The 57,671-nt window shown below is 63.4% G+C and carries 40 protein-coding genes; 18 read left to right on the top strand and 22 right to left on the bottom strand.

Annotation, left to right across the window (positions count from 1 at the left end; translation table 11 throughout):
- Positions 1 to 44: 44 nt before the first annotated feature.
- A complete protein-coding gene (locus tag AK81_RS18035) occupies positions 45 to 968 on the bottom strand; it encodes a LysR family transcriptional regulator (RefSeq protein ID WP_043200953.1) in 924 nt (307 codons plus the stop codon).
- A gap of 104 nt (positions 969 to 1,072) precedes the next feature.
- Here AK81_RS18035 and AK81_RS18030 point away from each other — a divergent pair, with 104 nt between their 5' ends.
- On the top strand, positions 1,073 to 1,726 hold the full coding sequence (locus tag AK81_RS18030; RefSeq protein ID WP_043200951.1) for an oxygen-insensitive NAD(P)H-dependent nitroreductase NfsB: 654 nt from the start codon (positions 1,073 to 1,075) through the stop codon (positions 1,724 to 1,726).
- 48 nt (positions 1,727 to 1,774) lie between these two features.
- Here the strand turns inward: AK81_RS18030 and AK81_RS18025 are convergent, their stop codons facing one another.
- The 6 genes from AK81_RS18025 to AK81_RS18000 form a co-directional block, all read right to left on the bottom strand.
- A complete protein-coding gene (locus tag AK81_RS18025; protein ID WP_043200949.1) occupies positions 1,775 to 2,710 on the bottom strand; it encodes a cyclase family protein in 936 nt (311 codons plus the stop codon).
- 98 nt (positions 2,711 to 2,808) lie between these two features.
- Positions 2,809 to 3,351, bottom strand: a complete 543-nt coding sequence (locus tag AK81_RS18020; RefSeq protein WP_043200947.1) for a WYL domain-containing protein — start codon at positions 3,349 to 3,351, stop codon at positions 2,809 to 2,811.
- A 180-nt stretch (positions 3,352 to 3,531) separates the two neighbouring features.
- Positions 3,532 to 3,939 carry an SRPBCC family protein gene (locus AK81_RS18015; RefSeq protein WP_043200945.1) on the bottom strand — a complete coding sequence of 136 codons (408 nt, stop codon included), beginning with the start codon at positions 3,937 to 3,939 and terminating at the stop codon, positions 3,532 to 3,534.
- A gap of 21 nt (positions 3,940 to 3,960) precedes the next feature.
- Positions 3,961 to 4,758, bottom strand: a complete 798-nt coding sequence (locus AK81_RS18010; protein ID WP_043200943.1) for an SDR family NAD(P)-dependent oxidoreductase — start codon at positions 4,756 to 4,758, stop codon at positions 3,961 to 3,963.
- 116 nt (positions 4,759 to 4,874) lie between these two features.
- On the bottom strand, positions 4,875 to 5,789 hold the full coding sequence (locus AK81_RS28485; RefSeq protein WP_081042097.1) for an RHS repeat-associated core domain-containing protein: 915 nt from the start codon (positions 5,787 to 5,789) through the stop codon (positions 4,875 to 4,877).
- A 69-nt stretch (positions 5,790 to 5,858) separates the two neighbouring features.
- The gene (locus tag AK81_RS18000; protein WP_043200941.1) at positions 5,859 to 6,767 is read right to left on the bottom strand and encodes a LysR family transcriptional regulator; all 909 of its coding nucleotides are present in this window, start codon (positions 6,765 to 6,767) and stop codon (positions 5,859 to 5,861) included.
- Between the two features lie 290 nt (positions 6,768 to 7,057).
- Here AK81_RS18000 and AK81_RS17995 point away from each other — a divergent pair, with 290 nt between their 5' ends.
- The 3 genes from AK81_RS17995 (at position 7,058) to AK81_RS17985 (ending at position 11,686) form a co-directional block, all read left to right on the top strand.
- A complete protein-coding gene (locus AK81_RS17995; protein WP_043200938.1) occupies positions 7,058 to 8,362 on the top strand; it encodes an MFS transporter in 1,305 nt (434 codons plus the stop codon).
- 30 nt (positions 8,363 to 8,392) lie between these two features.
- The gene (locus tag AK81_RS17990) at positions 8,393 to 9,634 is read left to right on the top strand and encodes a Zn-dependent hydrolase (RefSeq protein ID WP_043200936.1); all 1,242 of its coding nucleotides are present in this window, start codon (positions 8,393 to 8,395) and stop codon (positions 9,632 to 9,634) included.
- 96 nt (positions 9,635 to 9,730) lie between these two features.
- Positions 9,731 to 11,686, top strand: a complete 1,956-nt coding sequence (locus AK81_RS17985) for a TonB-dependent receptor domain-containing protein (protein ID WP_050491912.1) — start codon at positions 9,731 to 9,733, stop codon at positions 11,684 to 11,686.
- A 214-nt stretch (positions 11,687 to 11,900) separates the two neighbouring features.
- Here the strand turns inward: AK81_RS17985 and AK81_RS17980 are convergent, their stop codons facing one another.
- The 3 genes from AK81_RS17980 to AK81_RS17970 form a co-directional block, all read right to left on the bottom strand.
- Entirely contained in the window at positions 11,901 to 13,238 is a 1,338-nt protein-coding gene (locus AK81_RS17980) for an ATP-binding protein (protein WP_043201015.1), read from the bottom strand.
- Positions 13,239 to 13,263: 25 nt separating this feature from the next.
- Positions 13,264 to 14,004 carry a response regulator gene (locus AK81_RS17975; RefSeq protein ID WP_043200933.1) on the bottom strand — a complete coding sequence of 247 codons (741 nt, stop codon included), beginning with the start codon at positions 14,002 to 14,004 and terminating at the stop codon, positions 13,264 to 13,266.
- A 405-nt stretch (positions 14,005 to 14,409) separates the two neighbouring features.
- Entirely contained in the window at positions 14,410 to 15,834 is a 1,425-nt protein-coding gene (locus AK81_RS17970) for a PLP-dependent aminotransferase family protein (protein WP_043200930.1), read from the bottom strand.
- Positions 15,835 to 16,159: 325 nt separating this feature from the next.
- On the opposite strand from AK81_RS17970, the gene AK81_RS17965 reads away from it, so the two are divergent.
- On the top strand, positions 16,160 to 17,569 hold the full coding sequence (locus AK81_RS17965) for an amino acid permease (RefSeq protein WP_043200928.1): 1,410 nt from the start codon (positions 16,160 to 16,162) through the stop codon (positions 17,567 to 17,569).
- 3 nt (positions 17,570 to 17,572) lie between these two features.
- Here AK81_RS17965 and AK81_RS17960 read toward each other — a convergent pair whose 3' ends face one another.
- Complete coding sequence (locus AK81_RS17960) at positions 17,573 to 17,752, bottom strand: hypothetical protein (RefSeq protein ID WP_043201014.1); 180 nt, start codon at positions 17,750 to 17,752, stop codon at positions 17,573 to 17,575.
- 117 nt (positions 17,753 to 17,869) lie between these two features.
- On the opposite strand from AK81_RS17960, the gene AK81_RS17955 reads away from it, so the two are divergent.
- The 3 genes from AK81_RS17955 to tam all read left to right on the top strand — a co-directional run bounded on the left by AK81_RS17955 (position 17,870) and on the right by tam (position 20,231).
- Positions 17,870 to 18,406 carry an RNA polymerase sigma factor gene (locus AK81_RS17955; RefSeq protein ID WP_043200925.1) on the top strand — a complete coding sequence of 179 codons (537 nt, stop codon included), beginning with the start codon at positions 17,870 to 17,872 and terminating at the stop codon, positions 18,404 to 18,406.
- Positions 18,403 to 19,272, top strand: coding sequence for a FecR family protein (locus AK81_RS17950; protein WP_050491910.1), 870 nt, complete (start codon positions 18,403 to 18,405; stop codon positions 19,270 to 19,272). The genes AK81_RS17955 and AK81_RS17950 overlap by 4 nt, the downstream gene beginning before the upstream one ends.
- 182 nt (positions 19,273 to 19,454) lie before the next feature.
- Positions 19,455 to 20,231, top strand: coding sequence for a trans-aconitate 2-methyltransferase (gene tam, locus AK81_RS17945; RefSeq protein WP_043200923.1), 777 nt, complete (start codon positions 19,455 to 19,457; stop codon positions 20,229 to 20,231).
- On the opposite strand, the gene AK81_RS17940 is transcribed toward tam, so the two are convergent.
- Together AK81_RS17940 and AK81_RS17935 are read right to left on the bottom strand one after the other, a co-directional pair.
- Positions 20,221 to 20,592: a DUF2784 domain-containing protein gene (locus AK81_RS17940; RefSeq protein WP_043200920.1), complete on the bottom strand. Its 372-nt coding sequence runs from the start codon at positions 20,590 to 20,592 to the stop codon at positions 20,221 to 20,223. The genes tam and AK81_RS17940 overlap by 11 nt on opposite strands.
- Before the next feature lie 140 nt (positions 20,593 to 20,732).
- Positions 20,733 to 21,602, bottom strand: coding sequence for a LysR substrate-binding domain-containing protein (locus tag AK81_RS17935; protein WP_043200917.1), 870 nt, complete (start codon positions 21,600 to 21,602; stop codon positions 20,733 to 20,735).
- A 244-nt stretch (positions 21,603 to 21,846) separates the two neighbouring features.
- Here AK81_RS17935 and AK81_RS17930 point away from each other — a divergent pair, with 244 nt between their 5' ends.
- The 5 genes from AK81_RS17930 to AK81_RS17910 all read left to right on the top strand — a co-directional run bounded on the left by AK81_RS17930 (position 21,847) and on the right by AK81_RS17910 (position 28,075).
- The gene (locus tag AK81_RS17930) at positions 21,847 to 23,163 is read left to right on the top strand and encodes an MFS transporter (RefSeq protein WP_043200913.1); all 1,317 of its coding nucleotides are present in this window, start codon (positions 21,847 to 21,849) and stop codon (positions 23,161 to 23,163) included.
- A gap of 15 nt (positions 23,164 to 23,178) precedes the next feature.
- Positions 23,179 to 24,570, top strand: a complete 1,392-nt coding sequence (locus AK81_RS17925; RefSeq protein ID WP_043200910.1) for an FAD-dependent oxidoreductase — start codon at positions 23,179 to 23,181, stop codon at positions 24,568 to 24,570.
- A gap of 97 nt (positions 24,571 to 24,667) precedes the next feature.
- On the top strand, positions 24,668 to 25,381 hold the full coding sequence (locus AK81_RS17920) for a YebC/PmpR family DNA-binding transcriptional regulator (protein WP_043200907.1): 714 nt from the start codon (positions 24,668 to 24,670) through the stop codon (positions 25,379 to 25,381).
- 135 nt (positions 25,382 to 25,516) lie between these two features.
- Positions 25,517 to 26,461, top strand: coding sequence for a LysR family transcriptional regulator (locus AK81_RS17915; protein WP_043200904.1), 945 nt, complete (start codon positions 25,517 to 25,519; stop codon positions 26,459 to 26,461).
- 201 nt (positions 26,462 to 26,662) lie between these two features.
- Positions 26,663 to 28,075 (top strand): DOPA decarboxylase, encoded by a 1,413-nt coding sequence (locus AK81_RS17910; protein ID WP_043200901.1) that lies wholly within the window; start codon positions 26,663 to 26,665, stop codon positions 28,073 to 28,075.
- Positions 28,076 to 28,210: 135 nt separating this feature from the next.
- Here AK81_RS17910 and AK81_RS17905 read toward each other — a convergent pair whose 3' ends face one another.
- Entirely contained in the window at positions 28,211 to 29,584 is a 1,374-nt protein-coding gene (locus AK81_RS17905) for an MFS transporter (RefSeq protein WP_043200898.1), read from the bottom strand.
- A 288-nt stretch (positions 29,585 to 29,872) separates the two neighbouring features.
- On the opposite strand from AK81_RS17905, the gene quiC reads away from it, so the two are divergent.
- A complete protein-coding gene (quiC, locus tag AK81_RS17900) occupies positions 29,873 to 31,780 on the top strand; it encodes a 3-dehydroshikimate dehydratase QuiC (protein WP_043200896.1) in 1,908 nt (635 codons plus the stop codon).
- A 156-nt stretch (positions 31,781 to 31,936) separates the two neighbouring features.
- On the opposite strand, the gene AK81_RS17895 is transcribed toward quiC, so the two are convergent.
- Complete coding sequence (locus AK81_RS17895) at positions 31,937 to 32,605, bottom strand: class I SAM-dependent methyltransferase (RefSeq protein WP_043200894.1); 669 nt, start codon at positions 32,603 to 32,605, stop codon at positions 31,937 to 31,939.
- Between the two features lie 90 nt (positions 32,606 to 32,695).
- Between AK81_RS17895 and AK81_RS17890 the strand changes: the two genes are divergently transcribed.
- From AK81_RS17890 to AK81_RS17880, 3 genes are all read left to right on the top strand, one after another.
- Positions 32,696 to 33,208: a sigma-70 family RNA polymerase sigma factor gene (locus tag AK81_RS17890; RefSeq protein WP_043200892.1), complete on the top strand. Its 513-nt coding sequence runs from the start codon at positions 32,696 to 32,698 to the stop codon at positions 33,206 to 33,208.
- Positions 33,209 to 34,192: a FecR domain-containing protein gene (locus AK81_RS17885; protein WP_043200888.1), complete on the top strand. Its 984-nt coding sequence runs from the start codon at positions 33,209 to 33,211 to the stop codon at positions 34,190 to 34,192.
- A 106-nt stretch (positions 34,193 to 34,298) separates the two neighbouring features.
- A complete protein-coding gene (locus AK81_RS17880) occupies positions 34,299 to 36,728 on the top strand; it encodes a TonB-dependent receptor (RefSeq protein ID WP_043200886.1) in 2,430 nt (809 codons plus the stop codon).
- Positions 36,729 to 36,759: 31 nt separating this feature from the next.
- On the opposite strand, the gene AK81_RS17875 is transcribed toward AK81_RS17880, so the two are convergent.
- The 7 genes from AK81_RS17875 to AK81_RS17845 form a co-directional block, all read right to left on the bottom strand.
- Entirely contained in the window at positions 36,760 to 37,623 is an 864-nt protein-coding gene (locus AK81_RS17875) for a sensor domain-containing diguanylate cyclase (RefSeq protein WP_043200884.1), read from the bottom strand.
- Positions 37,624 to 37,730: 107 nt separating this feature from the next.
- Positions 37,731 to 40,070, bottom strand: a complete 2,340-nt coding sequence (locus AK81_RS17870; RefSeq protein WP_081042098.1) for a TonB-dependent siderophore receptor — start codon at positions 40,068 to 40,070, stop codon at positions 37,731 to 37,733.
- Positions 40,071 to 40,240: 170 nt separating this feature from the next.
- On the bottom strand, positions 40,241 to 41,215 hold the full coding sequence (locus AK81_RS17865; protein ID WP_043200882.1) for a FecR domain-containing protein: 975 nt from the start codon (positions 41,213 to 41,215) through the stop codon (positions 40,241 to 40,243).
- A complete protein-coding gene (locus AK81_RS17860; RefSeq protein WP_050491909.1) occupies positions 41,212 to 41,733 on the bottom strand; it encodes a sigma-70 family RNA polymerase sigma factor in 522 nt (173 codons plus the stop codon). Before AK81_RS17860 ends, AK81_RS17865 begins: the two co-directional genes overlap by 4 nt.
- Positions 41,734 to 41,845: 112 nt before the next feature.
- The gene (locus AK81_RS17855) at positions 41,846 to 43,174 is read right to left on the bottom strand and encodes a TolC family outer membrane protein (RefSeq protein ID WP_043200880.1); all 1,329 of its coding nucleotides are present in this window, start codon (positions 43,172 to 43,174) and stop codon (positions 41,846 to 41,848) included.
- Between the two features lies 1 nt (position 43,175).
- Positions 43,176 to 44,516 carry an HlyD family type I secretion periplasmic adaptor subunit gene (locus AK81_RS17850; RefSeq protein ID WP_043200879.1) on the bottom strand — a complete coding sequence of 447 codons (1,341 nt, stop codon included), beginning with the start codon at positions 44,514 to 44,516 and terminating at the stop codon, positions 43,176 to 43,178.
- A gap of 6 nt (positions 44,517 to 44,522) precedes the next feature.
- Positions 44,523 to 46,259, bottom strand: a complete 1,737-nt coding sequence (locus AK81_RS17845; RefSeq protein WP_043200877.1) for a type I secretion system permease/ATPase — start codon at positions 46,257 to 46,259, stop codon at positions 44,523 to 44,525.
- A gap of 547 nt (positions 46,260 to 46,806) precedes the next feature.
- Between AK81_RS17845 and AK81_RS17840 the strand changes: the two genes are divergently transcribed.
- Positions 46,807 to 57,671 (top strand): peroxidase family protein (locus AK81_RS17840; RefSeq protein ID WP_050491908.1); only part of this gene is annotated, 10,865 nt, incomplete at its 3' end.

Genomic DNA, 57,671 nt, shown 5'->3' with positions numbered 1-57,671 from the left:
CGTGTGCCGTGGGGTAAATGGCTACATTATCGCAACGCCACGGCTCAGTCTGGAACGATTGTGCAGCCGTTGGTCAGTGCCCGATTGCGCAGGGCCTCGAAGCGCTCGCGCAGCCACAGGTGCAATTGTGAAACCGCCGGTGTGAGCTGCTTGCGATGCGGGCAGACCAAGGTGACCGGGGTAGGTTCGCCGAGCAATTCGGGCAAGACGATTTCCAGTTCGCCGGCCGCAATGTTGGCGCTCACATCCAGCCACGACTTGTAGACGATGCCTTCGCCTTGAATGGCCAGGCGGCGGATGACGTCGGCATCGTCACTGACCAGCGGCCCGCGCACCTGCACGGTACGGTTGCCCAGCTGCCACTTGTCGTATACCCGGTTGTGCTGCATGTACAGCAGGCAGGCGTGTTGCTGCAGCGCGTCAGGGCTGAGCGGGCGGCCGTGGCGGGCCAGGTAGTCGGGCGAGGCCACCAGCACTCTGCGGTTCCAGTCGGCCAATGGCAGGGCGATGTAGTTGGCATCCTGGTTCAGGCCATAGCGGATGGCCACATCCACCGGGTCGCGGTTGAGGTCGGCAATCTGGTCGGACAGGAAGAAGCGCAGCTGCAATGCCGGGTGCTCGCGGCGGAAAGCGCTGAGCCAGGGCAGCAGCATGTTGCGGCCCATGTCGGAGGGTGCCGACACCTGCAGGGTGCCGCGCAGGGTATTGGGGTTGCCATGCAAGTCTTCATGGCCCTGGCGCAGGCTCTCCAGCACATTCAGTGCGGTGGGCAGGTAGCGCTCGCCCTCGGCGGTCAGGCGCAGGCTGCGGGTGGTGCGGGCGAACAGGCGTACATCCAGGTCGCGTTCCAGGCGCTTGATTGCCGCAGCCACCTGGCCCGGCAGCAGGCCGGCTTCATGGGCAGCGGCAGTAAAGCTGCCCAGCACGCTGCTGCGGGCAAACAGTTCGAGGTCGGCGATGCGCAGCATTTTCACTCCAGAGATGAAAGTGTTGCTGCATTGTGCCGGTTTTTCTTTTCTGCGGGAAAGATAAGATACGCGACAAATCCACTGTTCATTCCCGGAGTTGTTGCATGGATACCGTCTCGCTGGCCAAGCGCCGCTACACCACCAAAGCCTACGATGCATCGCGCCGTATTCCCCAGGCCACTGTCGATGCCCTGCTTGAACAACTGCGCCACAGCCCGTCCTCAGTCAACTCCCAGCCTTGGCATTTCATCGTCGCCGATACGGCCGAAGGCAAGGCCCGTCTGGCCAAGAGCACCACTGAGGGGTATGCCTACAACACGCCGAAGCTGCTCGATGCCTCGCACGTGATCGTGTTCTGCACCCGCACCGAAATGACCGAAGCGCACCTGAACAGCGTGCTTGATCAAGAGGCTGCCGATGGCCGTTTCCGTGACGAACAGGCACGTGCCGGGCAAAACCAGAGCCGCCGTCACTACGTCAATATTCACCGCCACGACCAGAAGGACGTGCAGCACTGGATGGAAAAGCAGACCTATCTGGCCTTGGGCACGGCGTTGCTGGGGGCTGCGGCACATGGCCTGGATGCAACGCCGATCGAGGGCTTTGACAGCAAGATCCTCGATGCCGAGCTGGGCTTGCGTGAGCGTGGCTTTACCAGCGTGGTGATCCTCAGCCTGGGTTATCGCAGCGAGGCGGATTTCAACGCCGGGCTGAACAAGTCACGGTTGCCGGCTTCGCAGGTGTTCACCTTCCTGTAAGGTTGCCGGGGCCGCAGGCGGCCCCACCTTCGAAAGCCAGCCCGGTGATCAGTGAATGGCCACCGGGTTGATGTTCACCTGGGTCGAGCCCTTGTACAGCGGCTGGCCCAGCACGAACAGGAACTCGAACGCCTTGTCTTGCACCAGTGCACGCGTGTCGATCAGTTCCAGGTTGTAGATACCCCGTTTGGCCAGCATGAACTGGTTGACCGGGAACTCTTCGCCGGTCGGGTTCGGGTACACCTCGGAGGCCCAGGTATCGCCACCAAAGGCGACGATGCCCTGGTCCGCCAGCCATTCGGCCGCCGGCAAATCGATGCCCGGCTCGGTGGCAAGGAATTGCTGGTTGTCCTTGCCGATCAGCTCCAGCCAACCGGTGTTGAACAGCACCACATCACCCTTGCGCAGGGTAATGCCTTGTTTCTTCAGTACCGCCTTGATGTCAGCGACGGTAAACGCAGTGCCGCCCGGTACGATGGCCTTGCCGTAGTAGGCCGTCATGTCCAGCACCACACCACGGGTGACCATCGGCGGTACCTTCTCCACGCCCAGCTTGTTCACGCCTTCGACGGTGACGAAGTCGGCAGCCTTGTTGCCGTTGTAGTAGACGTTGTCGATGCCGATATGGCCGATGCCGTTGAGCTGGGTACCGACGCCGGTCCAGCCGTTGACCAGTTCATCGTTGAAGCTGAACTTGTTGGGGCCCAGGGTCTGGCCGGCCTGTTCGCCGGGCTGGATGTTGTACAAGTGGAAGCTGCGGTGGCGGAATGCTGGCAAGTCCTTGCTCACGGGTACCGCCAGTGGATAGGTCTTGCCGGTCTTGACCAGGCCGACAGCCTGCTTGACCACGTCCGGGGTGAGCAGGTTGGCGGCGCCGATTTCATCCTGCTTGCCGTAGGGCGAGGTCTGCCAGTCGGCGGCCAGGGTGGCCTGGGCAGTGGTCGCAAGGGCGACGGCCAGCAGCAGGGGCTTGAATCGTGTCATCGGTTACTCCTGAAAGTGATGCGTTGTCAGGAGTGAATTCTGCGCAGGGGCGGCAAGGGGAAAAAGCGGCCCGCGGGACAATGACTTTTGCCTGCCGGTCAACAACTACCCTCGTGCAGCGCCAGGCTCTGGCGAAGTTGTTCGAGCATGGCCACGCGCAGTGCCTGCGGGGCGTGGATGCGGATCGAACCCGCTTGGGACAGCAGCCAGCCCATCAGCGCACGGTTGTCGTCAACGGTAGCCACCAGCACGGCGCCGCCGCTCGCTTGCGGCGTCAGTTGCATGTCTGCTGACAGGGGTGATTGCTCCAGGCGCAGGGCCAACGCGTCATCAACCCAGGCATGCAGTTCAACTTGGGCCGGGGGCGTAAGCACGTCGGGTTGCAGCTGCTGCGCTTCGCCCAGGCTCAGGCCCGGTTGCCAGTACCAACCGTACGGCATGCCTTTGCTGTTGCACTGCAGCGGGAACAGCGCGGCGAGCTCGACCAGGTCGCGCTCGACGGTGCGTTTGCTGGTGGTATGGCCCACGGTCGTCAGGGCGGCCTGCAACTGGGTGGAGCTCATGCCGGGGTGGCGGCCGGGCAGCAACTTGAGCAGCTGCCACTGGCGGGCGATGGTGTGGCGGGTAGGGTGGCTGGGCAAAGGGCTCGTCCTTGAAGGCAGGCGTCAAACCTGCCTGAGTAATGGCTTTTGGCTATTGCCCAGCATACCTTGTCATGGAATGGGATCCAAGTTGTCGCTGATGCGCTTCAGCCGAGTGTGCTGGAGGTGTGTATCACCAGGCTGGCGGGGAAAAATGGGCTGCTGTGCAGCCCCATTCACTCAGCCCAGGGTTTGCGCCAAAGCCTCCAGCCCACCCGCATAGATGCCCTTGAACAGGGCCTCAGCCTCGGCATCGCTGACGCCCAACGGGGTGAATTCGCCAAACCATTCCACCAGGCTGCCCTGGCCGTCGGCTTTGACCCGCAGGGTTGCCAGGTAGCTGTTTACCGGGAACGGGCTGCTCAGGATCGCGTAGCTGTAGCTGCGCTGTTTGTCGTCAAAGGCTACCAGGCGCTCGACGATGCTATTGCCGTCCGGGTCTTTCAGCGAGCGCACGCGGCCACCTTCGCTGGAAATGCTCTCGGCAATGAACGGCAGCCAGTCGGGCAGGCTGTCGAAACCGCCGATCAATGCCCAGACATGTTCAGGGCTGTGTCGGGTTTGCAGGGACGCATAGGCAGATGCCATGAAGTAATTCTCCAGTTGAATTCAGATAGCGAGGCTGTCGACCACACCGCCGTCGACCCGCAGGGCCGCGCCGGTAGTGGCGGAGGAGTAAGGGGAGGCGAGGTACACCGCCAGGTGGGCAACCTCATCGACATCGGCGACGCGCTGGATGATCGAGCTTGGCCGCGCGGTACGTACGAAATTGTCAGCCTCTTCACGAATGCTGCGCCCGGAGGCCTGGGCTGCATCGGCCACCATCGCGGTCACGCCATCGGTCAGGGTCGGGCCCGGCAGCACCGCGTTCACGGTAACCCCGGTACCGGCCAGGCGCTTGGCCAGGCCATGGGAAACGGCCAGGTTGGCGGCCTTTGTCACGCCGTAGTTGATCATGTCTGCAGGGATGGCGATACCCGACTCCGAGGAAATGAACAGTATCCGCCCCCAGCCTTTCTCGACCATGCCCGGGGCATAGTGGCGCGCCAGGCGCACACCGCTGAGCACATTGGTGTCATAGAAGCGCGCCCACTCGCTGTCGTCTACATCGAAGAAGTCGACGTCGTCGTAGATGCCCAGGTTGTTGACCAGGATGTCGGCCCGTGGGTGGGCGGCGAACAGGGTTTCGGCACCGGCGGCGATACCCAGGTCGGCGACCACGCCGTGTACCTGGCCCTGGCCGCCTTGCTTGCGCACGTCGGCCAGGGCGGCGTCCAGCGACTTCTGGCTGCGGCCGGCAATGACCACGTCGGCATTGGCGCGGGCCAGGCCACGGGCGATGGCCAGACCAATACCGCCGGTCGAGCCGCTGATGATGGCGGTGCGCCCGCCGAGGTCGATGTTCATGGGATGGCTCCTGTGGGTGAGTTGCAGTGGTGCAGCCATCCTAGTGAAGCACGCTCAGTCAGTGAAAGACTGAGTTCGACGGAGTCTAGACCTGTTATGAATTATCGGTGAGTTGCCTATGCGTCACTGCGAATGCTTGAGTTTGTTTCAATCATAGGTCGAACAGTAACGGGCGCGTAGTTGAAGTCGGGGTTCTTGTATATGTTGTCCTTCAGGATTTTTATTTCGGTGTATTGCTTGTCTTGTTTTGGCTTTGGGATAGTGCTGACGGTGCCAATGTATGCGTTTACCGTCTTCTGCGTTTTGTTTGAGAGCCGTTGAGCCAGGGATGGCTTCCCGTCTGGGGTCGGGTTGCCAAAGTTGCAAGAGATGACATGTATGTTGTCGTAGCTTTCAAATTTTATTGTTTGAGCACGAAGATGATCGTGAAGCCCATCCACGCCCAGTTTGGCTAGCTCGGTTCCGTGCGCATAGATGTTGAGCGTCTTGGTTTTCGCTAAGCCCTTTGTTGACGAAAAAACGCCAAGGTTCGGTTCTCTCAGTAATACCTTGCCCTTTACGTGACCTGTCGGGTCGTTGGCATTCACAGGGTCTCCCGAGAGGTAGCTATAAGCATTGATACCCCCTGCACCTAAGGGGCTCAATGAGTCAGGGCTTGCAAATCGCATCAGTGTTGGGGTGTAACTTCGATATCCGTTGCCCAGTAAATAGCATGTGGTAACGGGGTCAAGATATTCGCCTTTGAAACCGGCCAGCAGGCCGGTAGCCGCTTTAGCATGACCCCACGGGCTGAACGCTGTAGGCGCCAAACCTTGAGTAGACAACAGGCCAATAGCTGAACCTTTTACATCACGCGCAAGCAGGCAGCTTAGGGAATTGCCTGATTGTTTGCGGGTAAAGAACAGTGCGCGTTCATGTGCGCGTGAAATCGATGCTGAGTGATTGTCGTGCAGCAGGGTGGTCAGTGCATTGTTGTTATATGAAAATAGCATTTTAATCACTCCATGCCGTTGTGATCGTGGGTTGAGCATGGATTTGTTTACTTGAATTTCCTCTTGAGCGCTACTGATAGAAATGCCAGGCGGCAGCAAGCCCCGCCGTTATTCCAGGCTCTGGTGCAGCGATTCGATGAACACCTCTTCCGCCCGGCTGAACCGCTGTTCCCTGTTCCACAACAGGTGAATATCCACATCGGCAATCCCTTCCTGCGGCGGCAGCTTCCACAGCAACCCCGCTTCGACATCTGGCGCCACCACATGCTCGGGCAGGCAGCCGATGCCGAACCCGGCGATCACCAGCCGGCGTACTTCCTCAAGGCTTGGCGATGACGCCACGATCCGCCCGGCGAACCCTTGTTGGTCTCGGAAAATGGTCAGCGGCGACAACATGCCGCCAATCTGGTCGCTGGTGAAACTGACGAAATTCTCCCGTTGCAAGTCGCCTTCGGCCTGGCCGAACAGGGCATGGTGCTTGCCACAGAAAAACGCATAGCGCTGGCGCAGGAACAGCCGCTGCTCCAGCCGTGGCTGTGGACGCCGGTTCAGGCTAAGGCCCGCCGTGGCGGTTTTTTCCTGCAGGGCGGCGACGATGTCGGAGCTGCGCATCACGTCGATTTCCAGCTCCACCCGTGGGTGCTGGCGGTGGAAGACGGCAAGGAAGTCGTCGAAGCGTTCGCTGACGATGCGGCTGATCATCAGCAGTCGCACCTTGCCCACCACTTCGTCTGCCGGTTGCTCCAGCAAGCCGCCGATCTGCGACATTTGCCCATACACCTCGCCGGCCAGCAGGAACAGCTGCTCGCCCATATCTGTCAGCACGAAGCGCGGCCCGCGGCGGGCGATGAGCTGGCGGCCGAGCTGCTCTTCAAGGCGCTTGAGCGCCTGGCTTACCGCCGGTTGGGTGAGGTGCAGGCGGGCGGCGGCGCGGCTGATGGACAACTCCTGGCCGATGACCCGGAAGGTGCGCAGCAGGTTCCAGTCGAGGCGGTCGTTGAGCAGTCGGTCAGACATGGCGGGGCTCGATGATAAGCGTGGTTAATAGTTCGAATAATAAATAGAAAATTGACTAATCATAGCCCTGGGCCGATAAATCGCAGGCATTGAAGCCGGTTGAATCGGTGTTGGCTGCTTCGCGGGCTTGCCCGCTCCCACAGGGATCGCACAGGTTTTGCAGGCAGTGCAGTACCTGTGGGAGCGGGCAAGCCCGCGAAGCAGCCAACACCGATTCAACGGGCCAAGCGCCACAAGAGCGCCACCGTGACCCAGCAACTCCTGCCAGAACAACAAGCAAAGGAGCCCTCATGAAGCCTACCGCTTCCCCCCAGCCGCGCCGTGCCGCCGCCGCCGCGTTCATCGGCACCATGATCGAGTGGTACGACTTTTACATCTACGCCACCGCCGCCGCCCTGGTGTTTGGTGCCTTGTTCTTCCCCTCCGACGACAGCCTGTTCAGCACCATGGCCGCGTTCGGCACCTTCGCCGTGGGCTTCTTCGCCCGGCCGCTGGGTGGCATCGTCTTCGGCCACGTGGGCGACCGTATCGGCCGCAAGAAGTCGCTGGTCATCACCCTGCTGATGATGGGCATCGTCACCGTGTGCATCGGCCTGCTGCCGACATACGCACAAATCGGCGCTACTGCGCCGGTGCTGCTGATACTGCTGCGCATCGTCCAGGGTATTGCCGTGGGCGGCGAGTGGGGCGGGGCGGTATTGATGGCCGGCGAGCATGCGCCCAAGGGCCGGCGTAACTTCTTCGCCTCGTTCGCCCAGCTGGGCAGCCCGGCTGGCCTCATTCTGTCGCTGCTGGCCTTCGGCGCGATCACCCGCCTGCCTGAAGAGGAACTGATGAGCTGGGGCTGGCGCGTGCCGTTCCTGGCCAGCGCACTGTTGTTGCTGGTGGGCCTGGCGATTCGCCTGGGGGTGAATGAGTCGCCCGAGTTCATCGCCAGCCGCGAGCAGGCGGCAAAGGCCCATCGCAAGGAGCAGGCACCAGTCTTCGAAGTGCTGCGCACCGCCTGGCGCCCGCTGTTGCTGTGCATCGGCGCCAACACCCTGGGCATCGCCGGGGTCTATTTCACCAACACCTTCATGATCAGCTACACCACCCAGCAGTTGCACCTGGAGCGCTCGTTGATCCTTGAGTGCCTGTTCTTCGTGGCGGTCATCCAGTTCTGCGTGCAGCCGCTGGCGGCCTGGCTTTCGGAGAAGGTCGGTGCTACGCGCTTCCTGGCGCTGGTCGCACTCCTGGCGATGGCTTCACCCTACCCGATGTTCGTGCTGGTCAGCTCGGGCCAGGGCCCGTTGATCGTGCTTGGCATCGCCCTGGCCGCCGCCTGCATGGCCTCGTTCTACGCGGTGATTGCCGGCTACGTCAGCGGCATGTTCGAAACCCGCGTGCGCTACACCGCCATTTCGCTGGCCTATCAGATCTGCGGCGCCATCGCCGGCGGCCTGACCCCGCTGATTGGCACCTGGCTGGCCCATACCTTCAGCGGCCAATGGTGGCCGATGGCAGCCTTCTACACCCTGATCGCCACCATTTCGCTGGTCTGCGTGCTTGCCTTGGCGCGCCAGTACGCCCGTAGCCAGCGCCTGGAACTGGCCTGATCGAACCCCTTTAGTCTGGAGTACCCGCATATGTTGAAAAGCAATGGCGAACGCCTGTGGGCGAGCCTGATGGCCATGGCCGAAGTCGGCGCCACCGCCCGCGGCGGCAGTTGCCGCCTGGCCCTCAGCGACGAGGACAAAGCCGGCCGAGAACTGTTCAGCCACTGGTGCCGCGAAGCGGGCCTGAGCCTGTCGGTGGATGCTATCGGCAACCTGTTCGCCCGCCGTGCCGGCAGTGACCCGGATGCCGCCCCGGTCATGATGGGCAGCCACCTCGATACCCAACCCGAAGGGGGGCGTTTCGATGGCGTCTACGGCGTGCTGGCCGGCCTGGAGGTGGTGCGCCGCCTCAACGACCTGAACATCCAGACCCGCAAGCCGCTGGAAATCGCCGTCTGGACCAACGAGGAGGGCGCGCGCTTCACCCCGGCCATGTTCGGCTCGGCGGTGTTCACCGGCAGCCTCGCACTGGCCGAGGCGCTGGCCATTCGCGATGCCGATGGCATCAGCGTCGCCGACGAACTGCAACGCACCGGGTACGCCGGCCAGCGCCCGCTGGGTGGCGAGGTGGATGCCTATTTCGAGGCGCATATCGAGCAAGGCCCGATCCTTGAAGACAACGCCAAGGCCATTGGTGTGGTCAGTGGCGGCCAGGCCATCCGCTGGCTGGACGTGACGGTCGAAGGCATGGCGGCGCACGCCGGCACCACGCCGATGCCGCTGCGCAAGGATGCGCTGTACGGCACGGCGCGGATGATCCAGGCAGTTGAGCAACTGGCAGCCGACTTTGCCCCCGAAGGGTTGACCACCGTGGGTGAGCTGTCCATTGCCAAGTCCTCGCGCAACACCATTCCCGGCCTGCTGCAGTTCACGGTCGACCTGCGCCACCACCGCGACGAGGCCATCGAAGCCATGGAGCGCGACCTGACCCTGAAGCTGCAAGCCATCGCCAGCCAGCGCGGCCTGCAGGTGCGTATCGAGCGCCACTGGGTCAGCCCGGCTACCCCGTTCGACGCTGACTGCGTGGCGGCCGTGCAGCAAGCGGTGGATGGCCTTGGGTATGCGCAGCAATCGATTGTCAGCGGCGCGGGTCATGATGCCATCCTGTTGGCGCGTTACTGCCCGACGGCGATGGTGTTTATCCCCTGCGTTGGTGGATTGAGCCACAACGAGGCGGAAGATGTGCTGCCCGAAGACGCCCGTCAGGGGGCTGATGTACTGCTGAATGCCGTACTCGCCCGGGCGGGCCGTGTCGAGCAAGGGGAAGGCTGACGGCAAGCTTGCCTTGTTGCTGTCACACTTTGTCCCAGCTTCAAAAATGCAGGTGATTAGGATTCCCATTCACAACGAATCCACAGGATCACCTGCATGTCCGCTACACGCCGTCTCATCTGCTGCTCCTCCACGTTCACCGCCCTTATGGCCGGCCCGCTGCATGCCGAGACCGCAGCTGTCCAGCCGGTACCGCTAACCCTCGAAGAAATGGTCGTCACCGCTGCCGGCTATGAGCAGCGTGTCGAGGATGCCCCTGCGTCGATCACCGTGATCGAAGGCGAAGACTTGCGCCGCAAGTCGTACCGCGATCTGGGGGACGCGGTGCGTGACGTGGAAGGTGTGACGGTGAACGGCGGCGCCAACGAAACCGATATTTCCATTCGCGGCATGCCCGGCGACTACACGCTGATCCTTGTCGACGGCAAGCGCCAGAGCGCTCGCGAGTCGCGGGTCAACGGCAATGCCGGTTACGAGCAGAGTTTCGTGCCCCCTGCGGCCGCCATCGAGCGCATCGAGGTGGTCCGCGGGCCGATGTCGTCACTGTATGGTTCCGATGCCATCGGCGGGGTGATCAACGTCATCACCCGCAAGGTGGCGCGGGAGTGGGGCGGGTCCATCGGCTATGACTACTCGCTGCGTCAGCACAGTGACGAGGGCAACGCCGGGCAAACCAGTTTCTACCTGAGCGGGCCGCTGAAAGAGGACCTGCTGGGGTTGCAGGTGTGGGGCCGATACCTGAATCGCCAGGCCGACGACGACCTGGAACTGACCAATGGCCACAGCAAGGCCGACCACAAGGACCTGACGACGCGGCTGTCCTTCACCCCGACCATCGACCACGACATTCTGCTGGAAGCAGGCGCCACGCGCCTGAAAAACGGCGATGGCCTGAGCGCCAACTGGGCTACCCGCGAGCAGGAAAACAACCGCGATCACTGGTCGCTGTCGCACCAGGGCCGCTGGGGTTGGGCAACTTCAGACATTGCCCTCTACCAGGAAACCACCAGCCGCGAAGGCAAGGCCACCCCCGATCAGACCGACATCTACGGACGCAAGCCGGAAATCCGCAACCGTGTGTTCGACGCCAAGTTGGTGATCCCAACCGCGCACAACACCACCACCGTCGGCACGCAATGGCAGGAGAGCCAGGTCACGGACTGGAACCAAGGGTTGGGTGACCGGGTGAATCGTGAGTTCAAGGTGACCCAAAAAGCGCTGTTCGCTGAAAACGAATGGTCGGTGACCGACACCTTCGCCCTGACTGCCGGCCTGCGCCTGGATGATCACGAGCAGTACGGCAACCACTTCAGCCCGCGGCTGTACGGGGTGTGGCGAGCGACCGACCAGTTGACCTTCAAGGGCGGCGTGGCCCGTGGCTTCAAGGCGCCGGAACTGCGGGCGGTGGTGGAGGGCTATGCCTATGTGCGACGTAACCGCTTCGTGATGCTCGGCAACCCCGACCTGAAGCCGGAAACCAGCACCAACTATGAAGTCTCGGCGCTGTGGTCGAACCGCGACAACCTGCAGGCCGGTGCAACGTTGTTCTACAACGACTTCCAGGACAAGCTTTCGACGGTGACGACCGACCGGCTGTGGAACGGCTATATCGTCATGGACCGGGTCAATGTCGACAAGGCAGTGATCCGCGGTGTGGAACTGACCGGGCAGTGGGATATCAGCCGGGATGTGCTGCTCAAGGGTAACTACACCTACACCGATTCAGAGCAGAAAAGTGGCGCCAACGCCGGTGCGCCGTTGGCCCTGACACCCAAGCAGAAGGCCAGCCTGCGCAGTGAATGGCGCTTGAGCGACCGCGCCCAGGCCTGGGCAGCGGTGAGCTACTACGGCGAGGAGTATGGCAATACGGTCACGGCCGAAAGCGCGCCGGGCTATACCACGGCAGACATTGGCGGGTCGCTTGATGTAACCGATGCCCTGACCCTCAATGCGTCGTTGAACAACATCACCGACAAGCGCCTGGATGACGAAACCTACGGCACGGTGAGCTACGGGCGCACGTTGTGGATGGGGGCTACCTACAACTTCTAAGATGGATGCCCATCCGGTTTCCGCAAGCGCACACTTCAGAGCGGTCGCGGTCACTTGTAGGAGCGGCCTTGTGTCGCGATCGGGCTGCGCAGCAGCCCCCGTTTTCTGCATCACAGCCAATATCGCCGGGGCCGCTTTGCGGCCCTTTCCGACCGGTCCGGCGCCCCGGCAAGGCCGCTCCTACAAGGCTTGCGTAGCGCTGAATACAGTTTTCTCACACCAGGCACTTGGGGTCCCCCAAGGCCTGTGGCAGCTTCAGCACTGCACACAATCCCGCCGGTTGCCGGTTCTCCAGCACCAGTTCGCCGCCATGTGCCTGTACGCACGCCCGCGCAATCGCCAGCCCCAACCCCAGTCCGCCGTTGCCGTGCCCCAGCTGCACAAATGGCTCGAACACCTTTTCCAGCCACGCCTCAGGCAGCCCGGGCCCTTGGTCGAGAATTTCCAGCACGATCATCCCGGCCTGCACCTCCACGTCAACCTGCGCCGTCCCGCCATGCTTCAGTGCATTGTCGATCAGGTTGGTCAGTGCCCGCTTTAGCGCCAAGGGCCGGCAATACAGGTAGACATCGGCACGTTTGCCCAGGGCCAGGGAGTGCCCCAGCAGGCCGTAGCGGCGAGCCAGCTCGCCCAGCAACGCATCCAGTGCAATACGCCGGGTAGGCTCCTGCACCGCGTCATCGCGCACAAAACCCAGCGTTTCACGCACCATCGCCGCCAGCTCTTCCAGGCTCTCCAGCATGTCGTCCCGCGCCTCACCGGGCTCCAGCAGTTCCACCTGCAGGCGCAGTTCGGTCAAGGGCGTGTTCAGGTCATGGCTGATGGCCGCCAGCAGCCGTGTACGGCCTTCGACATGGCGTGCCAGGCTGGCCTGCATGGTATTGAAGGCGTGCGTCAGTTCGCGGGCTTCAGCAGGGCCGGCCAGGGGCAGGGGCGCGATCCATTCGCCTCGGCTGACCCGCTCGGTGGCCCGGGCCAGCGATTTGACCGGGCGCAGCACGCGGCTGATGCAGAACACCACCACCAATAGCACGGGCAAGGTGGTCACCGGCAGGCTGTAGGCCAGCACGCTGCCCCATTGATAGGCGCCGCTGGGGTGCTGGATGGCGTTGAGGAACAGACCGTTGCCCAGGGCCAGGCTGCTGCGCAGTTGCAGCGGTGCCCAGCCCGCAGGGCTGAGCAGGTGGCTGCGGGCGTCGGCACCGTTGGCCCGTTCAAGCTGCAAGGTCAGGCTGTTTTCGGCGGGCAGCGCCAGGCGCGTGCGCAGGTCGTTGGCCAGGCGTTGTTCTTCGGCACGCGGGGGAAATGGCTCCACCTCCGGCTGGCGGGCAACCCAGAAGCGAGTCTCGCGGTTGCCCATGTGTGCCAGCAGCTTGCTGCTTTGCCCTGATGGCAGTTCACGGGCGGCATGGTAAGCCGTGGCCAGGCGCTCCAGGCTGGCGTTGCGCGACAGCGGGTGCAACAGGCTGCCGTGGTGGTGCAGCAGCATGATGCCGATCAGGTGTGACGCCACCAGGGCCAGGCACAGCAACAGGCTCAGTTGATGCAGCAGGCGCTTAGGCCAGCACTGGCGCAGCCTAGTCATGCACGACATCTGCGGCCAGCACGTAACCGCTGCCCCACAGGGTACGCAGCAGTTCGGGGGCCTGTGGGTCGTAGGCCAGCTTACGGCGCAGGCGACTGACCTGGCGGTCGATGGCGCGGTCACTAATGTCGCTGTCGTGGGCGGCGGTCAGGTCTACCAGGCGCTCACGGGTCAGAGGGCTGTGAGGATGGGCCAGCATCACCTGCAACAGCCGGCTTTCTGCTGTGCTCAATTGCACGGGGGGCATGCTGTCGCGGCTCAGGGTCGCGCTGCTGCTGCAGAACTGCCAACCGGCAAACCGGTAGCGCTGGGGTTTCCCCACCACGGTACTTGCCTGCAGCCGTGCCTGGGTTGCCTGATGACGGCGCAACACGCTGTTTAAACGGGCGACAAGCTCACGGGGCTCGAAAGGCTTGGTCAGGTAGTCGTCGGCACCCAGGTCCAGGCCGCGGATACGGTCAGCGGTGGTGTCACGGGCGGTCAGCAGAATTACCGGCAGGTTGCAGCGCCGGTGCAGTTGCTGGCACAGGTCGAAGCCATCACCGTCGGGCAGCATCACATCCAGCACCACCACGTCGAAAGCCTGCTGCTTGAGCAGCTGCCACATGCCCCCGGCATCTTCGGCAGTGCGCACCTCGAAGTGGTGCCTGCGCAGGTAGGTGGCCAAAGGCTCGCGGATCTTGCGGTGGTCATCGACCACCAGCACGCGGGGGGCGGGGGCTTGAGGAGTCATTGGCGGTGCGGTATCGATGTGGTTGGTAGTCGGGGCAGAGGGTTATGTTACTACGAGTCATTATCATTTGTGCGCTGGGGGTGATGGTGCTAACAGGTGCATGCCACAGCATCTTCATCGCCTCTGAGATCGAGCGCCGCCCGCGCGGCGCATCGCCGGCAAGCCAGCTCCCACATTTGTTTCGGGCCAGTCACTTCTGTGGGTTCACCGCTGCTCGCCTTGTTAGTTCCCTTCGATATTGAAGGTGGCGCCGCTGCTTTTCATCAAGATCCTGCCATGCACCAAGGGTGCGCGCGCCCAAGGTGCAGGATTAACTGGCCCGAAACAAATGTGGGAGCTGGCTTGCCGGCGATGCGCCGCGCGGGCGGCGCTCGATCTCACAGGCGCTGAAGATGTTGTGGCGAACTACATCCCACCCCGGCGCACATGCTTGACGAACACCTTCTCCAGCAACTCCCACATCGCCGGGTCGGTACTGAACGCCACGTTGAAGCGCATCCACCCGGTCGCCTTGGCATCGACCATGAACAATTGCCCAGGCCCGAGCATGATGCCTTTCTCCAGCGCATCATCCAGCAACGCGGCACTGTCCGGAATGGCCGGGTGGCGGGTCCAGATGTACATGCCTTCATCCGATTCGGTGAACAGTTCGAAGCCCAATCGATGCAGATGCCGGCCAACTTCCTGATGCGCTTCGGCCAGCCGCTGGCGCAGGCGCTTGAGGTGCTTGCGCCAGCGGCCGTCGATGATCGCGGCGTACACCACACGCTCCATCACCTGCGAAGTGGTCAGGCCTGAGCGCATTTTCAGGTGCAGCAGTTTCTGCATCAGCTCGGGGTTGGCCAGCATGTAGCCCACCCGCACGTTGGGCGAAATGCTCTTCGAGTAGCTGCCCACGTACACCACTTGCTGCAGATGGTCCAGGCTGGCCAGGCATGGCTGCGGTTCGGTGACCATGTCGGCGTACAGGTTGTTTTCCACCAGGCGGAAGCCGTGCTGGCTGGCCAGTTGCAGCAAGCGGTGCAACTGCGGCAGCGGGGTGCGTGAGCAGGTCGGGCTGTGCAGGTGCGGCTGGGTGAAGAACGCCGTCGGGCGGTGATGGGCGAGCAGCTGCTCCAGCTGGTTCAGGTCGTAACCGGCCGGTGTGCGTGGCACGCCGACCAAGGTTGCGCCCTGGGTACGGAGGATGCTCATCAGGTTGGGGTAGCCGGGGTCGTCCACCAGCACCACATCGCCTGGGCGCACAAGTGTGCGGGCGGCCAGGTCCAGGGCCTGGCTGGCGCCGTGGGTGAGCATCAACTGCGCCGGGTTGGCGACAATCGACAGCTCTTGCTGCAGGTTCTGGGCGGTCAGTGCACGCAACTCCATCAGGCCCATGGGGTCGCCGTAGCCCGACAGTTCCAGTGGGCTACCCGCCACCTGGCGCAGCCCCCGACGCAGGCCTTCTTCGTACATCCAGTCGTTGGGCAGCCAGCCGCACCCCGGTTTGTAGGGCAACTGACGGATCTCGAAGATCTGCTGCAGGTACCACTCGGAGTTGAACGTTGGTCGACTGGCGTCCACCTCGGTATTGTGCCGGTCCAGCAGTTCGCCCGCCGCACGGTTGACGAAGAACCCCGCATTGCCACGGCTCACCAGCAGCCCTTGGGCGACCAGGCGGTCGTAGGCCTCGACCACGGTGAAGGTACTCACCGAATAGCTCGCGGCAAAGGCGCGGATAGACGGCACCTTGGCGCCCGGCTTGAGGGTCTGGTTGTCGATCAACTCACGCAACCCGTCGATGATCTGGTTGACCAGCGGGGTGGAAGAGTCTGGATGTAATTCGAACATTCGGGGCCTTCAGGGTGCGTATCGCCTGGCGTCTGCAGGGTGTACTGCAAGGGCGACCTGTACAGTGCAGTGCGAGATTCATGCCACTGTGCATGGCTCTCTGCGTCGGACATTTTTACATTAGGTGTCGGATATCGCCACATAAAGCATGTTCAGTTCGTTCCAGGCAGTCGTCCTGGGGCGCGTCAGCAGGCCGCCATGGAGGGCCTGCGTGTGTTCGTTCACACCATCCTGCCCGCATTAGCACTGATGTACAGGTGAAGCCGCCAGCCATCGGGGTTTCACGGTTTTCCTTGGATAAAAAGAAGCACGGGGTACACAACTGATGGACGCAACATCCACAACCACCACCGCGAAAGGCGGGCATGAGAGCAAGCTCAGTGCCTCGCTGAAGTCGCGCCACCTGACGATGATGTCGATCGCCGGGGTAATTGGCGGCGCCTTGTTCGTCGGTTCCGGCAGCGTGATCCACAGCGCCGGCCCAGCCGCTGTCCTGGCCTACCTGGCGGGCGGCATCCTGGTGGTGCTGATCATGCGCATGCTGGGTGAAATGGCGACTTCCTCGCCAGACACCGGCTCGTTCTCCACCTACGCCGACCGCGCCATTGGCCGCTGGGCCGGTTTCACCATCGGCTGGCTGTACTGGTGGTACTGGGTCATCCTCATGGCCTGGGAAGCCTATGTGGCGGGCAAGATCCTGCATGGCTTCTTCCCCGACGTTAGCGTCAACGTGTTCGTGCTGGCCACGACCCTGTTGCTGATCACCGTCAACTTCTTCAACGTCAAGCACTACGGTGAGTTCGAGTTCTGGTTCGCCTTGATCAAGGTGATCGCGATCGTCTGCTTCCTGATCGTGTGTACCGCTGCCGTGATGAACGTCTGGCAGTTCGGTGAAGTGCGTGGCATCAGCCACCTCACCGCCGAAGGCTTCATGCCCAATGGCATCACCACCGTGATCGGTGCATTGCTCGGGGTGATGTTCGCCTTCCTGGGCGCCGAAATCGTCACCATCGCCGCTTCCGAAGCCAAAGACCCGGCCGCGCAGATCGTCAAGGCCACCAACTCGGTGGTATGGCGTGTGTGCCTGTTCTACGTCGGTTCGATCTTCCTGATCGTCTGCCTGGTACCGTGGAACGACCCGCACCTGGGCGTTTCCGGTTATGGCGCCTACCGCCGTACCCTGGAACTGCTGGGCGTGCCGTATGCCGAGCTGCTGATGAACTTCGTGGTGCTGACCTCGGTGAGCAGCTGCCTGATCTCGGGCCACTACACCGCTTCGCGCATGCTGTTCTCCCTGGCCCAGCGTGGCGATGCGCCGTCGTTCTTCAAGATCACCCGTGCCGGCACCGGTGTACCGGTGTACGCGATCATGGGCTCGTGCGCCGTGGCCGTGGTGTGTGCGCTGATCAACTTCAGCGAGACCCTGCGCCCGAAAGACGTGCTGGATACCCTGATGAACACCACGGGCATGATCGCCCTGCTGGTGTACCTGGTGATTGCCTTCTCGCAACTGCGCATGCGCCGCAAGCTGATTGCCGAAGGCAAGGAAATTCGCCTGAAGATGTGGCTGTTCCCGTGGCTGACCTACCTGGCAATCGCGTTCATCGTGGCTGCATTGGTGACGATGGCCTTCATGCCTGACTACCAGATCCTGGTGATCTCCACCGGTATCGCAGCAGCGATCGTGGTGGCGATGGGTGTGGTGCACCAGATCCGCACTGGCAAGCAGCACTAAACGTTACTCGCGTCTGGAAACGGCCGGCTCCCTTGGGGACCCGGCCGTTTCGCGTTGTTGGGCCTGGGCTTTTTCTGCGGGCATGTGAAAGCGCTGGTTCATCCACGGCGAGCCGAGCAGGGCGGCGGCGGCAATCAGGGCCAGGATGGCGAGGGCGATGTAGGTCTTCATGGGCATGCGCATGTAAGGGATGACCTGAAGCATAGCCAGCCAGTTCCGGCAGGGTTGCTGGCCATTGGCTGACAAATGCCTGTGCCGGCCTCTACAATGCGAAGCATTATCACTTGGCGCCGGCCCTTCATGCCCAACACTCCGCCCAACCAGGAACTGCTTGACGCGCTGGCGTTGCATTATGACGACCTGGTCCGCTACATCCGCCAGCGCTTTCGCGACCGCCATTTTGCCCGCGACCTGGTGCACGACGTGTACCTGCAGATTCTCGACAAGCCACCCCGCCAGCGCATTTCGCTGCCGCTGGCATTTCTGCGCAAGGTCACCTTCAACCGGGCCATCGACCGGGTGCGCGCCGAATCGCTGCGTGCGGATTATCTGGCCGCCGCCAGCCATGACGAACCGGCCCTGGACAGCTGGGACGGTGCCCGCGAGCTGGATTTCGAGCAACAGCTGCATGCCCTGCTGGCGATCATCGAAGCCCTGCCGGCACGTCAGCGCCAGGTGTTCCTGCTGCACCGCATTCATGGCATGGCTCAGCGTGACATCGCCGCCGAGCTGGAGATTTCGGTCAACATGGTCACCCAGCACTTCAACCGGGCGTTGCGTACCATCGCCAGCCGCTGGGAACCGGCCCGGCGCCTGCAGGGCGAGGCGCGGGCATGAGCCAGGGCAAGCGTGAAAGCAAGGCCCAGGCCGACCCGTTGGAGGCGTTCAGCGAAGCCCTGCGTGAGCGGGTGGCGTCCCGCGAGGCGTTGCTCGCCGAAGGCAAAGCCATGACAGCACGCCGGCGCAAGGCCGGCAAGGCGGCCAAGGCCAGCCTGTTGTCGTTGCTGCTGGCGGGCAGCCTGTGGTGGCTGGACCCTGCCTGGCATATCGAGCAGGTGCGGGTGGCCGTGGGCGCGCAGCGCGAGCTGGTGCTGGCGGACGGTAGCCAGGTGCTGCTGGATTCCGGTAGCCGCCTGCGGATTGAACGGCGCCTGCGCAGCCGGCAGCTGGAGCTGGTCGAAGGGCAGGCGCGGTTTACCGTAGTGCATGCCGATGCGCCGTTCATTGTCCGCAGCCAGGGCGTGCGGGTGCGTGATATCGGTACGGTGTTCGACGTGCGCAGCGATGTGCGTGGCGTGCGGGTAGGGGTGCTGGAGGGGGCGGTCGAGGTCGGCAGTGGGCACGGCGCCGTGCAGCCACTGCGGGCTGGGCAGCAACTGCTTGCTGCTGCTGGCGAGTTGGGCGAGGTGCAGGCCGTGGCGTCAGGTGCGATGGAGGCCTGGCGCAGCTCGGTGTTGCGTTTTGACGGTACGCCGTTGCGCGATGCGATGGTGGATTTGCAGCGCTACAGCGAGGTGCCACTGCGGCTGGCGGATGAACGCACCGGTGGTTTGCGCTTGTCGGGTGAGTTCGACAGCCGACAGGTGCGGGCACTGCTGGAGCAGTTGCCTGCGGTGTTGCCAGTGACGGTGGTGCGCGCGGCTGATGGCGGGCTGGTCATTGGCCAGACTGATTCATCGCCAGCCTGGCGCAAACCCTTGTAGGAGCGGCCTTGCGTCGCGAAAGGGCCGCAGAGCGGCCCCAGGATCTTCGATACAGCACAGATTGCCGGGGCCGCTTTGCGGCCCTATCGCGACGCAAGGCCGCTCCCACAGGTTTGCGGAAGGGGCCCGTTGGGCGACAGATGGCATATGCTAGACACATTGCCCGCCCAAAGGAGCCGCACATGGCCTGGTCCGCCACCCAGTATTCACTGTTCGAAGACGAACGCACCCGCGCGGTGCGCGACCTGCTCGCCGCCATCCCGCCACGCCCGGTGCGCCACGCCACCGACCTGGGCTGCGGCCCGGGTAATTCCACCGAGGTGTTGCTGCAACGCTACCCCGATGCACAGGTGACTGCGCTGGACAGCGACCCGGACATGATCGACAAGGCCCGCGAGCGCAAGCGGCTGTGCATCCCACGGGTACGTACGGTCATCGCCGACATTGCCGGCTGGTCTGCACCCGAGCCGCAGGACCTGATCCTGGCCAATGCCTCGCTGCAATGGGTACCCGACCACGCCTCGCTGTACCCGCACCTGGTGCGTCAGTTGAGCGAAGGCGCCAGCCTGGCCGTGCAAACCCCCGACAACCTCGACGAACCGGCCCATCGGCAGTTGCGCGAGATTGCCAGCCAAGGCCCCTGGGCGGCGAAGTTCGCCGACTTCCAGTTGCCACCACGGCACGGTGCGGCGTTCTACTACGACTTGCTCAGCCCGCTGTGTGCGCGAGTGGATGTGTGGCGGACCACTTATCACCACCCTTTGGTGGGTGGCGCCGAAGCAGTGGTGGAGTGGTTCAAGGGTTCGGCGTTGCGGCCTTATCTGGCCAGGCTCGATGACCAGGAGCAGGCGGATTTCCTGCAGATGTACCTGCAGGCCATGCAGCGCGACTACCCGCCGGCCACCGATGGCAAGGTGCTGCTGCCGTTCCCGCGGTTGTTCGTGATCGCTACCCGCTAGGCCGTCGCCAGCGCCAGGCCACGTAGCTGTAAATGCCGAGGTTGAGCAGCAGCACGATGCTGCCCAGCAGCAGCTGGACCTGCGGGGTCAGCCCGGCGGGGTAGATCAGCGGCCAGATGTAGTGCTCGACAAAGCCGCCCTGGTACCCCGCGTCACCGGCGCCGCTGCGCATGCGGTTTTCCCAGGTGGTGAGCGGGCAGCCCAGCTGCAGGCACTCCACCGCCAGGCCCCAGGCCAGGGCCGGCAGGTGGATGAGCAGGGCGGGGCGCCACTTGAGCACCAGCAGGCCGCCGAACAGCACCAGCAGGATGAAGGCCAGGTGCAACAGGACCAGAGTGTCGGCGGCAAGGCGGTAGAGCATGGGGGGCGGTTTGTGGGTTGAGGTTATTCCAGCATAGTAGGGTTGCCTGCACTGGCCTCTTCGCAGCACAAGGCTGCCCCTACAGGGCAATGCGATAATCTGTAGGAGCAGCCTTGTGCTGCGAAAGGGCCGGTACAGGCTTACAAACCTTCTTCAACCATCTGCAAAAAGGTCGCCACCACCCGCCGCGTACGCTGCTCGCTCAGGCACACCAGCGTCTCGGTCAAATGCCGCTGACAATCCACGATCGGCAATGCACACACCCGCGCATCGGCGCCAAACTCCGCCGCCGACACCACGCCCACGCCAATCCCCACCACCACCGCCTCACGCGCCGCCTCGCGGCCTTCCACCTGGATTGCCGGGCGAATCCGCAAACCCGCCCGTTGCATCTCTTCTTCCAGCGTCTGTCGCGTCACCGAGCCGGGCTCGCGCAGCACCAATGGCGTGTCGTCCAGATCGGCCAGGCTGATCGAGCCGCGGCTGGCCCACGGGTGGTTGTGCGAAACAAACGCCACCATCGGGTCGCGGCGCAGTGGCAGGCAATGCAGGCGTTCATCGTCGACGTCCCGGCCGAGCAGGGCCAGATCAGCCTGGTAACTGAACAGGCGGGCCAGCGACTCATCGGTGTTGCCGGTCTCGATCTTCACCTGGATGCCCGGGTAGCGCTGGCAAAAGCGGGCGATCTGCGGCAGCACGTGCACCGGCGCATCCACCGCCAGCACCAGGCTGCCGGTGTGCAGCGCGCGCGAATCCTGCAGCAGGTCAAGGGCCTCGGCCTCGCAGGCGAACAGGCGCTGGCTGATGCCCAGCAGGCGCTCGCCCAGGTCGGTGAGCTGCACCGAACGCTTGTTGCGGTGAAACAGCAATACGCCGAAACGCTCCTCCAGTTTGCGCACCTGGTCCGACACCGCTGGCTGGGTCAGGAACAGCTTTTGCGCAGCGCGGGTAAAGCTGCCGTGCACGGCCACCGCATGGAAGGCCTTGAGTTGTGCGTGGGAAACCGACATGACTGACCTCAGTAACAAGCTGGGCTTATGTGTGAAATACGATAAATCGATTTTATTTATCTTAGCGCAACTGTTTCCATGCATGTCAGCCCGGTGCCGGCATCACGAATGGCGCCAGGGCCTTGGTGCCCACACGGTGCCACCTGACCCGATGACAGCCTCGTCATCGCTGTGCGTAACACAAGAACAAGACAGGCGTTTCTTCACATTCTGCCGGCACACTTGAGCAAGAGGTCAGACTCACATGAATCAATCCCTAGCCGCGTTCAAACGCTGGCGCATCCAGATTTTCGCCATCACCTGGCTGGCCTACGCCGCCTTCTACTTCACCCGCAAAGCCTTCTCGGTAGCCAAGCTGGGCATCGCTGAAGACCCAGGCTTCATGCTCGACAAGGCCGCCATGGCCAACCTCGACGCCATCTACCTGGCTGCCTACGCCGTGGGCCAGTTCACCTGGGGCATGCTCGCCGACCGCTTCGGCCCGCGTGTGGTGGTGCTTGGCGGGTTGCTGATTTCTGCGGTGGCAGCGGTGGTGATGGGCAGTTACGCCACCTTCCCGATCTTTGCCACGTGCATGCTGGTGCAGGGCCTGGCGCAGTCCACCGGCTGGGCCGGTTTGTGCAAGAACATCGGCAGTTTCTTCCCGGCCTCGCAGCGTGGGCGGGTATTGGGGCTGTGGAGTTCCTGCTACGCCTTCGGCGGCCTGGTGGCCTCACCGTTCGCCGGTTGGTGGGCCTATACCCTGGTGGGCACCTGGCACGCAGCGTTTTTCTCCAGTGCCGCCGTGGTGGCGCTGGTGGCCGTGCTGTTCTTCTTCCTGCAGCGCAACAAACCTGAGGATGTCGGCCTGCCGGCGGTGGAGCCCGAGCCGCAGAGCATGGCCCCGGCTGACAACCTGTGCAGCGTGTGGGCGCCGCTGAGGGAGATCATGCGCAACCGCACGGTGCTGACCCTGGGGCTTGCGTACTTCCTGTTGAAGCCGGCGCGCTACGCCATCCTGCTGTGGGGGCCGGTCATCGTGTTCGAGCAGATGCCCTCGGTAGGCAAGGTCGGCGCGGCAATCATCCCGACCGCCTTCGAACTGGCCGGGCTGCTCGGCCCGATCCTCATCGGCCTGGCCTCCGACAAGCTGTTCGGCGCCCGGCGCATGCCGGCCTGTGTCATCAGCCTGGTGCTGCTGACCGTGGCGCTGGCGGGGTTCATGGCGGCCATGCACACCGGCAACGTGATGCTGGTGGTGGCCTTGCTGTTCGTCATGGGCCTGACCCTGTACGGGCCCGACTCCATGATCAGCGGCGCCGCCGCCATCGATTTCGGCACCGCCAAGGCCGGTGCCACTGCCGCCGGCTTCGTCAATGGTTGCGGCTCGGTGGGGGCGGTGCTGGGTGGGTTGCTGCCGGGTTACTTCGACGGCGTCACGGTGTTCATCGTGTTCGCTGGCTGCGCGCTGTTCTCGGCGCTGGTGCTGCTGCCGCACTGGAACAGCCGCCCGGCCAGCAGTGTGCAAAGCAACGACGTGGCACCGAATACCAGCATGGCAATCAAGCCACTGCGTACCTGAAAGGAAAGCGAGCGAATGAGACCCTTCTGGCTGCAACAGGCCCTGGATTCCACGCAAGAGGCGGTGTGCCCGCCGCTGCAAGGCGATGCCCGCTGCGATGTGTGCATCGTCGGTGGCGGCTACACCGGCCTGTGGACGGCATTGATGCTAAAAGAGGCGGTGCCGGCCCTGGATGTGCTGCTGATCGAAGCCGACATCTGCGGCGCCGGTGCCAGTGGCCGCAACGGTGGCTGCGCGTTGTCCTGGTCGGCCAAGTACTTCACCCTCGAGCGCCTGTTCGGCATGGCCGAGGCGGTACGCCTGGTAAGCGAGTCGGAGCGCAGCATCGGTGACATCGGGGCGTTCTGCGCGGCAAACGGCATTGACTGTGACTACCGCCTGGACGGCACGCTGTACACCGCCACCAACGCGGCCCAGGTCGGCGCCACGGACGGGGTGATCGCCGCGCTGGAGCAGAAGGGCATCAATTCGTTCAGTCGCCTGCCCTTGGAACAGGTGCAGCGTCTGGCGGGCTCGGCGCGACACCTGGAGGGCTGGTTCTCGCCGGCAGCAGCCACGGTGCAGCCGGGCAAGCTGGTGCGCGGCCTGCGCCGGGTGGCCTTGCAGCGCGGTGTGCGCATTCATGAAGGCACCGCCATGACCGGCCTGGAGCACGGTGCCCCGGTGCAGGTACGCACCGCTCATGGAACCGTGCGCGCCGACCGCGTGGTGCTGGGCCTCAATGCCTGGATGGCGCGGGCTTTTCCGCAGTTCGAGCGCAGCGTGGCGATCGTTTCCAGCGACATGGTCATTACCGAACCGTGCCCCGAACTGCTGCGCCAGATCGGCCTGGACAGCGGCATCAGCGTGCTCGACTCGCGGATTTTCGTGCACTACTACCACAACACCTCCGATGGCCGGCTGATGCTCGGCAAGGGCGGCAACACGTTTGCCTATGGCGGGCGGATGCTGCCGGTATTCGACCAGCCGTCGCCGTACCGGCCATTGCTGGGCGAAACCCTTGGCGGGTTTTTCCCGGCCTTGGCCGAGGTGCCACTGGCGGCCAGCTGGAACGGGCCGTCGGACCGCTCGGTGACCGGTTTGCCGTTCTTTGGCCGGTTGGACGGGCAGGGCAACGTGTTCTACGGCTTTGGTTACTCCGGCAGCGGCGTTGGCCCGTGCCACATGGGTGGGCAGATTCTTTCGTCGCTGGCGCTGGGGCTGGACAACCCGTGGACCCGTTCGCCACTCGTGAAGGGGCCATTGGGGCTGTTCCCGCCCGAGCCGATCCGCTACCTGGGCTCGCTGGTGGTGCGCAACGCCATCCGCCGCAAGGAGCGCGCCGAGGACCACGGCCTGCGGCCACGCCGGCTGGATGTACGCCTGGCGCGGTTTGCCGCGGCGGCAGGCAAAGCCGATAAAGGCTGATGAGATTTCTTGTCGATCCCATGCCTGAGGGCGTATAAAATGCACCCACTTTTGGCCGGTCGCTTCCTGAACCGGCCGCTGAAACAAGAGAGTTGACATGGGCGCACAGTGGAAAGCCAAACATAGAGAAACAGCGGCCAATGCCAAAGGCAAGGTCATGGGCAAGCTGTCCAAGGAAATCCAGATCGCTGCCAAGTCGGGCGCCGATCCCGACATGAACCCGCGCCTGCGCCTGGCCATCGTGCAAGCCAAGAAGGCTTCGATGACCCGCGAGACCCTGGATCGGGCAATCCGCAAGGGTGCTGGCCTGGACGGTGACGCCGTGCAGTACCATGCGGTGAGCTATGAAGGCTTCGCGCCGCACCAGGTACCACTGATCGTCGAGTGCCTGACCGATAACATCAACCGCACCGTCGCGCAGATTCGTGTGCTGTTCCGCAAGGGCCAGCTGGGTGCCAGCGGTTCGGTAGCGTGGGACTTCAACCACGTAGGCCTGATCGAAGCCACCCCGGCAAGCGCTGACGCTGATCCGGAAATGGCCGCCATCGAAGCCGGCGCCCAGGACTTCGAGGAAGGTGAAGAAGAGGGCTCGACCCTGTTCATCACCGATACCACCGACCTGGATGCCGTGCAGAAGGCGCTGCCGGAGCAAGGCTTCACCGTGACCGCGGCAAAAATCGGCTATACCCCGAAAAACCCGGTGAGCGCAGCCAGCCTGAGTGCCGAGGCGCTGGCCGAGGTTGAAGCGTTCCTTGAGGCGATTGACGAGAACGATGACGTGCAGAACGTCTACGTTGGTCTGACTGCCTAAAAAGCCGGGGCCGCGTTGCGGCCCATTCGCGACGCAAGGCCGCTCCCACAGGGGTTATGCATTCCTCTGTAGGAGCGGCCTTGTGTCGCGAAACGAGGGCAAAGCCCTCGCCTGCGGTCTGGAGCCGAACCCTCGATGAACCCCACCTTCGCCTCCCTCAGCCTTGCCCACCTGCGCACCCTCGACCACCTACTGCAGCTGAAAAACCTCAGCCACGCCGCCGAGCGCCTGGGCGTCAGCCAGTCGGCCCTCAGCCGGCAGCTGGCCCACCTGCGCGAAGCCTTCGACGACCCGTTGCTGGTGCGCCAAGGCCGCGGCTACGTACTCAGCGAACACGCCGAAGCCTTGGTCGAACCGCTACGCCAGGTTCTCGAAGAGCTGCACGCGCTGCGCCAGCCCGCAGTGTTCGACCCGGCGCGCTGCGAGCGGCGCTTCTGCCTGGCCGCCTCGGACTATGTCGCCGAGCATATGCTGCCGCTGCTGGTGGCTGCGCTGGAACACGAAGCCCCGGGTGTATCGCTGGAATACCGTACCTGGCAGGCCGGCCAGTATGCGTTGCTGGCCAGCGGCGAAATCGACCTGGCAACCACCTTGTTCGACGAGTCGCCCCCCAACCTGCACGGGCGCTTGCTGGGTGAGGACCGTGCGGTGTGCCTGATGCGCCACGACCACCCGCTGGCCGCCCATGCCGCGCTCAGCCAGGCCGATTACCTGGCGCACAAGCATGTGCGCATTTCCGGCGGCGGCGACAAGGACAGCTTCATCGACCGCCACCTGCGTGCCCAGGGCCTGCAGCGGCGGGTCAGCCTGGAGGTGCCGTTTTTTTCCGCCACCGTAAAGGTCATCGCCAACAGCCAGGCCGTGGCCACCGTACCGGAGCACATTGCCCGGCAACTGTGCCGCCTGCATGACCTGGCCTGGCGGCCGCTGGGCTTTATCGACCACAGTCAGCGCTACTGGGTGGTATGGCACCAGCGCCTGCAGGCTTCGGCCGAGCACCGCTGGTTGCGCAACCGGGTGTTCGAGCTGTGGCGTCAGTCGCAGTTCGGCGTGCAGGGTGGGCATGCGGGTTTGCCATAGCAGGTATGCGCGATGCGGGGTTATTCGCCGGGGGATAGGTGCCTAGACTGGGGGCATTGTGTTGCCTGTTCCGGCCCTATCGCCGGCAAGCCAGCTCCCACAAGTCAGCCACAAGGTCTGAAGCCTATGGAGTACCTGTGGGAGCTGGCTTGCCGGCGATAGGGCCGGAACAGGCAGTGGATTACCCACAGGAGAGCCCACGTGACCCCCGAACAATTCCGCCAGTACGGCCACCAACTGATCGACCTGATTGCCGACTACCGCCAGACCGTCGGCGAACGCCCGGTCATGGCCCAGGTCGAGCCTGGCTACCTGAAGGCCGCCTTGCCCGACAGCGCTCCCCAGCAAGGTGAGCCCTTCGAAGCCATCCTCGACGACGTCAACCAACTGGTCATGCCCGGCCTGTCCCATTGGCAGCACCCGGACTTCTACGGCTACTTCCCCTCCAATGGCACCTTGTCCTCGGTACTTGGCGACTTCCTCAGCACCGGCCTGGGCGTGCTGGGCCTGTCGTGGCAGTCCAGCCCGGCGCTGAGCGAGCTGGAAGAAACCACCCTCGACTGGCTGCGCCAGTTGCTCGGCCTGTCGGGCCAATGGAGCGGGGTGATCCAGGACACCGCATCGACCAGCACTTTGGTGGCGCTGATCAGCGCCCGCGAGCGCGCCAGCGACTACGCACTGGTGCGCGGTGGCTTGCAAGCCCAGGCCAAGCCCCTGATCGTCTACGTCAGCGCCCACGCCCACAGCTCGGTGGACAAGGCCGCGCTGCTGGCCGGCTTTGGTCGCGACAACATCCGCCTGATCCCGACCGACGAACGCTATGCCTTGCGCCCGGAGGCGCTGCAGGCCGCCATCGAGCAGGACCTGGCAGCGGGCAACCAGCCATGCGCCGTGGTGGCCACCACCGGCACCACCACCACCACCGCGCTGGACCCACTGCGCCCGATCGGCGAGATCGCCCAGGCCCATGGCCTGTGGCTGCATGTGGATTCGGCCATGGCCGGTTCGGCGATGATCCTGCCCGAGTGCCGCTGGATGTGGGACGGCATCGAGCTGGCCGATTCGGTAGTGGTCAATGCGCACAAGTGGCTGGGCGTGGCCTTCGACTGCTCGATCTACTACGTGCGTGATCCGCAGCACCTGATCCGGGTGATGAGCACCAACCCCAGCTACCTGCAATCGGCGGTGGATGGCGAGGTGAAGAACCTGCGTGACTGGGGCATCCCGCTGGGCCGTCGGTTCCGCGCGTTGAAGCTGTGGTTCATGTTGCGCAGCGAGGGTGTCGAAGCGTTGCAGGCGCGGTTGCGGCGTGACCTGGACAATGCCCGGTGGCTGGCAGAGCAGGTCGGGGCGGCGGCGCAGTGGGAAGTGCTGGCGCCGGTGCAATTGCAGACCTTGTGCATTCGCCATCGGCCGGCGGGGCTGGAAGGGGAGGTGCTGGATGCGCATACCAAGGGGTGGGCCGAGCGGCTGAATGCGTCCGGGGAGGCGTATGTGACGCCGGCGACGCTGGATGGGCGGTGGATGGTGCGGGTGTCGGTGGGTGCGCTGCCGACTGAGCGGGAGCATGTCGAGCGACTGTGGGCGCGCTTGCAGGAAGTGATCAAAGGCTGAGATTGCCGGGGGCCGCGTTGCGGCCCATTCGCGGGCTTGCCCGCTCCCACAGGATCGCACCGAGGCTGAAGCTGTGCGGTACCTGTGGGAGCGGGCAAGCCCGCGAATGGGCTGCAAAGCAGCCCCAGCGGTCTATCAGTGGCTCACTGCCTGAAAGCTACCTTTACGGCTAGCTTCATAGGCTTCTTTCTCCATCGGCTTGGCGTCCGGGTTACCCAGGTCTTCCATCGCCAGGCGGTGGGTTTCCGGGGCGATGTAGGCTGCCAGGGCGCACACGCAGGTGATGAAGAACGCCAGGCTACCTACCACCAGCGGGATGTTGTCCGAGCCAGGCGGTGCAATCAGGGCGAACAGCGCCGGCAGCATGGCGGTCAGCATGGTGCCGATGTTCTGCGCGATGGCCATGGCCGAAACGCGGTAGCGGGTGTGGAACAGCTCTGGGTAGAAGCTTGGGAACACCGCGTTGTAACCCTGATACACCATGCCCCACATCACGATCGAGGCGGCGAACGCCATGGGCACGTTCTGGATGCTGATGGCATACAGGTAGACGAAGGCCAGCAGGCCAGAGCCCAGGCAGCCGGCGATCATGGTCGGGCGACGGCCGATCTTGTCGGACAGGTTGCCGATAAACGGGATCACCAGCACCGCAACGATGTTGCCGACTACCGGAATCCACAGGTAGACGCTCTTGTCGAAGCCGATGCCATAGGCCGGCTGCACAGCGTATGCCGCACCGAAGATGGTGGCCACCACCGGGATCACGTTCATCAGGGCCATGAACATCACCAGCACCATGTGCTTCCAGCTGTGGCGGAAGGCCTCGCGGATTGGCGACTTGGCAACTTTGTCCTGCTTCTCTTCCTTCACAAAGGCTGGGGTTTCATGCACTTCCTTGCGGATGATGAAGCCTGCAATCAGCACCACGGCGCTCATCAGGAACGGTATGCGCCAGCCCCATTCGGTGAAGGCTTCGCTAGGCATGAAGTAGGCCAGTGGCAGGAACACCGCCGCTGCCAGCACCTGGCCCGCTTGCACGCCTTGCAGGGTGAAGCTGGCGTAGTAGCCTCTTCGACCGAACGGCGCGTGCTCCATGATCATGGAACTGGCCCCGGAGATCTCCCCGGCCACGGCAAAGCCCTGGATCAGGCGCAGCACCACCAGCAAGGCCGGTGCGAGGTAGCCGATGTCGTGGTAGGTAGGCAGCAGGCCTACCGCCATGGTCGACAGGCCCATCAGGAACATGCACAGCAGCAGCACGTTCTTGCGACCGCGGGTGTCACCCCAGTGGCCCAGCACGAAAGCACCGACCGGACGCGCCAGGTAGCCCACGCCGTAGGTGGCCAACGAGGCGATGATGGCCATTTTCGGGTCAGTATTGGGGAAGAAGATCTGCGGGAAAATCAGTGCAGCGGCCTGGGCGTAGATGAAGAAGTCGTAGTACTCGAGTGCCGAGCCTATCCATCCACTGGCGGTCGCTTTTTTGGCTTGCGAGCTGGAGTGAGCCATCGTTGTCTCCGTTGTTATTGTTGTTTGCGCAGGTTCCGCCGTTGGTTCGCCAAGGCAGGAGGCAGTGGTCGGTGTGCCTGCGTCTGTGGTTCATGTTGACCACGGGCCAGCGGTCTAGCAATTCGTTAAAACGGGTTTTGTGCGATAATCGAACGCAAAACTAACCATTCCGTACAAAGAGATTGAAGCGACGACTTTACCTGCGAATAATCGATCGTGCCATAAACTGTGACAGGGGTTTTTTACCTGACTGGCACCGTCATTTTCTAACAACAAGGAACTCCCGTCATGCAGCGTTCGATCGCTACCGTGTCCTTGAGCGGCACCCTGCCGGAAAAGCTCGAAGCCATCGCCGCCGCCGGTTTTGACGGCGTCGAGATCTTTGAAAACGATCTGCTCTATTACGCTGGCAGCCCGCGCCAGGTGCGCCAGATGTGCGCCGACTTAGGGATAGCCATCACCCTGTTCCAGCCGTTCCGCGACTTTGAAGGCTGCCGCCGCGACCGCCTGCAGAGAAACCTCGACCGCGCCGAGCGCAAGTTCGACCTGATGCAAGAGCTGGGCACCGACCTGGTGCTGGTGTGCAGCAACGTGCAGGCCGATGCCCTGGGTGATGAGCAACTGCTGGTCGATGACCTGCGCCTGTTGGGCGAGCATGCCGGCAAACGCGGCCTGCGCATTGGCTACGAAGCCCTGGCCTGGGGCCGCCACGTCAATACCTACCAGCAAGTCTGGAACCTGGTGCGCCAGGCCGACCACCCGGCCCTCGGGGTCATCCTCGACAGCTTCCACACCTTGTCGCTGAAGGGCGACCCAAGCGCGATCCGCGACATCCCCGGCGACAAGATCTTCTTCGTGCAGATGGCCGACGCGCCGATCCTGGCCATGGATGTGCTGGAGTGGAGCCGCCACTTCCGCTGCTTCCCGGGGCAGGGCGAAATGGACATGGCCGGTTTCCTGGCGCCGATTCTTGCCACTGGCTACCGTGGCCCGCTGTCGCTAGAAATCTTCAACGACGGCTTCCGCGCCGCGCCCACCCGGCAGAATGCCGCCGACGGCCTGCGTTCGCTGCTGTACCTCGAAGAACAGACCCGCTTGCGCCTGGAGCAGGAAAACACGCCGATCGAACCTGGCGTGCTGTTTACCCCGCCAGCGGCCAGCGCCTATGACGGCGTGGAGTTCCTTGAATTTGCGGTCGACGAAGCCGTCGGCGCGCGCCTGGGCAGCTGGCTGAAGCGCCTGGGCTTTGCCGAAGCCGGCAAGCACCGCAGCAAGGACGTACAACTGCTGCGCCAGGGCGATATCAACATTGTCCTGAACGCCGAGCCGTACTCCTTCGGCCACAACTTCTTCGAGGCCCACGGCCCGTCGCTGTGCGCCACCGCGCTGCGGGTCAAGGACCCGCAAGCCGCCCTGAAGCGCGCCACCGCCTTCCGTGGCCAGCCGTTCCGCGGCCTGGTCGGCCCCAACGAGTGCGAAGTACCGGCGGTACGTGCACCGGACGGCAGCTTGCTGTACCTGGTGGAGCAGGGCACCGCTGGCCAGACCCTGTACGACACCGATTTCAGCCTGGACAACAGCGCCCCCGCCACGGGCGGCCTGCGTCGCATCGACCACATGGCCCTGGCCCTGCCAGCCGAGTCGCTGGACAGCTGGGTGCTGTTCTACAAGAGCCTGTTCGACTTCGCCGCCGACGACGAAGTGGTGCTGCCCGACCCGTATGGCCTGGTCAAGAGCCGTGCCCTGCGCAGCCAGTGCGGCACCTTGCGCCTGCCGCTGAACATCTCGGAAAACCGCAATACCGCCATTGCCCATGCACTGTCCAGCTACCGCGGTTCGGGGGTGCATCACATTGCCTTCGATTGTGACGACATCTTCCGTGAAGTGGCGCGTGCCAAGCTGGCTGGAGTACCGCTGCTGGAAATCCCGCTGAACTATTACGACGACCTGGCGGCGCGCTTCGATTTCGACGACGAGTTCCTCAGCGAACTGGCGTACTACAACGTGCTGTATGACCGCGACGCCCAGGGTGGCGAGTTGTTCCACGTGTACACCGAACCGTTTGAAGAGCGCTTCTTCTTCGAAATCATCCAGCGCAAGGGTGGCTATACCGGTTACGGCGCGGCCAACGTCGCGGTCCGCCTTGCGGCCATGGCCAAGGCCCGCAGCGGCGCGGCGCGCAAGCCAGTCCTGTAACGCGGTCATTGTGGGAGCGGCCTTGCGTCGCGAAAGGGCCGCAGAGCGGCCCCAGGGTCTCTGTGGCGTTGCAAATATTGCTGGGGCTGCTTTGCAGCCCTTTCGCGACGCAAGGCCGCTCCCACACATCCGCTTCATGACGGCCAAAGCGTCGCTTCAGGGGCGCTCAGCCACCATCAACAACGACTGCGGCACCGCGCTTTGCGGGTGCTGTGGCTCCTGCAAACTGACCAGCCGCAATCCCGCCATGTCCAGCGCATTCAGCCAGCTGGCCAGGGTGCGGAAATACCACGGCATCGGCTGCCAATTCCCGGTAAACCCGGCAAACGACTCCTTCCGCCAGCCATCCTGATACTCCCCGCCTGCCACGCTCCAGGGGTGCAACGTCTGGATCACCAGTGCGCCTCCCGGCACCAGCAAATCTTTCATGGCCGCCAGCAACGGGATGACGTCCTGGTGCAACAGTGCAAAGTTGGCACAGACCACGTCATACCCTGTGCCCACATAAGCCTGTGCATCGGCCAGCTGCGCATAGCTGGCCAGGTGCACCTCGGCCGAGCCTGCTGCGCGCGCGGCATCTACCAGCGTCCGGTCACCATCCACGCCCACGGCTTCGATACCGCGGTCATCCAGTGCACGCAGCAACCAGCCCTCACCACAGCCCAGGTCCAGCACCCGACCGGGCTGGCGGCCAAGGATGGCTAGCAGGATGGCCTGGTCGGTGACCTGGCGACGGCTCTCGATGGCACCGCTGCGCACGGCGTCGATCCAGGCGTGGGCGTTGTGCTGCCAACTGTCGAGTAGGGTGCTTTCAGGGTCAGGCATGGTGGTGTCCCGGTGGTTGAACTTGCGTTGTGTTGAAACGCTACCTTAATATTGAAAACAATTCTCACTTGCGTGAACAGAATCGCCCCCATGAGCGACGTGCTACCTGGCTCCGACAATCACCTGCGCAATGTAGAGGCGCTGTACAACGGCCACCAGGGCTGGCTGCATGCCAGGCTGCGCAGGCGCCTGGGCAATGCGGTCGATGCGGCCGACCTGGTGCAGGATACCTTCGCGCGCATCCTGGCTTCGAAAACCGTGGTGTTTGAAGAACCGCGGGCCTACCTGAGCTGTGTTGCCGGGGGCATCCTGGCCAACTGGTGCCAGCGTAAATCGCTGGAGCGTGCCTACCTCAAGGCGCTTGAACACCTGCCGGAACCTGAAGTGCCTTCGCCCGAAGCCCGCTTGATGATCCTGGAAACCCTGCACGAAATCGATGCCATGCTCGACACCCTGCCAGCGTTGGTCCGGCGCGCGTTCCTGCTGTCCCAGCTGGGCGGCATGAAGTACGAAGCCATTGCCGAGCAGCTAGGTGTATCGCTCATCACCATCAAGCGTTACATGAAACAGGCATTTCTCCAGTGCTTGAGGCTGGTCGACTAGATGGTTGATGTCCAGCGTATCGGCCCAATGGATACCGAGGCACTTGAAGAAGCGGCCGAGTGGTTGATGGCCATGAGTGCCGGAGCCGTCAGCGATGCGCAAAAGGCCGACTGGTTGGCCTGGCGCAGCAGCAGCCCCGAGCGTGCACAGGCCTGGCAGCGCGCCGAGCGGCTGATGGGCAAGCTGGACGGTTTGCCGCCGGCGCTGTCGATGTCGGCGCTCGACCGCCCGGCCGACCCGGGCCGTCGGGCGATGATCAGCCGGTTGGCGTTGCTGCTGGCCGTGCTTCCGGCGGGGTGGGCCGGCTGGAAGCTGACCGAGCAACAAGGATGGGCCGCCGACTATCGCTCGGCCGTAGGCGAATGCCGCCAGCTCACCCTGGCCGATGGTACGCAGATCTTCCTCAATACCGACTCTGCAATCGACATCCGTTTCGATGCCGACGAGCGCTTCATTGAACTGCGCCGGGGTGAAATCCTGGTGCAGACTGCGCCCGATATCGTGGTGCCTGCGCGCCCCTTGCGGGTGGGAACGCGGGAAGGGCGCATGCAAGCGCTGGGCACGCGCTTCAGCGTGCGAGAGCTGGACGGGCGCACCTACCTGGCGGTTATCGAAGGGGCCATTCGCATCGAACCCGCCCGTGCGGCGGCCAACCCTGGCACCGTTGTACAGGCCGGTGAACGTGTCGATTTCAATGCGCACACGGTCGGCAGGCCGACCTCGGTCGACACCACCGCAACGGCCTGGATCCAGGGCATGCTGCTGGCAGACCGCATGCGGCTGGATGATTTTGTGACCGAGCTGGCGCGCTACCAGCGCGGCGTCATTCGCTGCGACCCTGGTATTGCCGGCCTGCGTATTTCCGGGGCGTTTCCGGTCAGCGATACCAGGCGCAGCCTGAGCATGCTGGAGTCGACCTATTCATTGCGGGTATCCGCGCACATGAACGGCTACTGGACCCTGCTTTACCCCGCAGAGTCGTGAAATGCCAGGCGCGGAAAAAAAACGCCTTTGTGGGTGATACTTTTTTCAGTCTCGGCTGGCAACAGGAATGAACACTTCCATTCCCAGCCAGAAGGACCCGCCTGTCATGCCTGTTGCAAGTCGTCCATTCCGTAAGCGTGCGTTAGCTGTTGCGGTGCGTGGCACCCTGTTCGGGGCCGTTCTGCTGGCAGGGGCCGGCCAGTGGCTGCCAGCCGTCGCGCAGCCCCTGGATGCTGTAGCCATCCGCACCTACGAGATTGCCCCGGGCCCACTGGGGCGGGTGTTGTCCAGTTTCGCGCTGGCCTCGGGCGTTGCGCTGTCGTTTGAACCGGCATTGACCGATGGCCTGCACAGCCCCGGGCTCAGCGGGGCCTATTCGGCGCGTGACGGCATCGCCCGGTTGCTGGCCGGCAGTGGCCTTGAGCTGGTAGAGCTGAGTAACGGCAATTATCAACTGAGCCGTCAACCAAACAGTGGTGAAGGCCTCACGCTGGCCACCACGACCATTGACGCCAACAGCATGCGCCACGAAACACTGCCAGAGGCCTACGCCGGCGGACAGGTAGCACGCGGCGGGCGGCTAGGCATGCTTGGCAACAAAGATGTGATGGATACGCCCTTCAACGTCACCAGCTACACCGCAAAAACCCTCGCCGACCTGCAGACGGTGACCGTGGCCGATGCCCTGGAGCGTGACCCCTCTGTGCGCTCCACCGGTCAGGCGGGTGGCATCGTCGACTCGTTCTTCATTCGCGGCTTCCCGGTGGGTGAAGGCAACCTGGGCGAACTGGCCTTCGATGGTGTGTACGGGGTTGCACCCAACTACCGCGTGTTCACCGAATATGCCGAGCGGGTCGAAGTGCTCAAGGGCCCGGGGGCCTTGATGTACGGTATTTCCCCGAACAGCGGCGTTGGCGGCGTGATCAATATCGTCCCCAAGCGCGCGCTCGCCGAAGATTTGACGCGTGTCACCGCCAGCTACAGCTCTGACACCCAGGTGGGCGGCCACCTCGACATCAGCCGCCGTTTCGGGGAGCAGCGGCAATGGGGCGTGCGTTTCAACGGCAGCCTCGCCCAAGGCGACACGGCTATCGATGACCAGCAACGTGCGCTGGACATCGGCGCCATCGCCCTTGACTACCAAGGTGAGCGCTTGCGCCTGAACCTGGACTTCATCAGCCAGAAGGAGCGGTGGGATGCTGCCTCGCGCCCCTTCACCGTGGCCCCCGGTTTCGACGTACCCTCTGCCGCCAATGGCCGTACCAATCTGCCCCAGGACTGGGGTTGGTCGAGAACCTCCGAGCAGTCGGCGTTGCTGGGTGGGGAATATGACATCAGCGACGCGTTAACGGTGTTCGCCCATGTCGGTGGCGGCAGGGCAGATGTGGCGCGGATGTCCGACCAGGTTCCGAAAATCCTCAATGCGGCAGGCGACACCAGCAACACTCCCGGTTACTACAAATTCAACGTCGATCGCTCCACCGCCGACGTTGGGCTGCGTACGCTGTTTGAAACCGGACCGGTCAACCATACGGTTACGGCCATGGCCACCCGCTACCAGGATGAGTTGTCCCGTGGCATCAACAACGGCACGGAAATCCTCTCGAACATCTACCACCCGGTTGATGTGCCCAAGCAATACATCGCTGCACCGAAGGTAAGTCGGGTGTCCGAGGCCGAGCTGTCTGGCGTTGCCCTGACCGACACTTTGTCCGTACTCGACGACCGCGTGCAATTGACGCTGGGAGTGCGTCGGCAGGAAATCGCGTCACGCAACTACAGCACCTCGGGTACGGTGACCTCGCGCTACAAAGACAGTGCAACCACCCCCGTGGTAGGCGTAGTGGTCAAACCGTGGGAAAACATTGCGCTTTACTACAACTATGTCGAAGGCCTGAGCAAAGGTGATGTCGCACCGGCCACGGCGAACAATGCCGGTGAAGCGTTCGCGCCCTACAAGACCAAACAGCACGAGCTGGGCGTGAAGTACGCGCACAACACGTTCATGACTACCTTGTCGGTATTCCAGATAGAGAAACCCAGTGGTGAACTGGGGGCAGGCAACCAGTTTTCCGTGCAGGCACAGCAGCGTAACCGCGGTGTCGAGCTGAGCATGTTCGGTGAAGTTGCGCCGGGCACGCGGTTGCTGGGCGGCGTGACGGTGCTGGACGGCAAGCTGACCGATTCGGCCACGGCCGCCAACAAGGGCAACGAAGCGGTAGGGGTGCCTGATGTGCAGGCCAACCTGTGGGCCGAGTGGGATACCCCCTGGGCTGAAGGCGTCACCCTGACCGGTGGTGCTATCTACACGGGCAGCCAGTACATCAACCAGGCCAACACCCAGGAACTCGATGCCTGGACACGGTTCGATGTGGGGGCGCGCTACGCCACGCGCATCGATGGCCACCCTACAACGTTCCGGGCGACGGTGCAGAACGTGTTCGACCGCGAGTACTGGTCGGGCGTGGCTTCGTACGGCGCGATATCGCCCGGCTACCCGAGGGCGGTGCAGCTGTCGGCCTCGGTTGACTTCTGATGTAGGTCCGGCCCGAAGGGAAGGGGTATCGTTACCCGGTCGCCATGTGTTTTCGCTTGACCCGGTACATATCCCCATCGGCATGACGCAGCAGCATGTCGGCATCGTGGCCATCCTCAGGGAAGCGCGCTACGCCGACGCTGCAGGACGGCGCGTCGATGCCCGACAACTCCATCCCGAGTGGCTCGGCCATGACCGTCAGGATACGGACCATCTGCTCGGCAATGGCCTCTTGCGACGGGCAATCTGTCAACAGCACGGTGAACTCGTCACCGCCCATGCGCGCCACCGTGTCGGTGGCAAGTACGCAGCCTTCGAGCCGCCGCGCAAGCGTGCACAGCACCCGGTCACCCACAGCATGCCCGTGCACATCGTTGATTTCCTTGAAGTCATTGATATCCAGAAACAGCAATGCCAGCGTGCGATTGTGCTGCCGCGCGGTGGCAAGTGCACTGTCCAGCCGTTCATTGAACATGGCCCGGTTGGCCAGCCGGGTCAGCGGGTCGTGGTGGGCGAGGAAGCGCAGTTCATCTTCGGCCTGGCGCAAGGCGGTCACATCCCGCGCCACACCGATACGCGCCTGAGCCTCTTCGGACCAGCTGGCTGCCCACAGGATGTGCACGATACCGCCATCCTTGCGCACATAGCGGTTACGGAAATCGTAATGGGGCTGGCCGTTCATCACCCGCACAATCGACGCGCGCGTGGCCGCGAGGTCGTCAGGGTGCATGTAGTCGGTGATCGGCGTGCCGATCATCTCGCAGGGCTTATAACCCAGCAGCGCCTCGCAGGCATCGCTGACGAAGGCGATCTGGTTGTCCCTGTCGACCACGAACACGGTGTCCAGCATCAGGTGGATCAACCTGGGGTACAAGGCTTGAAGGTCGACGGGCATAGGTCAGGGTGTCCGGGGCGTAAGCGCCGATCATAGCCTGAACGTGAAGGACGCAGCTATTGCTGCGTCCTTCTGGCAGCGACGTCATTTTGAGCAAACGCGACGTATCAGAAGCTGTACTTGAAGCTCGTCATCAGGTTGCGTGGCGCGCCGTAGACACCGTACAGCCCGGACTGGCTGTAATACGCACGATCAAACACATTGTTCAGGTTGATCGTGGCGCTGAGATGCTCGTTGACGTCGTAGCGAGCCATCAGGTTGGTGACTGCGTAACTGCCCTGGCTGAAGGTGTGCAGGTCGGCGCCGACCTTGCTCTGCCAGTTCACGCCGCCGCCGACGGTGACTTTGTCCAGTGGCCCGTGCAGGCGATAGCTGGTGAAGGTCTTGACGCTGTTGCGTGGCAGGTTGGTGTTGATGCGCTGGTCGTCGGCATCGGTGGTTACCGAATAGGCGTAACCGGCAGATGCCTGCCAACCTTCGGCCAGTTCACCGTTCAACTCAAGCTCGATGCCCTTGGAGGTGGTGTCCTGTTCAGCGCTATAGACGTTGTCGTGCTGCCAGATCGCCAGGTTGTCCTGTTCCAGTTTGAACAGTGCCAGGCTGGAGTTGAGGCGGCCATCGAGGTGCGAGCCCTTGATGCCGATCTCATAGCCTTTGCCTTCCATGGGGTCGAGCGGCTTGTCGTCTTCATCGGTGACCCAGGAGGCTTGGGGGTTGAAGATCTTGGTGTAGCTGGCATACAGCGACCAGGTGTCATCAAGGTCGTAGACCACCCCGGCATAGGGGATGAACACGCCATTTTCTTCGCGATTGACCTCGGTAGCTTCGCCGCCGTAAGGGCGATCGGAGGTGTCGCGTTTCCAGTCGATGACGCGGCTACCGACGATCAGGCTCAGGTCATCCGTCACACTGAACCGCGCCGTCAGGTACGCCGCGTACTGGTTCTCGTCGATCGACGATTTTCCGCTTTCGCTGAAGGCCGGTTTTGCCGATTTGCCGTCCCAGTCGAAGAGGTTGTCGATAGCGCCTGCCGGTGAGCCGGCATAGTCATAGCGCCAGCCGCCCCAGCTTGGCGTGCTCTCCTTGTATTGCGACAGGGTAACGCCGGTGATCAGCTCGTGATTTCGGCCAAGCAGGTCGAACGGACCGGTGACATACAGGTCCAGGTTGTCCTGGCGCGGCGTGCCCGAGAAGCGCACCGGCAACTGCGACAGGCCGCTGCCATCGGTGTTCAGGCTGCCCATGGCAAAGTTGAACAGTTCATCGAACTTGTTTTCGGCATGCGTCAGTTCGAGCTTGCCGCTCCAGCCGTTGCCCAGTTGTTGCTCGATAGAGGTGAAGAAGCTGGTTTGCTCATGGTCGTTGTAGGACCAGTCCGGCGCGGCGTTGAGCGACCGCTTGAGGTCGGTGCGTTGACCGGTGCTGAATCGCGTTGGCAGGCCGGAGCGCAGCGGCGAGTCTATATCGCTGCGCAGGTAGCTGAAGCCCAGCGTCAGCAACGTGTCTTCGCTCACGTCGAATTCGGTGATGCCATAGATCAATTGCGATTGCTGGTTGTAACGGTCAATCCAGGCTTTCTCGGTCTTGTAGTCGGCGACCAGGCGCCCACGCACATTACCCGACTCGGTCAATGGCCCGGATACATCGAAGCCGGTGCCATAGCGGTCCCAATTGCCGGCTTCCCCGGTGATGCTGGCCTGCATTTCGTGGGTTGGGCGCTTGCGGATCAGGTTGATGGTGGCAGAAGGGTTGCCCATGCCGCTGATCAAGCCGGTAGCGCCCCGCACGATTTCGATACGGTCGTACATCGCCATGCTTTGCGAGTAGTTGTCCAGTCGGGTACTGGTGGGCACACCGTCCACTTCATAGTTCTGGATGGCAAAGCCGCGTGACCAGTAGGAATCGCTCTCCGAGCCCAGGCCATCGCGGACCACGGTGATGCCAGGGGCGGCCTCGAGCGCGTCGGTCAGGTTGGTCAGGCGCTGGTCATCCAGGCGCTGGCGGGTCATCACGGTCAGCGATTGTGGGGTTTCCTGCGGAGTGAGGTTCAGGCGCGTCGAGCTGCTGGATGAATAGGTGGTGTACAGCCCTGTGCCTTCAGTGGTCGAGCCAGGGGCTTTGCCGGAAATCGACACCGCGCTCAGCTCCAGGGCACTGCCGGCAGTGGCTTGCAGGGAATAGTTGCCATTGGTACCCCGGCTGGCCTCAAGCCCCGAGCCTGCCAGCAGTATCGCCAGGCCTTGGTCGACCTCGAAGCGGCCCTGAAGGCCTGTGGTGGTGCGCCCTTCAGCCAACGAGGTGGGGTAGGAAAGCAAGATGTGCGCGGTCTGGCCGAAACGCGCCAGGGCAGGGGCCAGGGGACCAGCCGGGATGTCGAACTCGGCCTGACGCTGCTCGGCGGCTACGGCCCCTGCGGGCAGCACCAGCAGTGGTGCGGATGCGCTCATGCAGACGATGCCTTGCACCACGGCGACGGCCAGCTTGTGCTTGATCGAAGCCGGCTGGCCCAGGTGTTTGATGGCGGTGAATTTCACGCGTTGTTCCCCATTGAATAAAGTGTTTGGGGTTCAAGTCTCGCGAGAACGCAAATCGGACCACCCAAAGGCAATTATTTTTTTCAAACGTCGCGAGGCTTGAGCGTTACCCAGTATCGAGTGAAGTGCTGGACATCGAGATGCAGGGTGTCAGCGACAGCAGCAATGGCTTTTTCCGTATCGGCCAAGGGGAACGTGCCTGAAACCCGCAGGCCCGCCAAGCTGGGGTCGCAGGCCAGGTGCCCTCGGCGGTAGCGGCGCAGGTCTTCGATAAATTCATCCAGCCGCTGGCCTTGGGCAACCAGCATGCCTTGGCTCCAGGCAGGCGGGGACAGCGCTACAGCCTGCCGGGCGAATACCCGGTTGCTGGTGAAGCTGGCTTGCTCGCCGGCTTTGAGCAAGGCCGGTTGATGAGCCAGAGCGCTGGGGGTTATCAGCAGCGTACCCTGGTGAACGCTCACCTGGCTGTGCCCACCAAACTGCCTGACGTTGAACTGTGCTTGCGAAGATTCAAGGCGCCCTTGTGCAGTGTCCACCGACAGCAAGCGCCCGCCGGCCTTCGTGCTGTCGGTGACCAGTACTTCCCCGCGCAGCAGCTTGATGCGCCGGGTTTGCGTGTCAATGTCAGCGCTGATGGCGCTGTCCGTGTTGAGTTGCACCCTGGAACCGTCGGCCAGCACCAGGCGTCGCTGCTCACCGATGCGGCTGCGGTAGTCGGCGCTCCAGTCCTGGACCAGCGTGCTGTCTTTCAGGTACCAGCTGCCTGCGCCCGCCGCCAGTAGCACGCCCAACTGCTTGAGTGCCGTGCGCCGGGATGACATCGTGCGCAGGGTAGCGTGAACCAGCGGGCGCTGATTGGGTGCACGCATTTCACGCATGCGCTGGGCAAAGGTTTCTGCCCGCTGCCAGGCGTGTTCGTGCGCGGGGTGCGCCTGTCGCCATTTCATCCAGGCGGCCAAGGTAGCCTCGCTCACACCTTGCTCTTGCAATTCAAGGTGCCAGTGCATGGCCTGTTCGGCCACATCGCTTGAAATCGACAGGCTGTCGCCACTGTTCATGGCAGGTCCAGGCTGTGATCCAGCAGGATGCACAGGGCGCCGGCCTTGACGATGTAGCGTTTGACCGTGGTGATTGAAAGGTTGAGCCGCTCGGCGATTTCCCCATGGCTCAAGCCATCCACCTGCGACCACAGGAATGCAGCGCGTACCGGCTGATCCAGGCTCTCGATCGCCCTATCCAGGGAGATCAGGGTTTCCAGCAGGATTGCCTGGGTTTCCAGGCTGGGCACGCACTGCTCTGGCATGGCCGCCAAGGCTGCGAGGTAGGCACGTTCGAGTTTTAGCCGGCGGTAGTGGTTGGACAAGACACTTTGCGCAACCTTTGCAAGAAAAGTGCGCGGGGCGTGCAAATGGGGTACCTGGTCTTTTGCCAGCAGCCGCAAGAACGTGTCCTGCGCCAGGTCCGCTGCACTGTGCGAGCAATTGAGCCGGTGGCGCAGCCAGTTTTTCAGCCAGCTGTGTTGCTGGCGGTAGAGCGCGGCCACATCGCAGAAGCTGCTGTCGGAAGGTGAAGGCATGGGGAGGGCCGCTTTGAATAAGTATCGCAAACGATAATACTTATCATATACAGCGACCTGGTATCCCCGCAAGCCAGGCATCACACCTGGCCTGGGGGCGATTCTTGTGCATTCAGTTGACGACCATCAGCTCCGGTCCCAGGTAGTCGTTGACCTGCTGGATATCATCATCCCCCAGGCTACCCACGGACGAGGCCAGGCGAAGCCGCGACATCAGGTAGTTCAGCTTTGCCTCGAACAGGTCGTGGCGGGCGTCATACAACAGTTCTTCGGCATTGAGCACATCCGAGTTGGTGCTGGTACCGCCTTCCTTGAAGCCCTTGCGGGTCGAGGTCAGCGAGCGTTCGTTGGAGGCCACGGCCTTTTCCAGCGCATGAATGCGCAAGGCGCCGCTCTGCACGCCGCGGTACTCGCGGGTGGTGCCGGAAATCACTTCCTGGCGGGTGGCGTCCAGTTCATCCAGGGCCTTGGAACTGTTGGCGCTGGCCTGGCGAGTCAGGGCGCTGGTGCTGCCACCGCTGTACAGCGGGATGTTCAGCTCCAGGCCGATCGAGCTGTAGTGGTTGCGCTGGTTGAGCTCGGAAATCGACTGGCTGCTGCCAGCGTTATAGCCCGCCACGAAATCCAGGGTGGGGTAGTGCCCGGCGCGGGCACGTTTCACTTCTTCTTCGGCCAGCTCATAGCTGTGCCGGCGCGCGTGAATCAGCGGGCTGTCGGCCTGGGCTTTTACCAGCCATTCCTGCAGGTTGCCCGGCATCAGCGGTGGCGTGCTGAAACCCGGCTGCAAGGTGGTCAGCGCCTCTGGGGTTTCACCGATGTATTCCTCCAGCTTGCGGCGGGCGTTGACCAGGTTGTCCTGGGCGTCGATCAGGTCGGCCTCGGCCAAGTCGCGGCGGGCCACCGACTCATCGACGTCGGTGATGGTGCCGGCGCCCAGCTCCTTGCGCCGTTTCGCCGAAGCCTGCTGCTCTTCGAAGGCGCTCAGCTTGGCCTTGGCCAGGGTGATGGTTTCGCTGGCCAGCAGCACGTCGAAGTAGGCGTCGGCCAGGCGTACCGCAGCGTCCTGGCTCTTGGCGTCGAACACCGCCACGCTGTAGTCGGCCCGTTGCTGGCCCTGGCGGTACTCGGCCATCTTCTGCTTGTTGAACAGCGGTTGGCGCAGGCGCACATTGGCGCCCTTGGAGTCGTAGTCCAGATCGTTGTCCAGGCCGTTCTGGCGCTGGCTGCCATTGACCCTGTTGAAGTAGGCGGATGCATTGATCTGCGGCAGCAGGCCGGCCTCACCGATAGCGCGGTTTTCGCTGCCGGCTTCTTTTTCGTGCACCGCAGCGCGGTAGATCGGGCCTTGGTACTGCAGCAGGTCCCAGGCTTGCTTCAGGTCCATGGCACTGGCCTGTACGGCCACCCCCAGCAGGCACAACATCAGGCACGAGCGTTTCATGTCATTGCTCCTTGAACGCGGCGTCGACGCGTTCGAGCATGGGTTTGAGCAGGTAGCTGAGCAGGTTGCGCTCGCCGGTCTTGATGGTGACGGTGGCGGGCATGCCGGGGCGGATGTGGTTGCTGCCCAGCAGGCCCATACCGGCCGGCGTCACTTCTACCTGGGCCAGGTAGAACGGCTGCTTGCTTTCTTCGTCGAGCAGGCGGTCGGCGGAAATGGTCTTCACCCGCCCTGGTATGTTCGGCGTCTGCGCGTGGTTGAAGGCCGGGAAGGCGATGTCCACGGCCAGGCCCGGGACCATCTTGTCGATGGCCTGCACCGGGATCATCGCGTCCACCTGCAGCGGCTGGTCGAGCGGTACCACTTCCATGATCTTGGCGCCGGGCTGGATGATGCCGCCGACCGTGGCGATGCTCAGGCCCTGGACCATGCCGTCAATCGGCGAGCGGATCACCGTATGCGTCACTTCGTAGTCCAGCGCACGCAAGCGGTCGGCCAGGGTGGTGTTTTCCTTGGCGGTGTCGGTCAGCTGCGATTCCACTTCCTTCAGGTAGTCGTGCTGGCGCTGCAGCATGCGCAGCTTGATTTCGGTGGCCTGGCTGCGCGCCCGGGCAATGTTGTTGAGGTTTTCGGCCTGGCCGGCGGACAGGTCGGCATTGCTGCGCTCCAGTTCCAGCAGGCGGTTGCGCGGTACATAGCCTTCGGCGGCCAGCACCCGGGTGCCTTGCAGCTCCTGGTTGAGGAAGCCGATCTGCGAAGCGCGGGCGCCGTACACCTGTTGCAGGCCCTTGAGTTGCACGGCCGAGGCGGTGAGGTTTTCTTCAAGAATGCTCAGCTCGCCAGCCAGGCCGGCGCGACGGGTGTCTAGCAGGCGCTGTTGCAGGTCCATGGCCGCCAGCAGCCTTGGGTCATTGGCGTAGTGCTGGAGCAGGGCAGGGTCGAAGGTGACCGTATCGCGGCCATCGCGTTCGGCTTCCAGGCGGTTTTCAACGGTCTTGCTGACGATGTACTGGGCACTGAGCGCGCCTTGTTCGGCCACGGCGCGCAACGCATCCAGGCGTACCACCTCCTGGCCTTTCTTGACCAGGTCGCCTTCGCGTACCTGGATTGCCTCGACCGTGCCGCCGCTCAGGTGCTGCACCGCCTTGCGGTTACTGGTGACCTTGACCGTGCCGGTGGCAACCACGCCTGCGTCCAGTGGCGCCAGGCAAGACCACAGCAGGAAACCGCCAAAACCGGCGATCACCATCCACACGCCCCAGCGTGCCGGCCGGCCTACGTCAAGGTCGATCAGGTTGTTGGCTTCGGCGGGAATCAATTCGGAGTGTTGAGTCATCTGCATGATCGGTTACTCCCGTACTTTTACCGAAGCCAGCGGTGCCGCATTGGCCGCTGGAATCACGCTGGCCTTGCGCAGCGCCGCGAACACTTCGTCACGGCTGCCGAGCATGTGCACGGTGCCGTCGCGCAGCATCAGTATCTTGTCTACGGCGCATAGCACATTGGGCCGGTGGGAAATCAGGATCACCGTGGCGCCGCGCGTTTTCAGCTCGGCCAGCGCATCGACCAAGGCCTTCTCGCCGACGTCATCGAGGTTGGCGTTGGGCTCGTCCAGTACCACCAGGTTGGGCTCGCCGTACAGCGCGCGGGCCAGGGCGATGCGTTGCTTCTGGCCGCCGGACAGCGGGGTGCCGTCGGCGGCCAGGCGGGTGTCGTAGCCCTGCGGGAAGTGCAGGATCATCTCGTGCACGCCGCTGCTGCGGGCGGCGCGGATCACCGCATCGCTGTCCACTTCGGCAAAGCGCGCGATGTTTTCGGCGATGGTGCCCTCGAACAGTTCCACGTCCTGCGGCAGGTAGCCCAGCCACGGGCCCAGTTCGGCCTTGTTCCAGGTAAAGATGTCGGCCCCGTCCAGGCGCACCTTGCCCGCCTGGGCCGGCCACACACCCACCAGCAGGCGGGCGAGGGTGGACTTGCCCGAGGCCGAAGGGCCGATGATGCCCAGGCTCTCACCCGGGACCAGGCTGAAGCTCACCCCGCGCACGATGCTGGTATTGGTGCCGGGTGCGCCGGCAATCACGTTTTCCACCGCCAGCATGCCCATCGGCCGTTGCAGCGACATGCTCGGTGGCCGTTGCGGGTAGTCCTGCAGCAGGTCGTTGAGCCGGCCCCAGGCCAGACGGCAGCCCAGCAGCTGCTTCCATGAGGCGATCACCTGTTCCACCGGGCCCAGGGCCCGGCCAGTCAGGATCGAGCAGGCGATCATCATGCCGGGGGTGATCTTGCCTTCGATCGCCAGCAGTGCGCCGGTCCCCAGGATCACCGACTGCAAGGTGATGCGCACGAAGCGCCCGGTGCTGCTGATAAGCGCCGCGCGGTCGGAGGCCAGGGTCTGCATCTGCAGAATGCGCAAGTGGCCCTGGTACCAGCGCTTGCCGATTGACGGCAGCATGCCCATGGCCTCGATCACTTCGGCGTTGCGCAGGTTGTTGTTGGCGTAGCTGGCCGACGACATTGACGCCTGGTTGGCTTCTGCCAGTGGTTTTTGCGTGGCCTTTTCAGTGAGGTAGGCCAGGCCCACCAGGGTCAACGAGCCGATGGTCGTGACCAGCCCGAGCCAGGGGTGGATCAGGTAGCAGACCACCAGGTAGATGGGCGTCCAGGGGGCATCGAAGAAGGCGAACAGGCCGTTGCCGGTCAGAAACTGCCGCACCTGCGCCAGGTCTTGCAGCGCCTGGGCCGGGTTGCCGCCGGCGCGGCTCAGGTTGCGCTCGAAGGCGGCGCTGAAGATGCGTCGGTTGAGCTCCATGTCCAGGCAGTTGCCGACCCGGATCAGCACGCGGGTACGGGTCATTTCCAGCGCTGACATCAGCAGGAACAACCCGACTACCAGCACGGTGAGCATGCCCAGGGTGGTGATGTTACGGCTGACCAGGGCGCGGTCATACACCTGCAGCATATAAATAGCTGGCGTCAACATCATGACGTTTATCACGCCGCTGAAGGCGGCCAAGGCGTAAAAGCTGCGGCGCAGGCGAAACAACACGTCGGCCAGCTCGGAGCGGGTGCGTGGTGGCTTGGGCATCGGAGGCCTCCCTTCATTACAAGTCGGGAAGCCCTTGCGGCGCCCCGTACAACGGTAGTTGTGGCTTCTTGGTCGGCTCGCAGGCGGGTCGCTCTTATGGCGAATAGCCCAATAACGCTGCTTGCTCCCACATGCAGGAGCGTAGGTTGCAACGAAATATTCAGTAATATCATTTTGCTCTATGAAATCTTTGAACTTTTCATAAGTGCTAACAAAACAGCTAGTTGCATCGCATTCCCATCGTCGAACGATTTTTTTGACGGGATATTGACAAGCTTTTCCTCTACGACTTTAGTCTGAAGTATTCGGGCCCTGTGCAAGCTGGGGTCGATACACGTGCGTTACACCTGTTTCGCACGATTAACAGGGCCCCCTCCCGGAACGGTGGGTGCCGGATTGCCAGCAATGAGGCCAAGGCGCCAGCACAAAAACTTTGCGCCACTGAGCCCAGAACCACGAACCAGATACTGCGCACGTCAACACTGACTGGGCGCGGGAAGGACCCTGTTGCCCTGTGATTTCTCCCGAAAGATCGAGGGCAATTGCAATGGCCAATTTCAGCAAGTCGGACCTGGAATTCATTCTTAAACAAATCTTCATCGCCGAAGCCCATGCTGACGGCGCCAGCCTGAGCGACCTGCTGCCTAACAGCCAGGTACCGTTCGGCCTGCGCACTGTCGACGGCAGCTTCAACAACCTGGTGGCCGGGCAGAGCGAGTTCGGCGCTGCCGATAATTCGTTCCTGCGCCTGCTCGATGCCACGTACCGTGCCAACTACGTGGGCACCGGCAACGTCGTCGATTCGCAACCGCGCACCATCAGCAACCTGATCGTCGACCAGACCGCCAACAACCCGGCGGCGGTCGAAGCCAATGGCGGCGCCGCCCCGGTGATAAGCCCTGGTATCGATGGGGTGTTCGGCACCGCCGACGACAAGCCGGTGTTCTTCATCCCCAACGTCTCGCCGGACGCGGGCCTGACGGCGGGCTTCAACGCCTGGATGACCTTCTTCGGGCAGTTCTTCGACCATGGCCTGGACCTGGTCACCAAGAGCAGCACCGACATCGTGTTCATCCCGCTGCGCCCGGACGACCCGCTGTACGTGGCCGGCAGCCCGACCAACTTCATGGTGCTGTCACGCGCCGTGCGCACCGCCGGTGCCGATGGCGTGGTGGGCACGGCCGACGATAGCCAGCCCAACACCACCTCGCCGTTCGTGGACCAGAGCCAGACCTACAGCTCGCACCCCTCGCACCAGGTATTCCTGCGCGAGTACACGCTCGACGGCGCAGGCGACCCGGTGGCCACAGGCCGGCTGATCACCAACCGCGATCTTGGCGCGGACGGCACGTTCGGCACCGCCGACGATGGCAACAGCGAAAACGGCGGCATGGCCACCTGGGCGGTGGTCAAGGCCCAGGCCCGTGACCTGCTGGGTATCAACCTGACCGACGCCGACGTGCACAGCGTGCCGCTGCTGGCCACCGATGCCTACGGCAACTTCCTGCGTGGGCCCAACGGCATGCCGCAGGTGGTCATGCGCGTGAACAACGGCGCCGACGGCATTGCCGGCACCGCCGACGACGGCACTACGCTGGTCGAAGGCAACCGCGCAGCACCCATCAGCCTGGCCAATGCCGTGGGCACCGGGCATGGCTTTTTGGACGACATCGCCCATAACGCCGCGCCGGTGGTGGTTGGCGGCGTGTTGCAGGCCGACACCGACATTGCCGTTGGCAACGCTCAGCCTGTGGGCCCGGGTGGCAACAACCTGACCTACGACAACGAGTTGCTCGACGCCCACTACATCGCTGGTGACGGCCGGGTAAACGAAAACATCGGCCTGACCGCCGTGCACCATGTGTTCCACTCCGAGCACAACCGCCTGGTGCAGCAAACCAAGGACACCCTGCTGGCCGCAGGCGACCTGGCGTTCCTCAACGAATGGCTCATCGACGACGTCACCGCCATCCCTACCACGCCTGCCGGCATCGCCGCGCTGGTGTGGGACGGCGAGCGGCTGTTCCAGGCGGCCAAGTTCGGCACCGAAATGCAGTACCAGCACCTGGTGTTCGAAGAGTTCGCCCGCACCATCCAGCCACAGATCGACGAGTTCCTGGCCCCCAACGGCTACGACACCTCGATCAACCCGGCCATCCTCGCCGAGTTTGCCCATGTGGTGTACCGCTTCGGCCACTCGATGCTGACCGAAACCGTCGACCGCTTCGACCCGGCGTTCAACCCGGTGTCGGCCGACCCCGACAACCCTGACCAGCAACTGGGCCTGATTGCCGCCTTCCTCAACCCGCTGGCGTTCGCGGGCAGCGGTGCCACCGCCGACGAAGCGGCCGGCGCGATCATCCGCGGCGTTACCCGCCAGGTGGGCAACGAAATCGACGAGTTCGTCACCGAAGCCCTGCGCAACAACCTGCTCGGCCTGCCGCTGGACCTGCCCGCGCTGAACATCGCCCGGGGTCGTGATACCGGTATCCCCAGCCTGAACGAGGCGCGCCGCGAGTTCTACGCCGCAACGGGCGACAGCCAGCTCAAGCCCTACATCAGCTGGGCCGACTTTGCCGACCACCTCAAGCACCCGGCATCGCTGATCAACTTCATCGCCGCCTACGGCACTCACTCCACCATTACCGGGGCCACTACCGAAGCGGACAAACGCGCCGCCGCAGTGGCACTGGTGCTTGGCGGCAGCGGCTCACCGCTCGACCGCCTGGACTTCCTCAATGGCACCGGCGCCTATGCCAACGTGACGCTGGCCGGCAAAGACGGCATTGCCGGCACGGCCGACGACATTACCGGCGTGACCGTGACCGGGGTGGATGCCATCGACTTCTGGGTCGGCGGCCTGGCCGAGAAGAAAATGCCCTTCGGCGGCATGCTCGGCTCCAGCTTCAACTTCGTCTTCGAGACCCAGCTGGAAGCGCTGCAGGACGGCGACCGCTTCTACTACCTGTCGCGCACGGCGGGCATGAACTTTGGTACGGAACTGGAGAACAACTCCTTTGCCAAGCTGATCATGGCCAACTCCGACGTCACCCACCTGTCCAACACCGTGTTCCTTACGCCCACCTTCACTCTGGAAGTGAACCAGGCCAACCAGTTCACCGGGCTGGGTGCCGACGGCAAGGCCGACCCAACCGGCGGCCTCGAAATACGCGGCGTTGAAATGGTACCGCTGGTGATTCGCAACAACCCCGATACCGTGGGCCCAGACGCCAACTACCTGCACTACACCGGTGAGGACCATGTGGTGTTGGGCGGCACTGCCGGCAACGACATCATCATCTCGGGCGATGGCGACGATACCCTTTACGGCGATGCCGGCGATGACGTGCTCGAAGGCGGCGCCGGCAACGACGCGGTGCTGGGTGGTGCAGGCGACGACATCATCACCGACTCGTTCGGCGACAACCGCCTGGAAGGTAACGCCGGTAATGACGTGATCGTCGCCGGCAGCATGCTGGCGGCCGGCAACCTGATCCTGGGGGGCGACGGCCAGGACTTCATCATCACCACCGAGGACATTTCCACCACCTTCGGTGGCCAGGGCGATGACTTCATCCTCGGCGCCAAGACCAACCTGCCGCCTACCGGCAACGAGGGCGATGACTGGATCGAGAAGGGTACTCAGGACGGTGCGCCTGGCGACAATTTTGCGCCGCTGCTGGGTGACGACGTGATCGGCAACGACATCTTCGTCGGTGGTGCTGGTTTTGACGAAATGATCGGCGAGGGCGGCGACGACATCTTTGTCGGCAGCGATGCCCAGGACAAGATGGACGGCATGTCCGGTTTCGACTGGATCACCAACAAGAACGACAAGGTCGGCGTCACCGTTGACCTGAGCCTGGCAGCGCTGGCCCAGCCCCATGGCAACGCACCGAACCAGAACGCCGGCGTGTTCAACCCGGTTGGCGCCTCGCCGGCCAGTATCCTCGACCGCTTTGCCGAGGTCGAAGGGGTGTCCGGTTCAAACTACGCCGATGTGCTCAAGGGCGATGACGTCGATGCCGTGACCATCCTCAACCATGGCGGCACCACCGGCAGTGCATTGACCAACGTGGCGCTGATCCGTGGGCTGCAGCAGTTCCTGGCGGATGCCGGGTTGCCGACCACGGGTTTTGCCACCGGCAATATCATGCTCGGTGGCAATGGCAGCGACCTGATCGAAGGCCGTGGCGGCGATGACCTGATCGACGGCGACAAGTGGCTGAACGTGCGCATCGCCGTGTACGCCCCGGGCGATGTCAACCACACCGGGCCCGAGATCGCCAGCTTCGACAGCATGGTCGACATGATCCCGTTCATGCTCGACCGTACCTACAACCCAGGCCAGCTGAAAGCCGTGCGGGAAATCCTGCCCGGCACCTCCACGGGCGGCGCGGCCTTTGACACTGCCGTGTATTCGGGATTGCAGAGCGAGTACGTGATAACCCAGAACACCAAAGGCACGGCCGATGTTGCGGATGACGTGTGGACGGTGACCGATACCGTGGACGGCCGCGATGGCGTCGATACGCTGTTGCATATCGAACGCCTGCAGTTCTCCGACAGCCAGCGCGTGCTGGTGACAGGCGTGAACGCGCAGCCCACTGGCAGCCCGACCGTGACCGATGGCAACGGCGGTGCGATCACTGTGGGCGATATGCTGACGGTGAGCGTGGCCGGGGTGCTCGACGCCGACAATATCAGCGCGGGCAACCCGGCAGGCACGCTGGCTGACCGTGCAGTGTCGTACTACTGGCAGTTCGAGTCCGACCCGGGCAGCGGTGTGTTCGAGGACATCATCCTGCTGCCGGCCGGTGACCTGGCGTTCCAGAGCGCCGACGGCACCTCGTTCAAGGTGTCGCCAGACCTGGCCGGGCTGAGCCTGCGGGTCAAGGCCATCTACCAGGACGCCCATGGCACCACCGAAATACTCTACTCCGCGCCAACCGCGGTGGTGGCGGCGGGTGCCCCCGTGGTGCCGACGCCAGCCACCCCGGTGGTGGATGCCACGGCAGGGGGCGAGGGGCTGCACATGGTGCGCTCCGACCTCAACTTCATCCTCGACCAGATCAAGATCGCCGAGGCCGATGCCGCCGGGCAGGACATCCTGTCGCTGATCCCCAACATCCGCGCGCCTTTGGGCCTGCGGGCGGTGGACGGCTCGAACAACAACCTGATGAACCTCAACGGCATCAACAACACCCAGTTCGGTGCTGCCGACAACGTGTTCCCGCGCCTGACCGACCCGGTGTTCAACCCCGCACAAGGTGCCCCGGCCGGCTTCTTCGGCCCTGGCTCGCCGGCCATCCCTGGCTCGTCGTACCAGCAGACCAGCGGCCCGGTGTTCGACTCGCAGCCGCGCACCATCAGCAACCTGATCGTCGACCAGACCTCCAACAACCCGGCAGCCTATGCCACCGCATATGACCCAGGTGCCGACGGTGTGCTCAACTTCGGCACACCTGGCAACGACGACGTGCTCAAGGACGGCGTGCGCATCGTCGCCAGCCCGGGCATGGACGGCCAGTTCGGTACCACCGACGACCACGACGTGTACCTGTTCGAAAACACCGCTGCCGATGCCGGCCTGTCCGCGCCGTTCAACGCCTGGATGACCTTCTTCGGGCAGTTCTTCGACCATGGCCTGGACCTGGTCACCAAGGGTGGCTCGGGTACCATCTACATCCCGCTGCAACCCGATGACCCGTTGTACGTGGAGGGTGGCTTCACCAACTTCATGGTGGTGACCCGTGCCACCAACCTGCCAGGGCCGGACGGCATCCTCGGCAACGCCGACGACATCCACGAACACACCAACACCACCACGCCGTTCGTGGACCAGAACCAGACCTACAGCTCGCACCCCTCGCACCAGGTGTTCCTGCGTGCCTACATGTTGACCGACGACGGCCCCGTGGCCACTGGCCGGTTGATCACCAACCGTGACCTGGGCGCCGATGGCAAGTTCGGCACTGGCGACGACAGCGAAATCGGCGGCATGGCGACCTGGAAAGTGCTCAAGGCCCAGGCCCGCGACGTGCTCGGCATCAACCTGACCGATGCCGACGTCGACAACGTGCCGCTGCTGGCCACCGATGCTTACGGCAACTTCATCAAGGGGCCGAACGGCTACCCGATGGTGGTGATGAAGGGCCTCGACGGCATTGCCGGCACTGCCGATGACCAACAGGTCGAAGGCAACCCGCTGGCACCGCTCGACCTGACCAACGCCGTGCGCACGGGGCACCAGTTCCTCGCCGACATTGCCCATAACGCGGCACCCGTGTTCAGCGCTGGGGTGCTGGCGCCGGATGCCGACAACGTTGCCGGCAACGCGGTGCCGGTCAACCCACAGACCGGTGCCAACCTGGCCTACGACAACGAACTGCTGGACGCGCATTACGTCGCCGGCGACGGTCGGGTCAACGAGAACATCGGCCTGACAGCCGTGCATGCGATCTTCCACTCCGAGCACAACCGGCTGGTGGCGCAGACCATGGACACCGTGCTCGACTCGCACGACCTGGCCTTCCTCAACGAATGGCTGCTCAACCCGGTAACCGCATTGCCGGTTACCCCGGCCGAGATCGGCGCATTGGTATGGAACGGCGAGCGGTTGTTCCAGGCGGCCAAGTTCGGTACCGAGATGCAGTACCAGCACCTGGTGTTCGAGGAGTTCGCCCGTACCGTGCAACCACGGGTCGACCTGTTCTTTGCCCCGACCCAGGTGTACGACGTCGACCTCGATGCGTCGATCGTGGCCGAGTTCGCCCACACGGTGTACCGCTTCGGCCACTCGATGCTGACCGAGACTGTCGATCGCTACGACATCGACTTCAACGTCATCAAGGACCCGGCCAGCGCCAACCCTGACCAGCAACTGGGCCTGATCGCGGCGTTCCTCAACCCGTTGGCCTATGCCGCCAGTGGCGTTACCCCCGAGGATGCCACCAGCGCCATCGTACGCGGGGTCACCCGCCAGGGTGGCAACGAAATCGACGAGTTCGTCACCGAGGCGCTGCGCAACAACCTGCTTGGCCTGCCACTGGACCTGCCGGCGATCAACATCGCCCGTGGCCGCGACGTTGGCATCCCTTCGCTGAACGCCCTGCGCCGCGACATCTACGGGCAAACCGGTGATACCCAGCTCAAGCCGTACACCAGCTGGGTCGACCTGGTGCAACACCTGAAGCACCCCGAGTCGCTGATCAACTTCATTGCGGCTTATGGCACCCACAGCTCCATCACCGCGGCCACCACACTGCTGGAAAAACGCGCCGCGGCCATGGCCCTGGTGTTCGGCGGCGATGGCGCGCCGGCCGACCGCCTGGACTTCCTCAACAGCAGCGGTACCTGGGCGAATGTGACCCTGCCCGGCAAGGATGGTGTGCTGGGCACCGCCGATGACCTGAAGGCGGTAACCATCACCGGTGTCGATGCCATCGACCTGTGGATCGGCGGCCTGGCCGAAGAGAAAACCCCGTTCGGCGGCATGCTCGGCAGCACCTTCAACTTCGTGTTTGAAAACCAGATGGAGAAACTGCAGGACGGCGACCGCTTCTACTACCTGGAGCGCACCTCCGGCCTGTCGATGAACGCCGAGCTGGAAAGCAACTCGTTCGCCAAGCTGATCATGGCCAACAGCTCGGCCACCCACCTGCCGGGCCTGGTGTTCTCCGACCCTGGCTTCTACCTGGAAGTCGACCAGAGCAAGCAATTCAACGAAGGCCTGGGCAACGTCGACCCTCTGGGTGAAAACGGCGAGCAGGTGGTGTTCCGCGACAGCCCGCTGACGGCTGGCCCGGATACCAACTACATCCGCTATGCCGGCGCCGAGCACATCGTGCTGGGCGGCACCAACGGTGACGACATCCTGGTGTCCAGCGAAGGTGACGACACGGTCTGGGGCGATGGTGGCAATGACCGTATCGAGGGTGGTGACGGCAACGACCAGCTGCGCGGTGGTGCCGGCGACGACATCATCAGCGACATGGGCGGTGACGACAACATCCAGGGCGGCGACGGCAACGACGTGCTGCACGGCGGCAATGGCGTCAACCTGATCATCGGCGGTTTCGGCAACGACTTCATCGTCACCGGTGAAGATGCCTCTGAAGCCATTGGCGGCCAGGGCAACGACTTTATCCTGGGCAGCAAGGCCAACGAGCAGGACATGGGTAACGAAGGTGACGACTGGATCGAGAAGGGCACCTCGGACGGTGCGCCTGGCGACAACTTCGACCCGCTCGGCAACGACCCCATCATCGGCCACGACGTGTACATCGGCGGCAACGAGAACGACAAGTTCAACGGTGAAGGCGGCGACGACATCATGGTCGGCAGCCTGGGCTTTGGCGACCGCTACATCGGCGGTTCGGGCTACGACTGGGCAACCTTCAAGGGCCTGGCCCAGGGCGTGACCGTCGACTACACCGACCGCTTCTTCGATGTGCCGCCAGTTCCGGGCTCTGGCGCTTCGGCGCTGGTGCGCTTCGACATCATGGAAGGCCTGTCGGGCTCGGCCCATGGCGACTTCCTGCGTGGTGACAACGAAGATGCCACTTCGCTACCCACCGCTGGCGCTACCGGCAGCGTGCTGACCAACATCAACCTGATCAACGGCCTGTCCAGCCTGCTGGCTGCCGGGGCAACGTTCTACGATGGCGGCAACATCATCCTCGGCGGCAGCGGCAGCGACCTGATCGAAGGCCGTGGCGGTGACGACATCCTCGACGGTGACAAGTGGCTGAACGTGCGCATCAGCGTGCGCGCCAACCTCGATGGCACTGGCCCGGAAATCGCCAGCTACGACAGCATGGAGCCGATGGTGCCGCTGATGCTCAACGGCACCTACAACCCAGGCCAGCTGGTGATTGTGCGGGAGATCCTCAACGGTACCGACAACTACGACACGGCAGTGTTCTCGGGGGTAGCCACCGACTACAGCGTGGTGGTCGATGGCAATGCGGTGATCGTCACCGACCTGGTGGCCGGGCGTGATGGTGTCGACCGCCTGACCGGTATCGAGCGGTTGCAGTTCTCTGACCGCTCCCAGGCCTCCGGCGTGGGTACTGCCGTCAACGCTGGCCCTACGGGGCACCTGGCGATCCTAGACGCTGCCACCGGGCTGCGTGACGACACACCGGTCAGCGGCCAGCTGCTGCGTGTTACCCCGCTGGCAGTACATGATGCGGACAACGTCAGCGCGACCAACACGACCGGTGCGGTCAACGGCCCTGTGGCCTATTACTGGCAAGTCGAGACCCTGCCGGGTTCGGGTGTCTATGAAGACATCACCTTTGTCGCTGCAGGCGAGGCCCAGCGGGCGACGGGCGCCACCTACCGGGTCACGGACGATGTGGCTGGCCTGAGTATCCGCGTACGGGCGGTGTATCAGGACGCCAAGGGCACGCTGGAAATCGTCGATTCGTCGGCGAACAGCGCGCCGAGTGCCGGGCCGACCGTGACCGGGCTGCTGGTGCAGAACCAGACGCTCACCGCCAACCCGGCAACCATCGTCGATGCCGACGGCCTGAGCAACCCGCAGTTCACCTTCCAGTGGCAGTCCAACCGGGGTGTGGGCTGGGTCAACATTGTTGGCGCCATCAGCAGCACCTTTGTCCTGACCCAGGCGCAAGTAGGGCAGAACATGCGGGTGGTGGTGAGCTACGTGGATGACTTTGGCGTGCAGGAAAGCATCGCCTCCGACATCCTCGACCCGGTGGCCAACGTCAACGATGCACCGACCGGTGCGCTGCTCATCAGCGACACCACGCCAGACATCGGGCAGACGCTGACGGCACTGACCGGCAGTATTGCCGACATTGACGGGCTGGGTGCGTTCAGCTTCCAGTGGCAGCAAGGTACGGGTGGCGTCTTCACCGACATCGTTGGCGCCACTGCGGCCACCTTCACCCCAGGCCTCAACCAGGGAGCCCAGCAGTTGCAGGTGATCGTGCGCTACACCGATGCCTTCGGCACCGTGGAGACACTCACCTCGGCGGCGACTGCTGCAGTACCAGGGTTGACGTTGGTCGGCACCAACGGTGCCGATATCCTGATCGGGAGCGCAGGCAATGACGTGATCTCGGGCCTGGACGGTGCCGACCAGCTGTTTGGCGGCCTTGGTAACGACGTTCTCGACGGCGGGCTTGGTAACGACATCCTCAACGGCGGGCTTGGCGCGGATGCCATGACCGGCGGTGCTGGCAACGACACTTTTGTGGTCGACAACGTCGGCGATACGGTGAGCGAAGCCCTTAACGGCGGTGTTGATCTGGTGCAGACCAGCCTGGCCGGCTACATCCTGACCTCCAACGTCGAAAATTCCGGCTACATCCTGACCTCCAACGTCGAAAACCTGACCTATAACGGCGTCGGCAACTTCACCGGTGTGGGTAACACGCTGGACAACATCATCATCGGTGGCACTGGCAACGATGTGCTCAACGGCCGTGAAGGTGCCGACCGCCTGGTGGGTGGTCTCGGCAACGATACCTACATGGTGGATAACGCTGGGGATCTGGTGAGTGAGTCTGCGGGGGCCGGTACGGATACCGTGCGTACCACGCTGTATAACGGCGTCGGCAACTTCACCGGTGTGGGTAACACGCTGGACAACATCATCATCGGCGGTGCTGGCAACGATGTGCTCAACGGCCGTGAAGGTGCAGACCGCCTGGTGGGTGGTCTCGGCAACGATACCTACATGGTGGATAACGCTGGGGATCTGGTGAGTGAGTCTGCGGGGGCCGGTACGGATACCGTGCGTACCACGCTGTCCGGCTACATCCTGACCTCCAACGTCGAAAACCTGACTTATAACGGGGTGGGCAACTTCACCGGCGTGGGTAACACGCTGGACAACATCATCATCGGCGGCGCTGGCAACGATGTGCTCAATGGCCGTGAAGGTGCCGACCGCCTGGCGGGTGGTCTCGGCAACGATACCTACCTGGTGGATAACGCTGGGGATCTGGTGAGTGAGTCTGCGGGGGCCGGTACGGATACTGTGCGTACCACGCTGGCCGGCTACATCCTGACCTCCAACGTCGAAAACCTGACTTATAACGGGGTGGGCAACTTCACCGGCGTGGGTAACACGCTGGACAACATCATCATCGGCGGCGCTGGCAACGATGTGCTCAATGGCCGTGAAGGTGCCGACCGCCTGGCGGGTGGTCTCGGCAACGATACCTACCTGGTGGATAACGCTGGGGATCTGGTGAGTGAGTCTGCGGGGGCCGGTACGGATACTGTGCGTACCACGCTGGCCGGCTACATCCTGACCTCCAACGTCGAAAACCTGACTTATAACGGCGTCGGCAACTTCACCGGTGTGGGTAACACGCTGGACAACATCATCATCGGCGGTGCTGGCAACGATGTGCTCAACGGCCGTGAAGGTGC

Origin of the sequence: Pseudomonas putida W15Oct28, assembly GCF_000708715.2 — a bacterium.
Lineage (GTDB): Bacteria > Pseudomonadota > Gammaproteobacteria > Pseudomonadales > Pseudomonadaceae > Aquipseudomonas > Aquipseudomonas putida_R.
Note: the sequence above shows the minus strand (reverse complement) of the source record. Positions and strands in the feature narration are given on the sequence as shown.

Bases quoted from the DNA above. Each gene is read 5' to 3' on its own strand.
- AK81_RS18015 (WP_043200945.1), bottom strand. From the start codon at position 3,939: ATGGCATCTGCCTATGCGTCCCTGCAAACCCGACACAGCCCTGAACAT.
- AK81_RS17890 (WP_043200892.1), top strand. From the start codon at position 32,696: ATGAGCGACGTGCTACCTGGCTCCGACAATCACCTGCGCAATGTAGAG.
- AK81_RS17885 (WP_043200888.1), top strand. From the start codon at position 33,209: ATGGTTGATGTCCAGCGTATCGGCCCAATGGATACCGAGGCACTTGAA.
- AK81_RS17960 (WP_043201014.1), bottom strand. From the start codon at position 17,752: ATGCGCATGCCCATGAAGACCTACATCGCCCTCGCCATCCTGGCCCTG.
- AK81_RS17845 (WP_043200877.1), bottom strand. From the start codon at position 46,259: ATGCCCAAGCCACCACGCACCCGCTCCGAGCTGGCCGACGTGTTGTTT.
- AK81_RS17975 (WP_043200933.1), bottom strand. From the start codon at position 14,004: ATGACTCCTCAAGCCCCCGCCCCCCGCGTGCTGGTGGTCGATGACCAC.
- AK81_RS17950 (WP_050491910.1), top strand. From the start codon at position 18,403: ATGAGCCAGGGCAAGCGTGAAAGCAAGGCCCAGGCCGACCCGTTGGAG.
- AK81_RS17860 (WP_050491909.1), bottom strand. From the start codon at position 41,733: ATGCCTTCACCTTCCGACAGCAGCTTCTGCGATGTGGCCGCGCTCTAC.
- AK81_RS17955 (WP_043200925.1), top strand. From the start codon at position 17,870: ATGCCCAACACTCCGCCCAACCAGGAACTGCTTGACGCGCTGGCGTTG.
- AK81_RS17990 (WP_043200936.1), top strand. From the start codon at position 8,393: ATGTTGAAAAGCAATGGCGAACGCCTGTGGGCGAGCCTGATGGCCATG.
- AK81_RS17905 (WP_043200898.1), bottom strand. From the start codon at position 29,584: ATGGCTCACTCCAGCTCGCAAGCCAAAAAAGCGACCGCCAGTGGATGG.
- AK81_RS18030 (WP_043200951.1), top strand. From the start codon at position 1,073: ATGGATACCGTCTCGCTGGCCAAGCGCCGCTACACCACCAAAGCCTAC.
- AK81_RS17970 (WP_043200930.1), bottom strand. From the start codon at position 15,834: ATGTTCGAATTACATCCAGACTCTTCCACCCCGCTGGTCAACCAGATC.
- AK81_RS17940 (WP_043200920.1), bottom strand. From the start codon at position 20,592: ATGCTCTACCGCCTTGCCGCCGACACTCTGGTCCTGTTGCACCTGGCC.
- AK81_RS17965 (WP_043200928.1), top strand. From the start codon at position 16,160: ATGGACGCAACATCCACAACCACCACCGCGAAAGGCGGGCATGAGAGC.
- AK81_RS18025 (WP_043200949.1), bottom strand. From the start codon at position 2,710: ATGACACGATTCAAGCCCCTGCTGCTGGCCGTCGCCCTTGCGACCACT.
- AK81_RS17880 (WP_043200886.1), top strand. From the start codon at position 34,299: ATGCCTGTTGCAAGTCGTCCATTCCGTAAGCGTGCGTTAGCTGTTGCG.
- AK81_RS28485 (WP_081042097.1), bottom strand. From the start codon at position 5,789: ATGCTCAACCCACGATCACAACGGCATGGAGTGATTAAAATGCTATTT.
- AK81_RS18010 (WP_043200943.1), bottom strand. From the start codon at position 4,758: ATGAACATCGACCTCGGCGGGCGCACCGCCATCATCAGCGGCTCGACC.
- AK81_RS18000 (WP_043200941.1), bottom strand. From the start codon at position 6,767: ATGTCTGACCGACTGCTCAACGACCGCCTCGACTGGAACCTGCTGCGC.
- AK81_RS17985 (WP_050491912.1), top strand. From the start codon at position 9,731: ATGTCCGCTACACGCCGTCTCATCTGCTGCTCCTCCACGTTCACCGCC.
- AK81_RS17920 (WP_043200907.1), top strand. From the start codon at position 24,668: ATGGGCGCACAGTGGAAAGCCAAACATAGAGAAACAGCGGCCAATGCC.
- AK81_RS17895 (WP_043200894.1), bottom strand. From the start codon at position 32,605: ATGCCTGACCCTGAAAGCACCCTACTCGACAGTTGGCAGCACAACGCC.
- AK81_RS17915 (WP_043200904.1), top strand. From the start codon at position 25,517: ATGAACCCCACCTTCGCCTCCCTCAGCCTTGCCCACCTGCGCACCCTC.
- AK81_RS17855 (WP_043200880.1), bottom strand. From the start codon at position 43,174: ATGAAACGCTCGTGCCTGATGTTGTGCCTGCTGGGGGTGGCCGTACAG.
- AK81_RS17865 (WP_043200882.1), bottom strand. From the start codon at position 41,215: ATGAACAGTGGCGACAGCCTGTCGATTTCAAGCGATGTGGCCGAACAG.
- AK81_RS17935 (WP_043200917.1), bottom strand. From the start codon at position 21,602: ATGTCGGTTTCCCACGCACAACTCAAGGCCTTCCATGCGGTGGCCGTG.
- AK81_RS17850 (WP_043200879.1), bottom strand. From the start codon at position 44,516: ATGCAGATGACTCAACACTCCGAATTGATTCCCGCCGAAGCCAACAAC.
- AK81_RS17995 (WP_043200938.1), top strand. From the start codon at position 7,058: ATGAAGCCTACCGCTTCCCCCCAGCCGCGCCGTGCCGCCGCCGCCGCG.
- AK81_RS18035 (WP_043200953.1), bottom strand. From the start codon at position 968: ATGCTGCGCATCGCCGACCTCGAACTGTTTGCCCGCAGCAGCGTGCTG.
- AK81_RS17930 (WP_043200913.1), top strand. From the start codon at position 21,847: ATGAATCAATCCCTAGCCGCGTTCAAACGCTGGCGCATCCAGATTTTC.
- tam (WP_043200923.1), top strand. From the start codon at position 19,455: ATGGCCTGGTCCGCCACCCAGTATTCACTGTTCGAAGACGAACGCACC.
- quiC (WP_043200896.1), top strand. From the start codon at position 29,873: ATGCAGCGTTCGATCGCTACCGTGTCCTTGAGCGGCACCCTGCCGGAA.
- AK81_RS17870 (WP_081042098.1), bottom strand. From the start codon at position 40,070: ATGAGCGCATCCGCACCACTGCTGGTGCTGCCCGCAGGGGCCGTAGCC.
- AK81_RS17925 (WP_043200910.1), top strand. From the start codon at position 23,179: ATGAGACCCTTCTGGCTGCAACAGGCCCTGGATTCCACGCAAGAGGCG.
- AK81_RS17875 (WP_043200884.1), bottom strand. From the start codon at position 37,623: ATGCCCGTCGACCTTCAAGCCTTGTACCCCAGGTTGATCCACCTGATG.